The following is a 56,938-nucleotide window of genomic DNA, read 5'->3' as shown; positions in this document are numbered from 1 at the left end:
GCGCCCATCTGGTTGAGCATGGTGCAGATGTCGACGATCTCCGGCTCGCGGGCCGCGTTGTCGATGACGCTGGCCCCGCGGGCCAGCACCGCCGCCATGACCAGGTTCTCCGTCGCCCCGACGCTGGGGAAGTCGAGCATGATCTCCGCGCCGTGCAACCCGTGTGGCGCCGAGGCGATCACGAAGCCGTGCTCGCCCGAGATCTCCGCGCCCATCCGGGTCAGCCCGGAGATGTGCATGTCCAGCCCCCGCGAGCCGATGGCGTCCCCGCCGGGGTGGGCCACCCGCACGTACCCGAGGCGGGCCAACAGCGGGCCGAGCACGCAGATGGAGGCGCGCAGCCGGCGGACGAGGTCGTAGTCGGCCTCGGTGCCGGGCTGTTCGGGCACGTCGATGACGACCGACCGGGACCGGGCCACCCCGCCGTGCGCGACCATCGGGTCGACCGGGTCGTCGGCGTCGAAGCGGATGCCGCAGCCGAGCCGGCGGAGCACCTCGCCCATGATCGCGATGTCGGTGATCCGCGGGACGTTGGTGATCACGCTGCGTCCCGGGGCGAGCAGCGCGGCGGCCATCAGCTTCAGCGCCGAGTTCTTCGCGCCGACGACGTGCACCGTGCCGGCCAGGCGGGCGTCGCCGCGCACCCGGATGACGTCGACGTCGTTGACCGCCGGGTCACCGGCGTCCCCGGGGCCCACCCCGCCCGGCCGGAGCGCGCCCGGGCGCACCGGGATCGGCAGGTCCGGTATCCGTAGGCTGTGCGTCATGGCCGTCCACCTCACGCGCATCTACACCAAGGCCGGCGACGCCGGCATGACCAGGCTGAGCAACAACGAACAAGTGCCGAAGACCGATCCGCGCATCGCCGCGTACGCGGACGTCGACGAGTGCAACGCCGCGATCGGCGTGGCGCTCGCGCTGGGGCAGCTCGACGACGAGCTGCAAAGCGTCCTGGCGTCGATCCAGAACGACATGTTCGACGTGGGCGCCGACCTGGCCACCCCGGTGGAACCGGATCCGAAGTACCCGCCGCTGCGGGTCACCGAGGAGTACGTCGAGCGCATCGAGGGTTGGTGCGACGAGTACAACGCACGCCTGAGCAAGCTCGACTCCTTCATCCTCCCCGGCGGCACCGCGGGCGCGGCGCTGCTGCACGTGGCGCGGACGGTCGCCCGACGCGCCGAGCGGGCGGCGTGGGCCCTGGTCGCGCACGACCCTGAGCGGACCAGCTCGCTCCCGGCAAAGTATCTCAACCGGCTCTCTGACCTGCTGTTCATCCTGGCAAGAACGGCCAATCCGGGCGGAGATGTGCTATGGGTGCCGGGCGGTAGGCGCTGACCGCGCAGCATCCCCTCCCGCCGGACGCCCCGGTGGGCGCGCTACACCACGTCGAGGTCTGGGTGCCCGACCTGGCCGCCGCCGTCCGCGGCTGGGGTTGGCTGCTCGGCGAGCTGGGCTGGACGCCGTTCCAGGAGTGGCCGGCCGGCCGCTCCTGGCGGCTCGGCCCGACGTACCTGGTCCTGGAGCGGTCACCGGCGTTGCGCGGGGCCCGCCACGACCGGCTCGCTCCCGGCCTGAACCACCTGGCCTTCCACGCCGGCCCGCCCGCCGCCGTGGACCATCTGGTCGAGGCCGCGCCGGCGCACGGCTGGACGCTGCTCTTCGCGGACCGCCACCCGCACGCCGGCGGCCCGCAGACCTACGCCGCCTACCTCACCGACAACCAGGGGTACGAGGTCGAACTCGTCGCCTCCCCACCCGGGTAGTCCAGCGGGTCACCTGACGGGACCGGTGACGGTGCAGGTGGTGTAGGAGTGCGCCGGACCGCGGACAGTGCGGCGGCAGGGGTTTCCGGGGAGCCCGCCCGCGGAGGGATCAAGCCTGACCGCCCGGAGCGGGTGGGCTCCCCGGAAACCCCGAGGACGAGGGGACGTCAGGCGGCGGGCCAGTCCTGGGAGGCCAGACGCGGCGAGACCGCCCCCGGAGGGGCGGCCTCGAGCCAGGAGAGGAACCCGGTGACGGTGGATCGCGCCATGGCGATCTCGACCGGAGCGTGGTTGCTGGTACAGCGGAGGATGACCCAGTCGGCGGGCATGGAGAGGCGTTCCTGCCCCTCCGGCAGCCGCCGGCGCTCCACGGCCAGCCCCTTGCGGGAGAGCACCCGCGTGGGACGGATGGCGAAGCTGAAGACCCGGTACCAGCGGAGTTCGTCGCCGACGAACCGGCCGAAGCCGGGGGACCAGCCGCGGCCGTCGAGCATCGTGGAGGTCCGGACGCCGAGCCGGATGATGCCTCCGCTACGCGTGACGACGGCCCGCCGGGCGAAGAGGATCAGGAGCGCGCCGAGGATGACGGCTACGCCGATTCCGATCCCTTCGACGATCCCCATCGGCGGTGCGGCTCAGCGGCTCTGTGCGGCGGAAACCGGGGTGGCGCTCTCGGCCAGGACGGTGACGCCGTCGGCGGTCACCGAGAGGAAGCCACCGGCGACCTCGTAGGAGACCTGCTCGCCACCGGCGAGCTTGATGCGTACCTGGCCGGGCTCGGCGAGCTGGCCGAGCAGGGGCGCGTGCCCCGGCAGCACACCCAGCTCACCCTCGGTCGTCCGGGCGACGACCATCTCGGCGTCACCGGACCAGACCTTCTCCTCGACGGCTACGAGCTCGACGTGAAGCTGCTGTGCCACGCTGTCTCCTTGCTGCGGCGGCGGATTGTCGAAAGTCTAGTCTTGCCGCGGACGCGCCCCCAACGCGGGTGGCGAGACCTGCGCCACGGCTATTTGGCCTTGTTCTGGAAGTCGGGGTGCTCCAACAGGAACGCGTCCAGCTGCTCGTTCTGGAGGGCGGTGAAGAAGTCCTCGACCTCCGGCTCGAAGCGCTCGCCCCGGTACTTCCCGTTCTCGGTGACCCCGCCACCGGGCAGCTTGACCATCTGGATCGTCTCCGGGCGGATGTTCTTCAGGGCGATGCCGAAGTCGATCACGCTGTTGCCGCGGCCGCTGAAGATCAGTGACTGCCCGGCCGCCCGCAGCACCCGGTCCAGCTTGATCGGGTTCGTCACCACGTCGGCGCTCAGCGCCTGGCCGGCCATTGCCTTGACGAACTGCTGCTGGTGGCGCTGCCGGCCGTAGTCGCCGTCCGGGACGCCGTTCTTCGGGTAGCGCTGCCGGACGTAGTCGAGCGCCTGCCAGCCGCTGAGGTGCTGGTTGCCCTTCTTGTAGACCGCCTGCGGGCCGACGTAGCCCTCGCCGTACGGGTTGCCCTTGCGGTGCTTGCCGCTCGGCTCGCGGTGCTCGGAGCGCACGTCGCGCTCGATGTACATGTCGACGCCGCCCATCGCGTCGACGATCTTCTGGAAGCCGTTGAAGTTGATGATCGCGCCGGCGTCGAAGCGCTTGATGCCGGTGACCTTCTGCACCGTCGTCGCCAGCAGTTCGAAGCCCCGGGCGGCGTCCGGGTTCCCGCCCGGCACCCGGCTGCCGTACGACATCGCCGCGTTGAGCTTGTCGGTGCCGCCGTTGAACTCCGCCCGGCTGAACTTGGGGATCTCCACCAGGAGGTCGCGCGGCATCGAGAAGAGGTAGGCACGGTCCATCTCGGCGGGCACGTGCAGCACCATGATCGAGTCGGCCAGCGGCGGCGTCTCCGGGTTGCGCGGGTCGATGCCGACCAGCAGGATGTTGAGCGGGCCCTTGATGTCGCTCTTGCGCTCCTTCGCCCCGGCCGCCTGGTCGCCGAAGAGGTCGGCCTTGCCCACCGCGCCCTCGTAGCGGGCCATCAGCGCCTCGGCGCCGACCAGAACCACGCCGCTGAGCAGCATGAGGACGGCACCGAACACGGTGCAGGCCCGGGCCCACCGCGGCACCCCCGACCACACGGACGACTTGCCGCCGCCCTTGCCGGCCTTACCCACGATCATCTCCGTTCGTCACGCCCACGATCAGGAGACGGGCGCACGCAGCCGATTCGTTGCACAGATCGACGCTCGCTCCGGCGAGCGCGCGGATCGACGGTACCTCGCGTTCGGCTTGATCGCCGACCGCGCGGAACCGGGCAGCGGCGATCATAAGGCCCGAAGATGAACGAAAGGCCGCCCCGGCATTGCCGGGGCGGCCTTTCTCAGGACCGACAGGTCAGCCCTTCATCAGCTCCGCAGCCTTGCGCTCCAGGTCCTCCAGACCGCCGCACATGAAGAAGGCCTGCTCGGGGAAGTGGTCGTACTCGCCCTCGCTGATCTTCTTGAACGCCTCGATGGTCTCCTTGATCGGGACCGTCGAGCCCGGCACGCCGGTGAACTGCTCGGCGGCGTAGGTGTTCTGCGACAGGAAGCGCTCGATCCGCCGCGCGCGCTGCACGGTGATCTTGTCTTCCTCGGAGAGCTCCTCGATACCGAGGATGGCGATGATGTCCTGCAGGTCCTTGTACTTCTGCAGGATCCGCTTCACCTCGGTCGCCACCGCGAAGTGCTCGGCGCCGACGAACTCCGGGGCGAGGATCCGGGACGAGGACGCCAGCGGGTCCACGGCCGGGTAGATGCCCTTGTCGGAGATCGACCGCTCCAGGTTGGTGGTCGCGTCGAGGTGGGCGAACGTGGTGGCCGGGGCGGGGTCGGTGTAGTCGTCCGCCGGCACGTAGATCGCCTGCATCGAGGTGATGGCCTGGCCCCGGACGGAGGTGATCCGCTCCTGGAGCTCGCCCATCTCGTCGGCCAGGGTCGGCTGGTAACCCACGGCGCTCGGCATACGGCCGAGCAGGGTGGAGACCTCCGAACCCGCCTGGGTGAAGCGGAAGATGTTGTCGATGAAGAGCAGCACCTCCTGCTTCTGCACGTCGCGGAAGTACTCCGCCATGGTGAGCGCGGAGAGCGCCACCCGCAGCCGGGTGCCCGGCGGCTCGTCCATCTGGCCGTAGACCAGCGCGGTCTTGTCGATGACGCCGGACTCGGTCATCTCGGCGATGAGGTCGTTGCCCTCACGGGTGCGCTCACCCACACCGGCGAAGACCGAGGTACCACCGAAGTTCCGGGCGACACGGGTGATCATCTCCTGGATGAGCACCGTCTTGCCCACGCCGGCGCCGCCGAACAGGCCGATCTTGCCGCCCTTCACGTACGGGGCGAGCAGGTCGATGACCTTGATGCCGGTCTCCAGCATCTCGGTCTTCGGCTCCAGGTCCGCGAAGGCCGGGGCCTTGCGGTGGATCTGCCAGTGGTCGTCCGGGTTGAGCGTCTCGCCCTCGGTGAGGTTGAGGCACTCGCCGATCGCGTTGAACACGTGGCCCTTGACCGCGTCGCCCACCGGAACGGTGATCGGCGAACCGGTGTCCCGCACCTCGGCGCCGCGGACCAGGCCGTCGGTCGGCTGCATCGAGATGGCGCGGACCATGTTGTCACCCAGGTGCTGGGCGACCTCCAGGGTCAGCGTCTTCTCGCCGCCGGAGAGGGTCACGTCCACGTGCAGGGCGTTGAACAGGGCCGGCATGGCGTCGCGCGGGAACTCGGCGTCGACGACCGGGCCGATGACCCGGACCACGCGACCCGTGGCCGTCTTGGTCTCTACTGGGGCAGTCATCACACTTCACTTCCCGACGCGGCCAGCGCGTTCGCGCCGCCGACGATCTCGCTGATCTCCTGGGTGATCCCGGCCTGGCGGGCCGAGTTCATCTCACGCGTGTACTTCTCGATCATCTCTTCGGCGTTGTCGGTGGCGCTCTTCATCGCCCGCCGCCGGGCCGCCGACTCGCTGGCCGCCGACTCCAGCAACGCCGCGTAGATCCGCGTGTTGATGTACTTCGGCAACAGCGCGTCGAGCAGCGCCTCCGCCTCCGGCTCGAACTCGTACGCCGGCAGCAGGCCCTCGGACCGGGGACGGTCCTCCACCTGCATCGGCCCGATGATCTTCGCGACCGGGGTCTGGGTCATCAGGGAGTGGAACTCGGTGTAGACGATGTGCAACTCGTCGATCCCGAGCACCCCGTCCGGCCCGGCGCCGCCGTCGACGTCGTCCGCGCCGGCCGTGAACGCCTTGATCAGCGTCTCGCCCACGGCGCGGGCGTCGGCGAACGTCGGCTGCTCCGAGAAGCCGGTCCAGTTCTCCTCGATCGGCCGGTCACGGAACCGGAAGAAGCCGACGCCCTTGCGCCCGATGACGTAGAGCACCGGCTCCTTGCCGTCGGCGCGGAGCCGGGCGATCAGCGACTCCGCCGTCTTGATCGCGTTGGAGCTGTAACCGCCGGCCAGGCCACGGTCGGAGGTGACCAGCAGGACACCCGCCCGCCGCACCCGCGGACGCGGGGTGAGCAGCGGGTGGTCGATCCGCGCGTTGGACGCCAGCGCCGTGAGCACACCGGTGATGGCCTGGGCGTACGGCAGGGACGCCTCCACCCGGGCCTGGGCCTTGGCGATCCGGCTCGTCGCCACGAGCTCCATCGCCTTGGTGATCTTCTTCATCCCCTTCGCCGAGCGGATCCGTTGACGAAGAACGCGTACCTGGGCCGCCATGAATCAGCCCTTACTGGTTCTCGACCGGGCGGTCGGTCGTGCCGTCGCGGAAGCGGGTCACCGTCTCGCGGTTCTCCTCGCCCTCGAGCGGCGTGGCCGGGGCCTCGTTGATCCGACGCTCGTCGGCCTTGCCGAGGAAGAGCTGCTTGAACTCGGTGATGGCGCGGTCGAGCGAGCCGACGATCTCGTCGTCCCACTTGTTGTCGGCGATCCCGGCCAGCACACCCTCGTGCTTGTGGCGCAGGTACTGGAGGAACTCCGACTCGAAGCGGCGGACCTCACCCACGGGGATGTCGTCCAGCTTGCCCTCGGTGCCGGCCCAGACCGAGACGACCTGCTCCTGCACCGGGAACGGCGAGTAGTTCGACTGCTTCAGCAGCTCGACCAGGCGGGAACCGCGCTCCAGCTGGGCGCGGGAGGCCTTGTCCAGGTCGGAGGCGAAGGCGGCGAACGCCTCCAGCTCGCGGAACTGGGCCAGGTTCAGCCGCAGCGAACCGGCGACCTTCTTCATCGGCTTCACCTGCGCGGCGCCACCGACCCGGGAGACCGAGGTGCCGACGTTGATGGCCGGCCGGACGCCCTGGTTGAACAGGTCGGTCTCCAGGAAGATCTGGCCGTCGGTGATGGAGATGACGTTGGTCGGGATGAAGGCCGAGATGTCGTTGGCCTTCGTCTCGATGATCGGCAGGCCGGTCATCGAGCCCCCGCCCAGCTCGTCGGAGAGCTTCGCGCAGCGCTCCAGCAGCCGGGAGTGCAGGTAGAAGACGTCACCCGGGTACGCCTCGCGGCCCGGCGGGCGGCGCAGCAGCAGCGACACGGCGCGGTACGCCTCGGCCTGCTTGCTCAGGTCGTCGAAGACGATCAGGACGTGCTTGCCGCCGTACATCCAGTGCTGCCCGATGGAGGAGCCGGTGTAGGGGGCGAGGTACTTGAAGCCGGCCGGGTCGGAGGCCGGGGAGGCGACGATGGTGGTGTACTCCATCGCACCCGCCTCCTCCAGGATGCCCTTGATCGAGGCGATCGTGGAGGCCTTCTGGCCGATGGCGACGTAGATGCAGCGGACCTGCTTCTTCGGGTCGCCGGAGCGCCAGTTCTCCCGCTGGTTGAGGATGGTGTCCAGCGCGACCGTGGTCTTGCCGGTCTTCCGGTCGCCGATGATCAGCTGACGCTGGCCCCGGCCGATCGGGGTCATGGCGTCGACCGCCTTGAGACCGGTCTGCAGCGGCTCGTCGACCGACTGCCGGGCCATCACGTTCGGGGCCTGGAGCTCCAGCTCGCGGAAGCCCTCGTTGGCGATGTCGCCGAGCCCGTCGATCGGCTGGCCGAGCGCGTTGACCACGCGGCCGAGGAAGGCGTCGCCGACCGGCACGGAGAGCACCCGGCCGGTGCGCTTGACGCGCTGGCCCTCTTCGAGCTTGGCGGAGTCACCGAGAACGACGACACCGATCTCCCGGACGTCGAGGTTCAGCGCCACACCCAGGGTGCCGTCCTCGAACTCCAGGAGCTCGTTGGTCATGGTCGAGGGGAGGCCCTCGACGTGGGCGATGCCGTCGCCGGTGTCGGCGACGGTGCCGACCTCCTCGCGGGAGACGTCGGACGTGTAGGAGGAGACGTAGCGCTCCAGGGCGCCGCGAATCTCCTCCGTCGAGATGGTCAGCTCGGCCATCCTCTGCTTCCTTAAGTATCAGGGGCCCGGGATACCTAGTACCGACCGGTCCGAATGGCGTCTATTCTCAGGCGCTGGACGGCAGGGCCGTCTCAGCGCTTCGCGAGCGCGTTGCGGGTCTCGTTGAGGCGGCGCAGGACGGTGCCGTCGTACAGGTCGGAGCCGACCCGAACACTCACGCCACCGAGCACTCCCGGGTCCACCGTCTGCTTGACGGAAACCTCTCGACCGTATATCGCGGAGAGGCTCGCGCCCAGCCGGCGCTCGTCCTCGTCACTCAACGGGGCCGCGACGGTCACGTACGCCACCTGCCGGTCCCGCCGGTCGGCGGCGAGCTCGACCAGCCGGGTGAGCGCCCCGGTGAAGGAGCGTCCCCCGAACCCGCCCAGCGCCGCCTCGACGAGGCGGAGGGTGGCCGGGCGGGCCTTGCCGGCGAGCAGCTCGCGGGCCAGGGCGGCCCGCTGCCCGACCGGGGCGATCGGGTCCGACAGCGCGTTGGAGAGCGCCGACTGACCGGAGACCACCTGACCGAAGCGGAACAGCTCGTCCTCGACCTCGCCGAGGTCGCCGGCCGAGTCGGCGCTGGCCAGCAGCGCCTCCACGCCGAGCCGCTCGGCACCGTCGAGCAGCTCCGACGGCGCCGACCAGCGGCCGGAGACCAGCGAGGCGACCAGGTCGAGCGCCTCGGCGCCGATCTTGCCGCGCAGCAGCTCGCCGAGCAGGGCGGTGCGGTCCGCACCCGAGCGGGCCGGGTCGGAGAGCGCCCGGCGCAGCCGCGGCTCGCGCCGCAGCAGGTCGGCGACGGAGAGGATGTCGTCGGCGGTGGTGGCCACCGCCGACGGCTCCGCGCCGCGGACGTACGCGTCGAGGCGCTCGGCCGCGACCTTGTACGACTCCCGGCTGGCGGCCTGCATCAGCGGGCCCCCGCGCTCTCGAGACCGCTCAGGAACCGGTCGACGGTGCCCTTGCGACGCGCCTCGTCGGCGAGCGACTCACCGACGATCTTGCTGGCCAGGTCCACCGCGATCGTGCCGACCTCGGTGCGCAGCTCGCGCACGATGGTGGCCCGCTCGGCGGCGAGCTGCTCCTTGCCGGCCGCGATGATCCGGTCGGACTCCTCCCGCGCCTTGGCGAGGATGTCCTGCCGGATGCCCTCGGCGTCGGCCCGGGCGTCGTCCCGGATCTTCGCGGCGTCGGTGCGCGCCTCGGCGAGCTGCGCGCGGTACTGCTCGAGGAGCTGGTTGGCCTCGGCCTGGGCGGCCTCGGCGCGCTTGATGCCGCCCTCGATCGCGTCCACCCGAGCCTGGAACGTCTGCTCCATGCGGGGGAAGACGAACTTCATCAGCACGACGCAGAGCAGGGCGAAGGCGATGCCGCCCACCACGATCTCCTGCCAGATCGGCACGATCGGGTTGTGGGTCGACTCACCACCCTCAGCGGCGAGCAGGAACATGGAAGACCTCCCGGTCGAGGGGCGGGATTAGAGGTTGCCCTGCCAGATGAAGCCGAAGGCGATGCCCAGCAGCGCGAGCGCCTCGATGACGGCGAAGCCGATCCAGACGTACGGCAGGGTCATCCGGGACGACTCCGGCTGGCGGGCGGTCGACTGGATGTAGGCGGCGAAGACCAGGCCGACACCGATGCCCGGGCCGATGGCCGCGAGACCGTAGCCGATGGCGGCGGTGCTGCCCTCTACCGCGGCGTAGATGTCCATTAGTGGGTTCCTCCTGGTTATCACGCGTGACGGTCACGCGGGACGACAACTGTTGGTGCGAGGTGGATCAGTGCTCGTCGGCGAGCGCGCCCTGCACGTAGCTGGCGGTCAGCACGGTGAAGACGTAGGCCTGCAGGACGATCACCAGGAACTCGAGGAAGGTGAGCGCGACGGTCATCGCCCAGGACAGCACCGAGACCGGTGCGAGCCAGGCGTTGGCGTTGAGCATCGCGAAGCCGCCGAGCGTGAAGACCAGCAGGAGCATGTGGCCGGCGAACATGTTCGCGAAGAGACGCACGGCCAGCGAGAACGGCCGGACGAGGAAGGTCGAGAAGAACTCGATCGGGATCAGCAGCGGCAGGATGTACCAGGGCGCCGGCGGGATGAGCGAGTTCTTGATGAACTTCCCGGCGCCGTGGTGCTTGATGCCCGCGTAGATGAAGAGCACGTAGCTGATCACGGCGAGGAAGGCCGGGAAGGCGATGTGCGAGTTCGGCGAGATCTGGAACAGCGGCACGATCGCGAAGAGGTTGGTCAGCAGGATGAAGCAGAACAGCGTGGTGAAGTACGGCGCGAACCGCACACCCGCGTGCCCGATCATGTCGACCGCGATGTTGTTGCGCACGAAGCCGTAGATCGACTCGGCGATCCACTGCTTCTTGGTCGGCACCAGCTGCGGCTTACGGTAGCTGGCCAGGAAGAAGATGATCAGGACGCCGACGGCGATCCAGACCATGGCCGTGATCTTGGTGAACCAGTAGGAGTCGTGCGCACCCCAGGGCAGGATGCTGGGCAGGTAGAAGTCCTCCACGCTGGGTGGGAATGCCGCCTGGCCCGCTGCCAGGACGTTCGCCTGTCCGAACACCGCGTCCCTTCCTAAGTAGGCGTGCCGAGTCGACGGACGACCAGGATGATCCCCCCGGCCATGCCGAGCACGACGCCGATCCCGGTGGCGATGCCGCCGGTGTCTAGCCACTGGTCGACCAGCCAGCCGATGAAGCCCCACACGAGCATGCCCGCGATCAGGTATGTGAGCGCGGTCCAACCCTGGCCGGCTCCGGTCGGAACGTCGTCCGGGCCGCCGCTGGGTCGGGGGGGTTGGTCACCAGCCATGACGGGGCGAACGATATCAGCCGGGAATACGAGGCTGTGCCTCGCCCCCCGCACAACCGTCGTTGTGTGGGCCGGTGGCGGGCAGCGTCGTCTGTGGGCACGCTACTCCCCTTCCGCCAGCGTGGAAATGACCGGTGCCCGACACATTTCCGCGCCGCCCGAGCCGTGGGACACCCACCGCCTCCGCCACCACGGCGGGCTCAGCGGGAACGGCGGGCGTGCACGGTGGTGAGCCACCAGATGTGCACGCCGGTCCAGACCACCACCCCGGCGGCGATGCCCAGGCAGAGCGGGATCAGCCCGGGCCAACCGGTCGACGCCACGGCCACCATCACGACGCCCAGCAGGGTCATCTTGGCCGCGTACAGGCCGAGGCCGAACGGGAGCACGAGCTGCGGATTCACCGAGTCGGCCCAGGCCAGCACCACCGTGCTCAGGGTGTAGCTGAGCGCCGTGACGCCCACCCCGGCCGCCGCGCCCAGCGCCGCGTCCACGCCGCCGGCCAGCGCCCCCACCAGCGCGGCCACCGCGATCAGCAGGCCGCTGGCGGCCAGCAGGACCGGCAGGTGCCGCAGCCGCCAGCGCCGGTCGGCCGCCGCGGTCGCCGCCGGCTCGCGCACCCCGGGCTCAGCCACGGGGGTACGCCGGGAAGTCGGCGACCAGCGCGGTCACCTCGGACGCGATCCGGGTCAGTTCGTCGGCGCCCCCCGGGGCGGCGGGATCGGTGCGCACCGCGCGGGCGATCAGCCCGGCGATCCGGCGCATCTCCCCCTCCCGCATCCCCTGGGTGGTCACGCTCGGGGTGCCGACGCGGATACCCGACGCCACCATCGGCTTCTGCGGGTCGTACGGGACGGCGTTCTTGTTCAGCGTGATGCCGGCCGCGTCGCAGCGGGCCTCGGCGTCCGCGCCGGTCACCCCGGCCTCGCGCAGGTCGATCAGGGCGAGGTGGGTGTCGGTGCCCCCGGAGACCGGGCGCATGCCCTCGGCGGCCAGCCCGGCGGCGAGCGCCTGCGCGTTGCTCACCACCTGCGCCGCGTACGCCTGGAACTCGGGCTGGGCGGCCTCGCGCAGCGCGACGGCCTTGGCGGCGACGGCGTGCATCAGCGGCCCGCCCTGGGTGAACGGGAAGACCGCCTTGTCGATCCGCTGGGCCAGCGGCTCCCGGCAGAGGATCATGCCGCCGCGCGGCCCGCGCAGCACCTTGTGCGTGGTGAAGCAGACGACGTCGGCGTGCGGCACCGGCGACGGTACGGCCTTCCCCGCGACCAGCCCGACGAAGTGCGCCGCGTCCACCATCAGGTACGCCCCGACCTCGTCGGCGATCTCGCGGAACCGCGCGAAGTCGATCAGCCGGGGATAGGCGGTCGCGCCGCAGATGATCATCTTGGGGCGATGCGCGAGGGCCAGGTCGCGCACCTCGTCGTAGTCGATCAGCTCGGTGTCCCGGCGGACGGTGTAGCCGACGGTGTGGAACCACTTGCCGGAGAAGTTCACCCGGCTGCCGTGGGTGAGGTGGCCGCCGTGCGGCAGGTCCATCGCGAGCACCGTGTCGCCCGGCTGCACCAGCGCGGCGTACGCGGCCAGATTGGCGCTCGCCCCGGAGTGCGGCTGAAGGTTGGCGTGCTCGGCGCCGAACAGCTCCTTCGCCCGGGCGATGCCGATCTCCTCGGCCCGGTCTACCTCGGCGCAGCCGCCGTAGTAGCGCCGGCCCGGGTAGCCCTCGGCGTACTTGTTGGTCAGCGTCGAGCCGAGCGCCGCCAGCACCGCCGGCGAGGTGAGGTTCTCGCTGGCGATCAACTGGAGGCCGCCCCGGATCCGGTCCAGCTCGCCCAGCACCACCTCGGCGATCTCCGGGTCCGTCGCGCGGAGCTGGTCGAAGTCCGGCCCCCAGAAGGTGCCCGTCTCAGTAGCCACAGCGCCAGAGTCTATTGGGCCGCACACTGGAAGCCGTGAGATGCCTGGTCACCGGAGCCACGGGTTACATCGGCGGGCGGCTCGCGCCCCGGCTGCTGGCCGAGGGGCACGTGGTGCGCTGCCTCGCCCGCAAGGCCGGCCGGCTGCGGGACGTGCCGTGGGCGGCGCGCGCCGAGATCGCCGAGGGCGACCTGCGCAGGCCGGAGACCCTGGCGGCCGCGTTCGAGGGCGTGGACGTCGCGTACTACCTGGTGCACTCGCTCGGGCAGGCCGGCTTCGAGGCCGCCGACCGGGAGGCGGCGGCCAACTTCGCCGCCGCGGCCCGCGCCGCCGGCGTACGCCGGATCGTCTACCTCGGCGGGCCGGAGCCGGCGGCGGGCCGTCAGGTCCCGTCGGCGCACCTGCGCTCCCGGGCCGAGGTGGGACGCATCCTGCTCGACAGCGGGGTACCGACGGCGGTGCTGCGGGCGGCGGTGATCATCGGGTCCGGCTCGGCCTCGTTCGAGATGCTGCGCCATCTCACCGAGCGGCTGCCGGGCATGGTCACCCCACGCTGGGTCCGCAACCGGATCCAGCCGATCGCCGTCCGGGACGTGCTGCGCTACCTGGTCGGCTGCGCGAGCCTGCCGCCGGAGGTCAACCGCGCCTTCGACGTCGCCGGGCCGGACGTCCTCACCTTCCAGGACATGATGCAGCGCTACGCGCGGGTGGCCGGGCTGCGCCGCCGGATCATCGTGCCGGTGCGGCCGCTGACCCCGGCGCTCTCCTCGTACTGGGTCGGGCTGGTCACCCCGGTGCCGAACGCGATCGCCCGGCCGCTGGTGGAGAGCCTGGTCCACGAGGCCGTCGCCCGCGAGCACGACATCGCCGCCCACGTTCCGGACCCGCCCGAGGGGCTGACCGGCTTCGACCAGGCGGTCGCGCTGGCGCTGGCCAAGGTGCGCGACGGCGAGGTGGAGACCCGCTGGTCGACGGCGAGCGTCCCGGACGCGCCCGCCGAGCCGCTGCCCAGCGACCCGGAGTGGTCCGGCGGCACCGCCTACACCGACGTACGGGAGCGGGCCGTCCACGCGCCGCCGGAGGCGCTGTGGCGGGTCGTCGAGGGCGTCGGCGGGGAGCACGGTTGGTACTCGTTCCCGCTGGCCTGGTCCGCCCGGGGCTGGCTGGACCGGCTGATCGGCGGCGTGGGGCTGCGCCGGGGCCGGCGTGACCCGCACCGCCTGCGGGTCGGCGAGGCGCTGGACTTCTGGCGGGTGGAGGAGATCGTCCCGGGCGAGCTGCTGCGGCTGCGCGCCGAGATGCGGCTGCCCGGCCGGGCCTGGCTGGAGATGCGGGTGATCCCGCTGGACGGCGGCCGCAGCCGCTACCACCAGCGGGCGGTGTTCCTGCCCCGCGGCCTGGCCGGGCACGCGTACTGGGGGGCGGTGGCGCCCTTCCACGCGGTGGTCTTCGGCGGGATGGCCCGCAACATCGCCCGGGGCGCCGAGCAGACCCGCTGACCCCTGGCCCTGCCCCCCTCCCGTGGGTCAGTTGCCCGTGCGGGCGCCGGTGACCCGGAAGGCGGTCGCCTCGCTGGGCGGCACGAAGTCCCGGACCGGCTCGTCGCGCAGGGCGAAGGAGAGCGTCTCGCCCACCGCCTCGACCAGTTGCGCCTGCACCCGCTGGCCGACCGCGTCGCGCGGGTCGTCGGGGTTGGTGGCGATCGAGGCGACCACCAGTTGCGGGGTGAAGGCGACCACGGTCTCGGTCGCGTACCCGTCCGAGCTGCCGGTCTTGCCGGCCACCGGCCGGCCGAGTTGCCGGCGCAGCCCCTCGGCGGTGCCGCGGTCGCACTCCCGGTACATCGACTGGTCGCCGACCGGGCAGCGGGCGGCGTCGGCCGCCGCCCGGGCCACGTCCGTGTCGACCACCTGCCGGCAGTCCGGCCGCGCGGCGGCCACCGGCCGGCCCGCCGCGTCGGTCACCGAGACGACGGGCAGCGGCGCGCACCACGTCCCCTCGGCCGCCACCGCCGCGTACGCGCCGGCGAGGTCGAGCGGGGTGGTGGCGGAGACGCCGAGGGTGAACGGCCCCCACTCGCGCGCCCCGTGGCGGGCCAGCCGCGCGTCGTCCCCGGCCCGGAACACGATCCCGAGCCGCTCGGCCATCTCCACCACGCGGTCCGCGCCGACCCGCTCGGCCAGCCAGGCGAAGTAGGTGTTGACCGAGCTGCCGAACGCCGTCCACATGGTGTGTTCGCCGTCCATGTCGCTGTTGGCGTTCTGGGGGCACCAGTACCCGTCGCAGCTCGCCGCCCCGGTCGACGGGAAGTCGGTCACGATCCGCTCCGGCGCGTCGAACTCCGTGTCCAGCGGCAGCCCGGACTCCAGCGCGGCCAGCATGGTGAACATCTTGAACGTCGAGCCGGCCTGGTAGCCGTCGATCGCCCCGCCCCCGGCGACCAACTGGTTGACCGTGTTCGGGTGGTTCTTCTGCCCGGCCGGGTTGTCGGCCACGCTGTAGTTCCGGTTCACCGCCATGGCGAGCACCCGACCCGTGCCGGGCTGGACCACCGCCGTCGGCGCCGCCCGGCGGTCGTCCAGGGAGTAGATCCGGCGGACCTGCTCGGTGGCGGCGCGCTGCACGGCCGGGTCGAGCGAGGAGACGATGGTGAAGCCGCCCCGGCGCAGCGTGAGCTGCCGCTCGTCGACCGTCGCGCCGAACGCCGGCTGGGCGTTCCACCAGCGGGTGAACCAGTCGCAGAAGAAGCCCCAGTCGGCGTGCTCCTCCGGCACCGCCGTGCAGTCGTTCGGGGTCTGGCTGGGGCGCAGGTGCAGCTGCTCGGCCCGGGCCTGGTCCGCCGCCGCGGCCGGGACCTGCCCCGACTCGACCAGCCGGTCCAGCACGTGCGCCCGGCGGGCGAGCGCCGCGTCCGCGTCGCCGTTGATCGGGTCGTCGGTGTGCGGGGAGCGGACCAGCCCGGCCAGCAGCGCGGCCTCGGCCAGGGTGAGATCCGCCGGCGCCTTGGAGAAGTAGCGCTTGCTCGCGGCGGCCACCCCGTACGCCCCGGCCCCGAAGTAGGCGATGTTGAGGTAGCGGGCGAGGATCTCGTCCTTGGTCAGCTCCCGCTCCAGGGCCAGCGCGTACCGCATCTCCTGGATCTTGCGGGCGGTGCTGAGTTCGGTGGCGGCGGCGCGCTGCCGCTCGCTGAGCCGGGGGTCGTTGCTGAGCACGTTGCGGACGTACTGCATCGTCAGCGTGGACGCGCCCTGCCGGGTCTCCCCGCTGCCCTGGTTGACCGTGAAGGCCCGCACGACGCCGCGCAGGTCGACCCCGCTGTGCTCGTGGAACCGGACGTCCTCGGCGGCGACGATCGCCTGCCGCATCACCGGCGCGACCTCAGCCAGCGGCACGTCCACCCGGTCCTCCTGGTAGAAGGAGGTGATCAGGGTGGTGCCGTCGTCGGCGTAGAGGTTGGAGCGCTGGGCCGTCGGCGGCGTGCGCAGCGTGTTGGGCAACTCCGAGTACGGCGCGGCGAGCGCCGAGAACCCGATGCCGAACACCAGCGCGGTCGGCAGGGCCGCCGCCGCGAGCGCCAGGCCGGCGAGCACGCCGGCGAGCAGCACGGTGAACAGTCTTTCGAGGTGTGCCCGGGTCATCAGCTCTCCCCGCAGGAGCCGGTCAGGACCCACCCAGAATGACCTGAAAGCCCCTCTCCACCGCCCCTTTCCCCCAAACCCGCAGGAAACTCACGCGCGAGGGTAACTCCGGCGGATTACGGCACAAGCCCGGCGGCGCGGGTGGGCGGCCACGGCGGGCGGCTGCCCGGGGCGAGGCGGGGCGGTTACGGCAGGAGCGCGGTGGCGAGGGGGTGGACGGTCTCCTCGATCTCGTCGGCCACCCGGCTGAAGCACTGGTCGCCGCGCCCCCACGGGTCGTCGAGATCGTCGGTGGGCAGGGCGGTGGTGCCCTCCCGGGCGGCGTGGGCGGCCGCCACCAGCGCCACGCCGCGCGCGTACACCCCCTCCGGGGTGGCCTCGGCCGGGGGCAGCCCGGCCGCGTCCACCGCGGCGAGCAGCCGGCCGAACTCGCCCAGCACGAAGGTGCGCGCCGCGGCGTCGGGGCGCAGCGCCACCACGTACTCCTGCTGGTCCGCGGTGGCGGTGAGCACGAGGTCGGCGGCGTCGATGTGGTCCGAGCGGAGCTTGCGGGCGGCGAAGCCGTCGGTGCTGCCGCCCCGGGTGGTGACCTGGCGGGCGGCCGGCGGGTTCATCTCCTCACCGGCGTGCCAGCCGCCGGTGCCCGCGCTGTGGCTGTGCACCAGCTCGTCGGCGCGGCCCGGGTCGGCCTCCCGCCGGGCCAGCCGCTCCCGGACGGCGAGGGCCAGCAGCCGCTCGGCCATCGGGGACCGGCAGATGTTGCCCATGCAGACGTGCAACACGGTGAACGGCGGCACTCAGACCCCCTGGCCGACGAGGATGTCCGGCACCACGTCGCGCAGCTTCTCCAGCGGGACGGCGCCCTGGCGGAGGACCTGCGGCACCTCGCCGGTGAGGTCGACGATGGTGCTCGGCACCGGGTCCGGGCAGGGCCCGGCCTCCAGGTACGCCCGCACCGAGTAGGCGAGCTGGTCGCGGGCCTGTTCGGCGGTGAGCGCGGCCGGCTGGCCGGTCTTGTTGGCCGAGGCGACCGCCATCGGGCCGGTCTCGCGCAGCACCTCCAGCGCCACCGGGTGCAGCGGCATCCGCACCGCCACCGTCCCGGACGTGTCGCCGAGGTCCCAGCGCAGGCTCGGCGAGTGCTCGACGACGATGGTCAGCGCGCCGGGCCAGAACGCCTCCACCAGGTCCCGCGCGGCCTGGGGCAGCGAGTAGACCAGGCCGTCGAGGGTGTGCCGGGAGCCGATCAGCACCGGCGGCGGCACGTGCCGGCCGCCCTTGGCGTCCAGCAGGGCCTTGACCGCGTACGGGGTGAACGCGTCCGCGCCGATCCCGTAGACCGTGTCCGTCGGCAGGACGACGAGTTCGCCGTTCTTGACCGCCTCGATGGCCGCAGCGATGCCGCGGTCCCGGTCGGCGGGCGACCGGCAGTCGTAGAGCATCACGAGGAGTCAGTCTGCCACGCCTCGTGGGCGGCGGCGTGCGGGCCGTCCGCCCGGCGGGAGGCGGTGGCGAAGCGGGGCCGCCCGGCCAGGTCCGGGTGGTCGGCCACCGCCTCGAACCGGCCGTCCGCCGCCAGCAGGTCGGGCACCGCCGTGCCGTGCGTGTCGTCGTGCTCGACGCCGAGCGCCCCGCCGGGGCGCAGCAGGGCCGCCGCCCGGGCGACCACCGGGCGGATCACCGCCAGGCCGTCCGCCCCGCCGAAGACCGCGCTGGCCGGATCGTGCCGGCCCACCTCCGGCGGCACCGGCACGTCGGAGGGCACGTACGGCGGGTTGCAGAGCAGCACGTCGACCCGGCCGACGAGGTCGGCCAGCAGGTCCGGGGCGGTGACGTCCGCCGCCACCACCTCGATCGGCCGGTCCCCCGCCGCCGCCCGGGTCGCCGCGTTCCGCCGCAGCCAGGGCAGCGCGTCGGCCGAACGTTCCACCGCCACCACCCGGGCGGTCGGCAGTTCCTGGGCGACCGACAGGGCGATCGCGCCGGAGCCGCTGCACAGGTCCACCACCACCGGGGCGGCCAGGCGCCCGGCCCGCGCGATCCCCCAGCCGGCGAGCAGCTCGGTCTCGGGCCGGGGCACGAAGACACCCGGCCCGACGGCCAGCTCCAGGTGCCGGAAGCCGGCGACGCCGGTGAGGTGCTGCAACGGCTCCCGGTCGGCCCGCCGGGCGACCAGCCCGTCGAACCGGTCGAGCTGGTCGGCGGTGAGGTCGTCGGCCAGCGCGAGCCGCCCCCGGGGCACCCCCAGCACGTACGCGGCCAACTGCTCCGCCTCGGCGCGGGCCGCCTCGACGCCGGCCTCGGCCAGCGCGCGGGCCGCCCGGGACACCGCCACGGAAGGGCGTTGTCGTCTCGTCCCTTCGGACGGCTGTTGCGGCGCGGTCGTCACGAGATAATCATGAGGCGTCGCCCCGGACATCACGAGCGGATGCGTCCGGACGCACACCGACAGGAGGTCGCGGGTGGGTTGGCTCGACCGGGTCACCGACCAGGTTGACGCCCTCACGCGGTCGCGGGCGTTGCAGGAGTCCAGCCGTTCCGCCGAGGCGTACGCGATCCTCGACCGCGTCATCGGCACCACCACCGACCCGTACGCGCGGGCCGACGCCCTGGTGCAGCGCCTCTCGGCGGTGATCAACCTGGGCCGGACGGCCGAGTACACACGGGCGGTCGAGGAGGCCTCCAGCGCGGTCCGCGACCTCGCCGAGCCCTACCTGCACGGGCACCTCAACGCGCTCGCCGCGCTCGCCGCGCACCACCAGGGCGCGCTGGACCGCTGCGTCACGCACCTGGTGAAGGCCGCCCGGGCGCTGGGCGCGGTGCCGGATCCCGACCGGGACACCGCGTGGGGCTGGCACGACCTCGCCATGGCCTACTCCTACCTCAGCTTCCACGGCTACGCCCTAGGCGCCATCGAGCGGGCCCGGCAACTCGGGACGGCCGCCGGGATCCCGGAGGAGACGTTCGCCGCCCCCGGCATCCGGCTGCGCAACGCGGTGGCGCTGGACCACAACGGCGACAGCGACGGCTGCCTGCGGGTGCTGCGGGACGTCGCCGCCGACCTGGACCGGTTCCTGCGCAGCGGCCGGGCCGGGAGGCTGCGCCCGAGCAGCCTGGCCGCGTACGGCTACGCCGCCGCCCGGCGGGGGGCCCTGGGCGACCGGCTGGAGGTCGGCACGGACGCCGCCCCGGCGCGCCTGCTCGGCCACGGCGGGGACAGCGCCCGGGCCCGGGACATGCGCCAGCTCGGTCAGGTCTGCCTCGCCGTCGCCGAGGGCCGGCCGATCGAGGCGGTCACCCGGCTGGACACCGTCCAGGTCTCCAGCGAGACGCTGGGCGCGGCCGAGCCGGCGCGGCTGCGCAGCATCGCCCTGGCCCGCTCCGGCGACCACGCGGCGGCCCACCGGGCCGACCGGCTGGCGTTCCGGCTGGCCGCGCAGCGCAACGACCGGCTCCGGGACGTCTACATCGACGGCATCGCCGCCCGCATCGACCACGAGGAGATGCGCCGCGAGGCGGCCCGCTTCGAGGGCGAGGCGCTGACCGACCCGCTGACCGGGCTGCCCAACCGGCGCCGGCTGGAGCGCTACATCGCCACGGTGGTCGCCGGCGGCGACCGGGTGGTGATCGGCGTCTGCGACCTGGACGGCTTCAAGGCGGTCAACACCCGGCACGGGCACCACTCCGGCGACCTGGTGCTCCAGCGCGTCGCCGGGGTGATCAACCGGGTGATGCGCCGGGGCGACTTCGTCGCCCGCTACGGGGGCGACGAGTTCGTGGTGGTGCTCCCCCACGCCGGGATGGCCGAGGCGGCCGAGGTGGGCCGCCGGATCGACGCCGCGGTGCGGGCGGAGGACTGGGAGTCGCTGGTGCCCGGCACGCCGGTCGGGGTCAGCGTCGGCTTCGCGGAGGTGGGCGCCACCGGCCCCGGCCTGCGCGACGCCCTCAGCGCCGCCTTCGAGGCGGCCGACCGCGAGATGCTCCGCGCGAAGACCCGCCCCCGCGCCTCCTGACCCCGCCGTCTCCTCGGCCCGGCGGGTCAGCGGCGGGTCAGCTCTGTGTCGCCGGCCAGGCGGGCGGCGCGGTCGGCCTCCGCCAGGGCGTCGAGGACGCCGTCCAGGTCCCCGGCGAGGGACAGGTCCAGGTTGTACGCGGTGTAGCCGATCCGGTGGTCGGTGATCCGGTTCTGCGGGAAGTTGTAGGTGCGGATCCGCTCCGAGCGGTCCACGGTGCGCACCTGCGCCTTGCGGGCGTCCGAGGCGGCCGCGTCGGCCTGCTCCTGGGCCGCCGCCAGCAGCCGGGCGCGCAGGATCCGCATCGCCTGCTCCCGGTTCTGCAACTGGGACTTCTCGTTCTGGCAGGAGACCACGATGCCGGTCGGGACGTGGGTGATCCGCACCGCCGAGTCGGTGGTGTTCACCGACTGGCCGCCCGGACCCGACGAGCGGAACACGTCGATCCGCAGGTCGTTCGGGTCGATGGTGACGTCGACGTCCTCGGCCTCGGGCAGCACCAGCACGCCGGCGGCGCTGGTGTGGATCCGGCCCTGCGACTCGGTGACCGGGACGCGCTGCACCCGGTGCACGCCGCCCTCCCACTTGAGCCGGGACCAGACGCCGTTGCCGCCCTCGGGCACGCCCTTGGTCTTGATCGCCAGCGAGACGTCCTTCACCCCGCCGAGGTCCGAGTCCTGGGCGTCGATCACCTCGGTGAGCCAGCCGCGCCGCTCGGCGTACCGGGTGTACATCCGCAGCAGGTCGCCGGCGAAGAGCGCGGACTCCTCGCCGCCCTCGCCGGCCTTGATCTCGACGATCACGTCCTTGGCGTCGTGCGGGTCGCGCGGGATCAGCAGCTCGGCCAGCCGCTCCTCGAGCGCCGGCAGGCTCGCCGCGATCGACTCCGCCTCGGCGGCGAAGGACGGGTCCTCGGCGGCCAGTTCCCGGGCGGCGGCGAGGTCGGCGCGGGCCTGCTCCAACTCCCCGGCCGCCTTGTGCAGCGGGACCAGCTCGGCGTACCGACGGCCGACCCGGCGGGCGGTGCCCTGGTCGGCGTGGATGGCCGGGTCCGCCAGCCGCTTCTCCAGCTCGGCGTACTCGTCGAGGAGGGCGGCCAGGCGCTCACTGCTCATGCGGGGGAAGCTCCTTCGACGACGGCGGGACGGGAGGCGGAACCGGGGCGGATACGGACGACGCCCGCGACCGGCACGAAACCGGGCGCGGGCGCCGAACGAGGAGTTACTTGGCCTTCTTGGCCTGAACCTTGGCGTACTTCTGCTGGAACTTCGCGACCCGCCCGGCGGTGTCCAGGACGCGCTGCTTGCCCGTGTAGAACGGGTGGCAGGCGCTGCAGGTCTCGACGTGGATCGAGCCGCCCTTGGCGGTGCTGCGGGTGCTGAAGGTGTTGCCGCAGGAGCAGGTGACCTCGGTGGTCACGTACTCCGGGTGGATGTTGGGCTTCATGTCGCCTCGGTCCTTTCGTGGATGGTCGCCGGGTCGCCGTCGGTGTCCGTCGCCTCGTGCGCGACGGGCTCGGGCGTGAACCGGAACCGGTGGCCGATTGACCAGTGTGCCATGGGCCGGCGCCGGCCCGGCAATCGGGCCGCACGGCTGCTCCGGCATCGACAACGCGCGCCTCCTCTCCCGCATTCCCGCCGCCTGGCCGGGCATTCACCCCGGCACGGCCGCCCGCCGGTCGTGCCCCGCCCGGGGCACGGCGGCGACGCGCCGCCGGCCACCGAGACGTACGACACGGAGGAGCCATGGCCCGCCTGATCGCCACCCGGGGACTCCCCGCCTCCGGCAAGACCACGTTCGCCCGGACGCTGCAACCGTCCGTGGTCCGGGTCAACCGGGACGACCTGCGCCGGATGCTGCACGGCGAGCGGCTGTTCACCCAGTGGGCGGAGTGGCAGGTGACCGTCGTGCAGCGGGCGCAGGTCGAGGCGCTGCTGCGGGCCCGGGCGGACGTCTGCGTCGACGACACCAACCTGCGGTCGCGGACCCTGCGGGACTGGGCCGACCTGGCCGCCCGGCACGGTGCCGAGTTCGAGGTGCACGACTTCACCGACGTGCCGCTGGCGGAGTGCCTGCGCCGCGACGCCGCCCGCCCGGAGGCCGACCGGGTCGGCGAGGCGTGGATCCGCCGGCTGCACGAGCGCTACCTGGAGGGGCGCGCGTTGCCGCTGCCGGTGCCGCAGGCCCGGACGGGGCGGCCGGCCACGGTGCACGCCCCGTCGACCGATCCGCCGGAGATCGTGCTGGTCGACATCGACGGGACGGTCGCGCTGAACGTCTCGCGCAGCCCGTACGACATGACCCGGGTCGACGAGGACGAGCCGAACCCGGCGGTGATCGCGGCGGTCCGGGCGATGCACGCGGCCGGGTACGGGGTGGTCTTCTGCTCGGGCCGCGACGCCACCGCCCGGCCCGCCACGGAGGCGTGGCTGGCCCGGCACGTCCGGGTGCCCTACCTCGACCTGCACCTGCGCGCCGTCGGCGACAACCGCAAGGACTCGGTGGTCAAGCAGGAGATCTACGAGCACGAGGTCAGGGACCGCTACCGGGTGGTCGGCGTCTTCGACGACCGCCAGCAGGTCGTACGGATGTGGCGCGCCCTCGGCCTCACCGTCTTCCAGGTCGCCGAGGGCGACTTCTGAGATCGGGGAGCCCTGTCGACACCCGAGGCCCGCACCGGGATCGGTGCGGGCCTCGGGCGGTGCCAGCAGGGGGCCTTCCTGTGCGCGGGGCGTCAGGAAGGCGCCCTCCTCACCCTCAGGCGGCGGGGGCCTGGGCGGCGGCGGTCAGGGCGACGGTCGCCTCGGCCCGGACGCCGTTGACCTCCACCGCCAGCGTGACCTGCGCGCTGGGGCGCAGGGCGGTGAGCGTGCCGGTGGCCGGGTCGAAGCGGGCCACGTGCCAGGGCTTCAGCCCGGCGGCCGAGCCGACGTGCAGGTTCGGCGAGGCGGACCAGTCCGCGCTCACCGGCGCCGCCACCGGCACCGTACGCCCGCCCGGCTGGGTCACCGTGGCGGTGACCGTCGCCGGGGCGTCGACGGCGACGCTGGCCGGGGCGGCCAACGCGAGCCCGTCGACGTGCGCGTGGAACTCGGCGGCGACCCAGCGCGGGCCCTCCACGAGCGGGTTCCGCCGGGCCCGGTCGGCCTCGGCGGGGCTCACCGGGTCCACCCCGAACTCGGTCCACCCGGTGAATCCGCCCTGGTCGGCCGGGGTGGACGGGTTCTTGCCCGAGTTGCCGTTGATCAGGTACGGCACCCCGTCGACCCGGTCGGCGTGGAACGTGCCGACGTGCCCGCCGACGAAGACCGCCCCCTTGCCGGTGCGGTGCTGGAAGTCGGCCAGCCACTGCTCCAGCAGCGCGGCCTCCTTCCGATCGCCGAGCTGGCTGGCCTTGGCCGGGCTCGGGTCGCGCGGCGGGTGGTGGTGCAGCACCGCCACCGAGCCGACGGCGGGGTCGCCGGCCGCCGAGTCGAGCGCCTCGCGCAGCATCCGCACCTGGTCGAAGCCGCCGCCGCGCAGCGAGCCGGTCGACGAGTTCAGCGTGACGAACCGGGTGCCCTTGTGGTCGAAGACCCGCTCGGTGTCACCGAACGCGGCCCGGAAGTTGGCGATCGGGGCGCCCATGATCTCGTGGTTGCCGGGCACGTAGTAGTACGGCAGTTCCCCGCCGAGCTCCTCGTCCAGCACCCGCTTCGCCAGCGCGAAGTCGGCCGGGTACGCGGTGTCCACGAAGTCGCCGTTGATCACGAGGAAGTCCGGCTTCGCGGCCTTGACCTCGCGGAGCGTACGGCGGGCCTGGGCGACCAGGTCGCTGTCCGGGTCCGCCGCGACGAACTGCGCGTCGGACATGACCGCGAAGCGCCAGGGCGCGCCGTCGACCGTGCCGTCGCGGAGCACCACCCGGTCGGTGCGCGGCGCCTCGGCCGGGGCGTCGACCGTCGGCGGCACCTTCGCCACCAGGTCGTCGATGACCACCTCGCTGCGGTACTGGGCGGCGGCGTTGGTCTCGGCCACGTAGAACCGGCGGATCCGCACCGGGTACTCCACGCCGGCGGGCACGGCGAACTCGACGTACTTCCAGCCCTTCCAGGTGATCAGTGGCCCGCGCAGGACGTGCTGGGTGTTCTGCGCGTCGTGCAGGTGCAGGCTGGGCCACTCCCCGGTGCCGTTGCCGTGGATCCACATGCCGAACGCCTGCGGCTGGCCGGCCACGTCGATCCAGGCCGGCGGGTCGGCGTACGCGGCCCGGGTGCCGGTGGACTGGCTGAAGTCGTACGTCATCTTCAGGCCGGTGCCGGTGCGCCCCGGCGCCGGGGCGACGGCCCCGCTGGCCCGGGCCTGGCTGAACTTCCAGGCCGCCGCGTCGTCGAACGTGGCCACCGGGACGTCGGTGAGCCCGACGGTGACGGGCAGCACGGTGCTGCTGCCGCCCACGCGCACGGTGACCAGCGCCGAGCCGGTGTCCCGCAGCGCGGTGACGGCGAGGTTGCCGTCGGCGGTCGGGGTGATCTTGAGAAGGTCCCGGTCGTAGTCGAGCTTCAGGTCGGCGGGCTCGATCGGGGCGGTGTTGCCCTCGGCGTCGTAGCCGACCACGCCGAACAGCGCGCTGCCCTGCGCCCCGTCCAGGCCGACCCGGTCCACGGTGGAGTCGATCCGGGCCAGCGGGCCGAGGACGGTGAGGTCGAGGGTGCCGCGGGCCTCGTCCCGCCAGGCGGTGACGGTGGTACGGCCGGGCCGGCCGGCCCGGAAGGTGCCCTCGCGGTCGACGGTGCCCTGCGCCGCCGGGTTGGCCCGCCACTTCGGCGCGCCGGCCGCCGGGCCGTACGTCTCGTCGTGGCCGGCGGCGGTGAGCCGGCGGGTGAGGCCGGGGAAGACCCGGTCGGGGCGGCCGCCGCGCACCGGCGCGACGCCGGGTGCGCTGGTCGGGTCGCTGGCGGTCTCCAGCCAGTACCCGGTGAGCCGGCCGCTGCCCTGGGGCGCGTAGAGGGCCAGGCCGTTGGGCACCGCGCGCTCCGTGCCGTCGGAGGGGCTGTTCTCCACCTGCACGGCCGCCGCGCCCGGCTCCCGGGCGAGCAGCGTGGACGAGCCGCCGCCGTCGAGGTTGAGCGCGTGGTGGGCGCCGAGCTCGGCCATCATCCGGCCCATCTCGGTCTGGGTGACGCCGCGGCTGTCGACCTGGCGGCCGTCCACGGTCAGCAGGATCATGCGCCGGCCGTCGGCGGAGAAGCCGACCGACGTGCGCGGGGCCAGCGACGCGTCGGCGATGTTCTGCACCACGCCGTCCCGGACCAGCACGTTGCCGCCGCCGACCGCCGCGTGCAGGGTGCTGCCGTCGGCGGGCTTGGGCTGCCAGGCGACCGTCACCGGGTCGCCGGGGCGCAGCCCGGCGAGGGCGTCCGCGCCGGAGTCGCGCCCGAGCAGCACGGTGGTGCCGGCCGGGATCGGCCCGCTGCCGGCCGTCGTGCCGACGGTGGCGACGCGGCCGTCGACCACCGTGACCTCCGTGACGCGGGCGGCGCCGGCGACCGCGCGTTCCCGGGTGTACGACCCCCAGAGCGCGGTGAACACGCCGATCCCGTTCGCCTGGATCATGTTGTTGAACTGGGTCAGCTTCACCGGGCCGGTGGGCAGCGTCGCGGTGCCGTCGAAGTTGACCTCGATGACCCGGCCGAGCCCCTCGGTGGTGATCGCGACGGCGTTGCGGTGCCCGCTGACCGCGGACTGGACCAGTTCGCCGTCGCGGATGCCGACGCCTTGGGCGGCACCCGAGTTGTTGATGTCGAAGAAGTCGCCGTTGACCGCCGCGACCGCGCGGGAGGCGTCCACGGCGCGGCGCAGGGGCTCGGCCCGGCTGACCGCGCCGGAGTTCACGTAGTCGACGGTGACGCCGCCGGTGAGGTCGGCCGTGAGCGCGTCGGCGCGGAGCCAGCCGTCGGCGTCGTACCGGTCGAAGGAGGTGAGTTGGAGGCCCGGGGCGACCGGGCGGGTGGTCTTGGCGGTCTCCAGGCCGCCGGCCGGCTCGATGCCGCCGGAGAGCGTGACGGAGTCGGCGGGGTACGAGGAGGCGCGGGGCGCGTCCTCGGCCGCGGTGGCGGAGGGGTCGGTGGCCGGATCCGGCGCACCGGCGGTCGCCGGCACGGTGCCGGCCATGGTGAGCAGCGGCGTCAACAGCAGGACGCCGGCAAGACGGGCTGATCGTCTGCGGGTACGCATGGGCCACAGTCAACCGGACTGTGAATAGAAGTTTCAATACCTGTCAACCAAACCGAAGGAAAACTCCACCCCTCGGTACCCGGTCCGAAGCAACAACGCGGCCGGCGTTGAAGCGCGCGACGGGCGTGGTGACCGCATGCGACTGTCGTGGGCGGACGGACGGCGGGCGGGCGCACGGCACGGGGCGCCCGGGAACGCGAGAAGGGCACGGCCGCGGTGGCCGTGCCCTTCTCGTCGGTCTCACCCGGGGAGCGTCACTCCCCCGGCGTCGACTTGGCGATCTGCATCAGGAACTCGATGTTGGTGCGGGTCTGCTTGAGCTTGTCGAGCAGCAGGTCCAGCGCCGCCTGCGAGTCCAGCGAGTGCAGCACCTTGCGGAGCTTGTGGATGATGGCCAGCTCCTCCGGCGCGAGCAGGATCTCCTCCTTGCGGGTGCCGGACGGGTGGATGTCGATGGCCGGGAAGGTGCGCTTGTCGGCGATCTTCCGGTCCAGCTTCAGCTCCGCGTTGCCGGTGCCCTTGAACTCCTCGAAGATGACCGTGTCCGCCATGGACCCGGTCTCCACCAGCGCGGTGGCGAGGATGGTCAGCGAGCCACCGTTCTCGATGTTGCGGGCCGCACCCAGGAAGCGCTTCGGCGGGTAGAGCGCGGTGGAGTCGATACCACCCGACATGATCCGGCCGCTGGCCGGCGCCGCCAGGTTGTACGACCGACCGAGCCGGGTCACCGAGTCGAGCAGCACGACCACGTCGTGGCCCAGCTCGACCAGGCGCTTCGCCCGCTCGATCGCCAGCTCCGCCACCGTGGTGTGGTCCTGCGGCGGACGGTCGAACGTCGCCGCGATGACCTCACCCTTCACCGACCGCTGCATGTCGGTGACCTCTTCGGGGCGCTCGTCCACCAGCACCACCATCAGGTGGCACTCCGGGTTGTTGTGCGTGATCGCGTTCGCGATGGCCTGCAGCACCATCGTCTTGCCCGCCTTCGGCGGCGACACGATCAGCGCGCGCTGGCCCTTGCCGAGCGGCATGACCAGGTCGATCACCCGGGTGGTGAGGATGTGCGGCTCGGTCTCCAGCCGCAGCCGCTCCTGCGGGTAGAGCGGGGTGAGCTTGTAGAACTCCGGCCGGCGCTTCGCCTCGTCCGGCTCCATCCCGTTGATGGTGTCCAGCCGCACCAGCGGGTTGTACTTGTCCCGCCGCTGCTCGCCGTCGCGCGAGGCGCGCACCGCACCGGTGATGGCGTCACCGCGCCGCAGACCGTACTTCTTGATCTGGGACATCGAGACGTAGACGTCGTTCGGGCCGGCCAGGTAGCCGGTGGTCCGCACGAAGGCGTAGTTGTCGAGCACGTCGATGATGCCGGCCACCGGGACGAGCACGTCGTCCTCGCCGACCTGCGGCTCGCGCCCGCCCTCGCCGCCGCCCTCGGCCCGCTCGCCACGGCCGCGGCGACGGTCCCGGAACCGGCTGCGCCGGCCGCGCCGGCCGCCGCCCTCGCCGTCGTCGTCACCGTCGGCGTCGCGCTCGGCGCGCTGGCCCCGGTCGCCCCGCTCGTTGCGGTCGCCCCGCTCGGCCCGCTCGTTGCGGTCGCCCCGCTCGGCACGCTCGGCCCGCTCGTTGCGGTCGCCCCGCTCGGCACGCTCGGCACGCTCGGCACGCTCGCCGCGCTCCGCACGCTCGCCACGCTCAACGCGCTCGGCACGCTCAACGCGCTCCGCACGCTCGCCACGCTCAACGCGCTCGCGGCCACGGCCCTCGCCCCGGTCGGCACGCTCGCCGGCCTCGGCCTCCTCCGTGCGAGTCTCCGCGGGACGGGCCTCGGCAGCCCGCGCCTCGGCGGCGGCGGCCCGGCTGCGCCGGGTCCGGGGACGAGCCTCGGTCTCGACGGGCGCCGGCTCCGCCGGGGCCTGCTCCGCGGCTCGCCGCTCGGCCTCGGGCCGCTCGGTGGTCTCGCGGACCTCTTCCCGGGCGGGAGCGGCGGCGGCCGCGACCTCGGCCCGCGGTCGAGGGGTCCCGGCGGTGGCGCCGCCCTGCCGCTCGGAGATCGCGCTGATCAGCTCGCCCTTGCGCATCCGAGCCGTGCCCGAGATGCCGAGCGACGCAGCCAGGCTCTGCAGCTCCGGCAGCAGCATCGCCGACAGGCCGGTGCCGCTGCGCCGACGACGGGCGGGGGCGGCGGCGGTGGTGGCATCGCCAGCGACGTTGGAAACATCCGACGTCACGTCGGTGGTGTCGCTCAATGGATTCCTTCCCTCGATAGGCCGGGACTGCCCGGGGTCGAAACAAGGTGGCCGGGCGGCCTCGGTGCACCCGCCTCGCATGGACGCGTCGCGGGAGTCTGTGACACAGCAGCCGGTCGGTTTCCCGACTCACCGACGTCGGTGAGCAGGTCTCGCCGTCTGCGGCGACCTGTGAAGACTGCGGTGCGGCGTGGGCCTAAGCAGGGGTGACGGGCTGACCGCCGAAAGCTTCGGGGGTGCGCCGACCCGCAGGAAGATCGCATGCTTCGCGGCTGTGCTAAGTCTAGAGCGTAATCAACTCTTCCGACCTGCGGCAACAGGGTCCCGCTCCGCGTGTCCGAGTCTACCCCGGGCAACCCGTGCTCCGTGCCCGTCCGGGTCCAACCGCCAGACCTGCCAGTCTGTTCCCGGATCATAGCCTTCCGGCAGCCCGTCCAGGGCCAGGACGGTCGGTCCGGCCCCACTGATCACAGCCGCCACACCGACCTCACGCAACGCCCCGACCAGGGCGGCGCTGCCCGGCATCCCCTCCGCGCGGTAGTCCTGGTGCAGCCGGTCGACGGTGGCCGGCAGCAGCAGCGCCGGCTCGGCGGTCATCGCGTGCACCAGCAGCGCGGCGCGTCCGGCGTTCAGCGCCGCGTCTCCGTGCGGCACGGTGGCCGGCAGCGCGGCCCGTGCCGCCGCCGTCAGGCCGCGCTCCTGAGGCACGAAGACCGTCGGTCGTACGCCGGCGGCGACCGGCAGCGACACCGCCCGGGCCCCGGACGGCTCCGTCCAGGCCAGCGTGAAGCCACCGAGCAGGCAGGGCGCCACATTGTCCGGATGGCCCTCGATCCCGGCGGCGAGCCGCAGCGCGGCGGCGTCGTCCAGCCGGGCCTCCCCGTCGGTCACCAGCGCCCGGGCGAGCAGCACGCCGGCGACGATCGCGGCCGACGAGGAGCCCAGCCCCCGGGCCTGCGGGATGCGGTTGACACACTCCACCGCCAGGCCCGCCGGCTGGCCGCCCAGCGCCTCGAAGGTCGCCCGCATGGCGCGCACCACGAGGTGCCGGTCGTCGGTCGGCAGCTCCCCGGCGCCCTGCCCCGTCACGACCACCGTGACGCCCCCCGCCGTGACCTCGGCGGCCACGTCGTCGTAGAGGGCCAGGGCGAGCCCCAGGGCGTCGAAGCCCGGCCCCAGGTTGGCGCTGGTGGCGGGAACCCGGACCCGGACCGGACCGGAGGCGAATGTCGTCGGCACCGGCTCATGCTAGGGCTCCGCACCGACGTCGCGGCCGTCCGCCCGCCCGGTGGGACGGGGCCGCCGCTGGCACCGCGTGGGTGATCCGGCCCGGCGCTGTTCCGCTAGCCTGACCCGACCGACGACGACGGGAGGCAGAGTGCTCGGACACCTGGCGACGACGCTGGCCACGCAGGCGCCCACGATGCTGGTGTTGCTGGTCGGCCTCGTGCTGACCGTGGCGGCGGGGCGGCGGCTGCCCCGACGGCCCCGGCTGCTGGCCCTGTTCGGCCTCGGCGTGCTGCTCGTCAGCTCGGTGCTCACCCTCGCCTGGATCCTGCTGGCTCCCGGCCTGATCGACGGCAGCTTCGGATCTTCCAACGGCGCCGACTTCGGGTGGCGCGAGTTCCAGCTGGTGAACACGGCGTACAGCGTGGTGATGGCCGTGGCGTACCCCCTCGGGCTGGGCCTGGTGATCGCGGCGGTGCTCGCCGGGCGGCGGGCGACCGGCACGGCGGCCGCCCCCTCGGGCGGCTGGCCGCCCGCCGGGCCCGCACCGACCCCCGGGCCCGCGCCGACCGCAGCCGGGCAGCCCGCGCCGGGGTGGCCCACGGCGGTCCCCGGCCACGCGCCGACGCAGTGGGACGGCCTGACCCGGCCGGACGCGCCCACGGGCGGGACGGGACAGCGCTGACCGACGGGCGGGTCAGCGGGCCGGGGTCGGGTCCGGCTCCGCGACCGGGTCGGTGAGGGAGAGCCGGCGGGTGGCGATCCGCCAGCCGACCGCGTAGACCAGCGTGACCAGGCCGCAGCCGGCCAGCACCACCCGCTCGTCCACCGTGTCCACCACGGCCGCCACCACGAGCTGGCTGACCGAGATGGCCAGGGTCGCCAGCATCATGTCGGTGGCGAAGACCCGGCCCCGCAACCGGTCGGGCACCTCGCCCTGAAGGGCGAAGTTCGACATCACCCAGTTGCTGCCGCCGGCGAAGTGGGCGACGAAGACCAGGGCCAGCACCAGCGGGAACCAGTCGACGACCGAGATGCCGAGGTAGGCCAGGCCGTAGAGGGACATGGACAGCGCCAGCCCGGACAGCAGCCAGGCCCGGTTGTTCAGCACCCGACGCATCAGGATCGGCCCGACCAGCGCACCCGCCCCGCGGACCGCGAAGAGCAGCCCGGTCCCGACCGGCCCCACGCCGTACACCGCGGCGAGCAGCGGGAAGACCGTCAGCACGCCGTTGCCCAGGCCGACCGCGCTCTTCACGGTGACCAGCCCCAACACCCTCGGCCGGTGCCCGATGTAGCCCAGCGCCTCGCGGATCGCCGCCCAGGTCTGCTGCGCCGGTCGTCCGGCGTCGCGCGGGGCCTGCAACGGCCGGCGAATCAGCGTGGCCAGGCCCGCCGCGGCCGCCAGGCCGACCACCCCCACCCAGAAGCAGGCGTACGGGCCGACGGCGGCGCTGAGCACGCCACCGAGCGAGGCGCCGACGATGGTCATCGTGCCCCAGGCCGACCCGGCGACGGCGTTGCCCGCGGCCAGCTCGTCGGGGTCGAGGACGTTGGGCAGGGCGGCCTGGGCCGCCGGGGAGTAGAACGCCTTGGCCACCGCCACCACGCCGATCCCGACCATCGCCAGCCAGGCCGTGCCGGCGCTGCGCACCCCGAGCAGCAGGAGCACGCCGAACAGGGCCGCGACGTTGGCCGCGATCATGATCTTGCGCCGGTCGAACCGGTCGGCGACCGTGCCCGTGTAGGGCAGCAGCAACGCCACGATGCCGGTGTCCACGGCGAGCACCAGCGCCCCCCACACGCCGCTGCCGGTCAGGTCCGGCAGGAGCACCAGCAGCGGCACCATGACGAACCAGTCGGCGCCGAAGACCACCAGCTCGGCCAGGACGAGGTTGCGGAAGTTCCGGTTGCGGGCGAGGACCGAGAAGGTGGACGGCACGTCCGGACCCTACCGGGCGGTGGCCGGCGCGCCACGGCGTCCGGCGGGTACCTGACCGAACGCGGACGCCCCCGGCGGGCGGGACCGGCCGGGGGCGTCCACGGACGTACGGGTGCTACTCGGCCGGTGGCAGCGGCGACCTGCGGCTCTTCGGCAGCCGCAGCACCTCGAACTGGTCCGTGCCGTCCACCAGCGCGGCCGACGGCGCCGGCCGGGCGGCCCCCTCCGCGCCGGCCGACGGCGCCGCGGGCACCGGGACCGGCTCGCCGGACCGCTCCGTCCCGGCGTCCCGGACGGCGGCGGGGGCCGCCGGGGTCTCGCCGCCGGACCGGCTCGCCCGCCAGGAGCGGATGCTCTCCTTGGCGTGCTCCACCATCGTGTAGAGCGTCGGCACCAGGATCAGGGTCAGCAGCGTCGAGCTGAGCAGACCGCCGATCACCACGATCGCCAGCGGCTTGGAGATGAAGCCGCCCTCCCCGGTGAGGCCGAACGCCATCGGCAGCAGCGCGAAGATGGTGGCGACCGCGGTCATCAGGATCGGTCGCAGCCGGCGCCGGCCGCCCTCGACCACCGCCTCCCGGACCCCCATGCCCTGCGCCCGGTACTGGTTGATCAGGTCGAGCAGCACGATCGCGTTGGTCACCACGATGCCGACCAGCATGAGCACGCCGATCAGCGCCGGCACGCCCAGCGGGGTGCCGGTGGCCAGCAGCAGGCCGATCGCGCCGGTCGCCGCGAACGGGATGGAGATCAGCAGGATCAGCGCCTGGGTCAGGCTGCGGAACGTCGCCACCATGATCAGGAAGACGATCGCGATGGCCGCGAGCACGGCCAGGCCCAGGTCGGCGAACGCCTCCTCCTGGTCGGCGCTGACGCCGCCGATGGCGAAGGTCGCCCCCGGAACGTCGATGGCGTCCAGCTTCTTCTGCAGCTCCTGGGTGGTGGCGCCGAGGTTGGAGGCGGTGGCCGTACCGGTCACCGAGACGCTGCGCTCACCCTCGATCCGGGTCACCTGCTGCGGCCCCTCGGCCACGGTGACGTCGGCGATGTCGTCCAGCTTCACCGGCCCCACCGGCAGCGCGCGCAGCTCCTCGACGGAGACCGGCACCTTGCCCGCGAACCGCAGCACCACGTCCCGCTGCCCGCCGTCCAGGGTCACCTGGCCCAGCGGCGCACCCCGGAACGCCTGCGCCACCAACTGGCCGACGGCGGCCTCGGTGAGCCCGGCCCGGCCGGCGGCGACCCGGTCGACGGTGACGTCGACGCGCGGCACCCGGGTGGCGAGGCTGGTGGAGACGTCCGCCACGCCCGCCACCCCGGCCATCGCCGCCCGGACCTCCTCGGCTGCCCGGCTCAGCGCCTCCGGGTCGGTGGCCTGGACGACCACCTCCAACTGGTTGGCGGCGGCCCCGCCCTGTCCGGCCCCGAAGCTGACCTCGCCGACGGCCGCGCCGAGCGCCTCGATCTCCCGGCGCAGGACCTCCCGCATCTCCTTGGCGTCGGTCTCGCCGCCGAGGGCCAGCGACCAGGTGGCGACGTTGTTGCCGCCGCCCGCGAACGGGTTGTCCCCGCCGCCCGCCGTCACCTGGTACGTCTCGATGCCGTCGGTCCGCTCCAGCACCGCCTCGATCTGGCGGGCCGCCGCGTCGGTGCCGGCCAGCCCGGTGCCCGCCGGCAGTTCCTGCGTCATGCTCAGCGTGTCCTGGCCGGAGTCGTCGATGAAGTTGGTCTCCAGCTGCCGGGACAGGCCGAACGTGCCGAACAGCACGAGCACGCCGAGCCCCAGGGTGATCCAGCGGGTGGCCCGCTTGCGGGTGGCGAATCCGATCACCGGCAGGTACGCCCGCTGCAACGGGCTGCGCAGCTCCTTCTCCTCCGCCGCCCGGCGCACCGCGGCGTCGTCCACGGTGCCGCCGGAGGGCTTGAGGAACCAGTACGCGAGCACCGGAATGACGGTCAGCGAGACCAGCAGCGAGGCGAGCAGGGCCACGGTGACGGTGATCGCGAACGGCGCGAACAGCTGCCCGACGAAGCCGCCCACCAGCGCGATCGGCGCGAAGACGGCCACCGTGGTGAGGGTGGACGCGGTCACCGCGCCGGCCACCTCGCGGACGGCGGCGAGGATCGCCTCGCGCTTCGGCTCGCCGTACTCCAGGTGCCGCTTGATGTTCTCCAGCACGACGATCGAGTCGTCGACCACCCGGCCGACCGCGATGGTGAGCGCGCCGAGGGTGAGCAGGTTCAGCGAGTAGTCGCCGATCCAGAGCGCGATCAGGGCGACCACCACCGAGAGCGGGATGGAGACCGCGGTGACCACGGTGGAGCGGATCGACAGCAGGAAGACCAGGATGACGATGACGGCCATGACCAGGCCCAGCAGGCCCTCGGTGGTCAGGCTCTCGATGGACTTCTCGACGAACGGCGCCTGGTCGAAGACCACGGTCAGCTCGGCGCCGGAGGCCTCCCGCAGCTCGGCCAGCCGGTCCCGGATCTCGTGGGAGATCTCCACCGCGTTGCCGTCGGGGGCCGCGGTGACGGCGATGCCGAGGCTGTCCCTGCCGTTGGTCCGGGTGAGCGCGGTGGCCGGGGCGAGCTGCTGTTCGACGGTGGCCACGTCGCCGAGGCGGACCGGGGCGGCCTTCCCCGCCGCCGGCGCGACGACGATGCCGCGCAGGTCGTCCAGCGTGGCGAGCGGGGTGCCCACCTGCACCGGCAGCGCCCGGGTGCCGTCGGCCACCGCGCCGGCCGGCACCGTCACGCCGTTGGTCTTCAGCGCGGCGCCGATCGCGGCCGGCTGGAGCTTCGTCGCGGCCAGCTTCGCCGGATTCGGGGTGACGACCACGACGTCGTCCCGGGCGCCGGTCACGTCGACCGACCGGACCCCCTCGATCGCCTCCAGCTCCGGCACGACCGCGCCACGCAGCTTCTCGGCGAGGGCGCGCTGGTCGGCGCCGCCGGACGCGGCGAGCACCACGGCGGGCAGGTCGTCCGTGCTGCCGGCGATGACCTGCGGGTCGACCCCCTCCGGCAGCTGCGTGTCGATCCGGTTGAGCGCGGTCTCCATCTTGTTGACCACGTCGTCCAGGTCGGTGCCGAACTCGTACTGCACCTGGACGGTCGTCGAGCCCTCACGCGAGGTCGAGGTGACCCGGTCCAGGCCGGGGATGCCCTGGAGGCTGTTCTCGATCGGCTCGGTGACCTGCGACTCGACGACCTCCGGGCCGGCGCCCGGGTACGCCGCCACGATGAACGCGGCTGGGAACTCCAGCGACGGCAGGAGTTGCTGCTTCAGCGACGGCACGGCGAACGCTCCGAACGCCGTGGTCACCACCGCGATGAGGGCGATCAGCCCTCGATTGGCGAGGCTGAATCTGGCGAGCACCGACATCGGCGTGGCTCACTCCTGGAGAGAGGACGGTTGCGGGGCGGAAGAAGTCTCCCGCACCCGCTGCGGCGCACACCGGCCGCCCCCGCTCCCGGTCCCGCCCACAGGACGGGCGGGTCCAGGCGTGGTTCAGGCCAGGTCGAGCGAGCGGGCGGCGGCCAGCGGATCGTTGGCGATGGTGATCGGAGCGGGAGCGGTGGAGATGGCCCACTCCGGGTCCTTCAGGCCGTGCCCGGTGACCGTGCAGACGACCGTCGAGCCGGCCGGGATCCTGCCGGCGGCGGCCTGCTGGAGCAGGCCGGCCACGCTGGCCGCGCTGCCCAGCTCGACGAAGACCCCGACCTCGCGGGCCAGCAGCCGGTACGCGGCCAGGATCTCCCGGTCGGTGACGGCGGCGATCAGGCCGCCGGAGGAATCCCGGGCGTCCAGCGCCCTGGTCCAGCTCGCCGGGTTGCCGATCCGGATCGCGGTGGCGATCGTGGACGGCTCGCGGACCACCTGGCCGGTGACGATCGGCGCCGCGCCGGCCGCCTGGAAGCCGTACATCTTCGGGGCCCGGGTGGCGTTGCCGTCCCGCAGTTCCTCCGAGTAGCCCATCCAGTAGGCGGAGACGTTGCCGGCGTTGCCGACCGGCAGGCAGTGGATGTCGGGCGCGTCGCCGAGCGCCTCGACGATCTCGAACGCGGCCGTCTTCTGGCCGTGCAGCCGGTCGATGTTGACCGAGTTGACCAGGGCGACCGGGTAGTCCTGGGCGAGCTTCGCCGCCAGCGACAGGCAGTCGTCGAAGTTGCCCTGCACCTGGAGCAGCTTCGCGCCGTGCACCAGCGCCTGGGCCAGCTTGCCCAGCGCGATCTTGCCCTGCGGCACGAGCACGGCGCAGGTCAGGCCGGCGCGGGCCGCGTACGCCGCCGCGGACGCGCTGGTGTTACCGGTGGAGGCGCAGATGATCGCCTTGTTGCCGGCCTCGACCGCCTTGGAGACCGCGAGCGTCATGCCCCGGTCCTTGAACGAGCCGGTGGGGTTGGCCCCTTCCACCTTCAGGTGGACGTCGCAGCCGAGCCGGGCGGAGAGCACCGGCGCGGGCAGCAGCGGGGTGTTCCCCTCGTGCAGGGTCACGACGGGCGTGACGTCGGTGACCGGCAGCCGGTCCCGGTACGCGTCGATCAGACCCCGCCACATGTCGCTCTCCTCGCTCTATCGCCCCGCTGGGCCGGGGGCACCGTCAGCGTGGACCAGCCTGCCCGGCCCGCCCGCGGCGCACCCGTCGTTAACCACCTGGCGAGACGCGACCGCTGTCACGCCCCGCCCTCGACCCGCAGCACGCTCGCCACCGACCGGACGATCTCCAGCCCGCGCAGCTCGCCGACGGTGGCGGCGAGCGCCGCGTCCGGGGCCACGTGGGTGACGATGACCAGGTCAGCGTCCTCGCCCCGGCCGGCCGCGTCGCCACCCGCCGGCCCCTGCCGCACGGTGGCGATCGAGACGTCGTGCCGGGCGAAGACGCCGGCCACCGCCTCCAGCACGCCCGGCCGGTCCGCCACGTCCAGGCTGATGTGGTAGCGGGTGAGCGCCTCCCCCATCGGCCGCACCGGCAGGTCGGCGTACGCGGACTCGCTGGCCGAGCGCACCCCGGCGAGCCGGTTGCGGGAGACCGCCACCACGTCGCCGAGGACCGCGCTGGCGGTCGGCGCGCCGCCGGCGCCCCGCCCGTAGAACATCAGCTGCCCGGCCGCCTCGGCCTCGACGAAGACCGCGTTGAACGCGTCGCCGACGCTGGCCAGCGGGTGGGTCAGCGGGATCATCGCCGGGTGCACCCGCACGCTGACCGTCTCCCGGCCGGCGGCGTCGGCGCCCCGGGCGGCGATGCAGAGCAGCTTGATGGTGCAGCCCATCGCCTTGGCGCTGGCCACGTCGGCGGCGGTGACCTCGGTGATGCCCTCCCGGTGCACGTCGGCCGCGCCGACCCGGGTGTGGAACGCCAGCGAGGCGAGGATGGCCGCCTTGGCCGCCGCGTCGAAGCCCTCCACGTCGGCTGTCGGGTCGGCCTCGGCGTACCCCAGCTCGGTGGCCTCCTCCAGCGCCTCCGCGAAGCCGGCGCCGGTGGCGTCCATGGCGGAGAGGATGAAGTTGGTGGTGCCGTTGACGATGCCGGTGACGCGGTTGATCCGGTCCCCGTGCAGCGACTCCCGCAGCGGGCGCAGCAGCGGGATCGCCCCGGCGACGGACGCCTCGTAGTAGAGGTCGCCGCCGCCCTCGGCCGCCGCGTCGTGCAGGGCCGCGCCGTCCTCCGCGAGCAGCGCCTTGTTGGCGGTGACCACGCTCTTGCCGGCCCGCAGCGCCTCGACGAGCCAGCTCCGCGCCGGCTCGATGCCGCCGACCACCTCGACCACCACGTCGACGTCGTCGCGTTTGATCAGCCCGAGCGGGTCGGTGGTGAACAGCGCGGGGTCGACCGGGAGGTCGCCCCGGTCGCGGCCGAGACGGCGTACGGCGATGCCGGCGATCTCCAGTGGGGCGCCGATCCGGGCGGCGAGGTCGGCCGACTGCTCGTGCAGCAGCCGGACCACCTCGCTACCGACCGTGCCGCAGCCGAGCAGCGCCAGGCGCACAGGTGACGTCATCCCACATCCAATGCGAGCAGGTCCTCTTCGGTTTCCCGCCGGACGATCAGACGTGCCTGACCGGCCCGCACCGCGACCACGGGGGGCCGGGGCACGTGGTTGTAGTTGCTGGCCATGCTCCGGCAGTAGGCGCCGGTGCCGGGCACCGCGACAAGATCTCCGGGCTGCACGTCGGCGGGCAGGAATTCATCCTTCACCACGACGTCCCCGGACTCACAATGCTTTCCCACCACGCGGGCGAGCATCGGCTCGGCGGCCGACGCCCGGGAGGCCAGCGTCGCGGAGTAGGACGCGTCGTAGAGCGCGGTGCGGATGTTGTCGCTCATCCCCCCGTCCACGCTCACGTACGTCCGGATCCCGTCCACGTCCTTGACCGTGCCGACCTCGTAGAGGGTGAACACGGCCGGCCCGACGATCGCCCGGCCCGGCTCGATCGACAGGTGCGGCACCGCCAGCCGCTCGGCGGCGCACTCGGACTCGACGATCCGGCGCATCCGCTTCGCCAGGTCCTGCGGCGCGGCCGGGTCGTCCTGGGTCGTGTACGCGATGCCGAAGCCGCCGCCGAGGTCCAGCTCGGGCAGCTCCACCCCGCGCGCGTCGCGGATCTGCGCCTGGAGGCCGAGCACCCGGCGGGCGGAGACCTCGAAGCCGCTGGCGTCGAAGATCTGCGAGCCGATGTGCGAGTGCAGTCCACGCAGCTCCAGCACGCCCTCGTCGAGCACGCGGAAGGCCGCCTCGGCCGCCGCCCCGCCCGCGAGGGAGAAGCCGAACTTCTGGTCCTCGTGGGCGGTGGCGATGAACTCGTGGGTGTGCGCCTCGACGCCGACGGTGACGCGGATCATCACCTTCGGCCGGACGCCCCGCTCCCGGGCCAGCGCGGTGAGCCGGTCGATCTCGTGGAACGAGTCGAGGATGATCCGCCCGACCCCGGCGTCCAGCGCCCGGGCCAGCTCGCCGACCGACTTGTTGTTGCCGTGGAAGCCGATCCGCTCGGGCGGCATCCCGGCCGACAGCGCGGTGGCCAGCTCGCCACCGGTGCACACGTCGAGGTGCAGGCCCTCCTCGGCGATCATCCGGACCACGGCACGGCAGAGGAACGCCTTGCCCGCGTAGTAGACGTCGACGCCGTCGAAGGCGGTGCGGAAGTCGCGGCAGCGCGAGCGCAGGTCGTCCTCGTCGAGCACGTACACCGCCGTGCCGAACTCGGCCGCGAGGTCGCCGACGCCGAGCCCGGCCACGGTGAGCACCCCGTCGCCGCCGCGCGTCACGTTGCGCGGCCAGAGCTGTGGCACCAGCGCGTTGACGTCGACCGGCGTACGCAGCCACGCCGGTCCCCGGCTGCCGATGTCCCCGTGCAGGGCGCCGGCCTCGTGTGCGCGCATGTCACATCCTCTCGGGGGCGGAGACGCCCAGCAGGCGCAGCCCGTTGGCGATCACGGTGCGGGTGGCGTCGTTCAGCCAGAGCCGGGCGCGGTGCAGGTCGGTGGCCTCCTCGTCGCCGCGCGGCAGGATCCGGCACTCGTCGTAGAACCGGTGGTAGGCCCCGGCCAGCTCCTCCAGGTAGCGCGCCACCCGGTGCGGCCCCCGCAGCTCGGCCGCCGTGGCGACCACGGCGGGGAACTCGGCGAGCGCCTTGAGCAGCTCGTTCTCCTTCTCGTGCCCGAGCAGCTCGGGACGGAAGGCCTCGGCGTCGCCCCGGGTCAGCCCCACCTCGGCGGCGTTGCGGCCCACGCTGGCCGTCCGGGCCGCCACGTACTGGACGTAGTAGACCGGGTTGTCGCGGGTGGCCCGGGTCCACAGCTCGACGTCGATGTCGATCGGGGAGTCGCTGGAGTAGCGGGCCAGCGCGTAGCGGGCAGCGTCGACGCCGATCGCGTCGACCAGGTCCTCCAGGGTCACCACGGTGCCGGCCCGCTTGCTCATCCGGACCGGGGCGCCGTCGCGGACCAGGTTGACCATCTGGCCGATCAGGATCTCCAGGTTGCGCTCCGGGTCGTCGCCGAAGCACGCGGCCATCGCCTTCATCCGGCCGATGTAGCCGTGGTGGTCGGCACCCAGCATGATCACGACCCGCTCGAAGCCGCGCTCGCGCTTGTCGAGGTAGTAGGCGCAGTCGGCGGCGAAGTACGTCCACTCGCCGTTGGACTTGCGCAGCACCCGGTCCTTGTCGTCGCCGAAGTCGGTGGTGCGCAGCCAGGTCGCGCCGTCGCTCTCGAACACCCGGCCCTGCGCGCGCAGCCGCTCGAGGGCGAGGTCCAGCTCGCCCCGGTCGTGCAGGTCCTTCTCGTTGAAGTAGGTGTCGAACTCCACCCCGAAGCCGCGCAGCGAGGTCTTGATCTCCTCGAACATCAGCGCGACGCCCTCGACCCGGAAGACCTCCTGGGCGGCGGCGTCGTCCAGCTCCAGCACGTCCGGACGGATGCCCCGGACCGCGTCGGCGATCTCGGTGATGTACGCCCCGGCGTAGCCGTCCTCGGGGGCCGGCTCGCCCATCGCGGCGGCGAGCAGGGAACGGGCGAACCGGTCGATCTGGGAGCCGGCGTCGTTGAAATAGTATTCCGTGCCGACGTCGGCGCCGGTGGCGCGCAGCAGCCGGCTGAGCGCGTCGCCGACGGCCGCCCAGCGGACGCCGCCGATGTGCACCGGGCCGGTCGGGTTCGCCGAGACGAACTCCAGGTTGATCCGCTGGCCGGCGAGCCGCTCGCTGCGGCCGTACTCCTCGCCGGCCTCGACGATCGTCCGGGCGAGCTGGCCGGCGGCGGCCGCGTCGAGCCGGATGTTGAGGAAGCCCGGGCCGGCGATCTCCACCGACTTGACCCCCGGGGCCCGCCCGAGCTGCTCGGCGAGGGCGGTGGCCAGCTCGCGCGGCGGGACGCCCACCTTCTTGCTGAGCTGGAGCGCCAGCGTCGAGGCGTAGTCGCCGTGCTCGGGGTTGCGAGGTCGCTCCACCGCCGTGGAGTCCGGCAGGGCGGAGCGGTCCAGGCCCCGCTCGGTGAAGACGGCGTGGGCTGCGGAGAGGACGACCTCGGCGAGTTCTGCGGGAGTCACCGATCCATGTTATCGGGGGTAGACTCGGCACCCGCGGCGGCGACCCAGAGTGTGAAACCGGCCCGCCGGATCCCCTGACCGACCGACCTGACGAGGCACGATGAGCATCAGCACACCGGGTGGCGGCCCCGAGCGCCGTCCGACCACCGTCAGCACCGGCAAGAAGCCGGCGGCGGGCCGGCCGGCCGCGGGCGCCGGCAAGGCCGGGTCCGGCAGCGCCAAGGCCGACTCCGGCAACAAGGCCGGGTCCGGCAAGCCGACGGGTCCCCGTCCGGGCGCCGGGGGCAAGGGCCGCAAGCCGATCGCCCCGGTGAAGGTGAGCCAGGGCCGCTCCTGGGGCCCGATCGCGCTCTTCGTCGCCGTGGGCGTGCTCGCCGTGTCGATCATCGGCTACGGCGCCTGGGCGTCGTTCCAGGGCGCCAAGCCCTGGGAGGACCGGGCGGCCGACATCCAGGGCATCGTCAACTTCCGCGAGAAGGACAAGGACCTCGTCACGGGCGGCAACCACCAGACCGGCCCGATCACCTACTCGATCCTGCCGCCGGTGGCCGGCCCGCACAACGCGGCCTGGCAGAACTGCATGGGTGACGTCTACGACGCCCCGATCGCCAACGAGCACGCGGTGCACAGCCTGGAGCACGGCACGGTGTGGATCACCTATCGCCCCGACCTGCCCGCCGACCAGGTGGCGAAGCTGACCGAGAAGGTGCAGGGCAAGGAGAAGATGATGCTCAGCCCGTTCGAGGGGCTGGACAAGCCGATCTCCCTGCAGGCCTGGGGCTACCAGCTCAAGGTCGACAACGCCGACGACAGCCGGATCGACGACTTCATCAAGGCGCTGAAGGTCAATGCCTCGGTCGAGGGCCCGACCGCGCTGTGCAGCCAGGGCATCACCGCCACCGGCACGGCACCGCGTGACGGCAACCAGATGGGCTGAGGAGAACGATGAGCACCCCGACCATGATCGATACCGCCGAGCCGGCCGTTCCGGAGGAGCGGCGGCCGTCGGCGCGCCGCTGGGGCACCGCCGCGCTGGCTCTCGCCGTCGTGGTCGGGCTGCTCCTCGGGTACGCCGGCGGCCTGCTGACGCCCGGTCTCACCCGGCCGGGCGAGACCTCGGCGGAGGCGGGCTTCGCCCGGGACATGACGACCCACCACGCGCAGGCGGTGGAGATGGGCCTGATCGCCTTCGACAGGGGCACGGACCCGGAGGTCCGCAGCATCGGCGGCGACATCGCCACCGCCCAGCAGGGCGAGCTCGGCATCATGCAGGCGTGGCTGCGCTCGTGGGGGCTCGACCCGGCGGGCAGCGAGCCGCCGATGTCCTGGATGTCCGACGGCGCCGGCCTGGTCAAGAACGGGCTGATGCCGGGTATGGCCACCCCCGAGGAGATGGCGAAGCTGCGCGCGGCCGACGGCCGGGAACTGGACGTCCTGTTCCTGCAGATGATGATCAAGCACCACCTGGGCGGCATCCACATGATCGACGGCGTGCTCGACGCCAGTGACGAGCCCGACGTCGTCCGGACGGCCCAGACCATGAAGAACACCCAGCGCAAGGACCTGACCAACCTGCAGAACGCGCTGAAGCGCCTGGGCGGCTGACCGCCCCCGCCGCACCGCTCATCCGTCGAGAGGTCCGCGTCGCGCCGGTTCACCCGGCCGACCCGGACCTCTCGCCGTTCCCGCAGAGCCAGCGCCCGGTTTGGCAGTATACGTGAACTAGCGACCAGTCTGACCGATTACCTCACTAAGGGAGTTTTCTCCACACATATCGTGACCAGTTGCGATTCGGGCTCGTTGCGCAGGACGTGGGGGTTGCACTGAGAGACGCACGGCGTTCGGTCACCAGTTGGTGCCGACGCCACACCATCGGCGGTGACGGGGCGGTGGCAGCCGTCCGTCGCGGACAGCGGCAGGGCGAGCCGGGAACGCTCAGCCGCGAACAGGAACTCGAACTGATCGACGCCCTGCGGGGCGTCTACCCCGACCAGCTGGGCCTGGACGAGGAACTGTGGACGCGGCAGAGCCTGCACACGCTCATCCAGCGCCGCTTCGAGCTGCCGATGGACGCCGGGGCGGTCGGGGCGTACCTGCGGGCCTGGGGGTTGGGCCCGCGGGAGCCCCGGGAGCGGGCCTGCGGGCTCTGCGTGGGCGCGGTGGAGCGCTGGGTACGCAGCGAGTACCCGGCCATCACCCGGGCCGCGCAGGAGCACCTCGCCGAGGTCTACTGGATCGGCCGGGTACGCCTGCGCGGCACCATGCCGGCGGCGGACGTCATCTCCGCCGTCTCGTCCCGCGGCCGGGTGCGCTTCATGATCACCACGCCGTCGGTCGACCCGCCGCTCCCCCGCGACTTCGTGCTGCGACTCAGCGGCGAGGAGCAGCGGACGGTGCACCTGATCGTCGACGGCTCCTGGCCCCGCAACGAGTGGCCCCGCCGGCTGCCCCGCCGCATCGTGCTGCACCCGCTGCCCAGCTGCGGCCGCGCCGTCGCCGCCTGAGCGGGCGCGCCAGCGAGACCGTGCCGACCAGCCTGACCGGGCCGGTCAGCCCGACCGGAGCCGCCGGCCCGACCGGAGCCGCCGGCCCGACCGGAGCCGCCGGCCCGACCGGAGCCGCCGGCCCGACCGGAGTCGGCCGGCCCGACCGGGCCGCCCGGGCCGACCAGCCTGAGCGGGCCGACCAGGCGTTCCGGGCCCGGCCGCAGCCCGGCCCGGCGACACGGACTCGATCATCCGATACCGATTCGGCGTTCCGGGGAGGCGTTTGCTAGTCTTCTCAAGTCGCTGAGCCCCCGTAGCTCAGGGGATAGAGCACCGCCCTCCGGAGGCGGGGGCGCAGGTTCGAATCCTGCCGGGGGCACCATCGATGAGCACCACGAAAAGGCCGTTGACCAGGGCAACCCGGTCAGCGGCCTTAGTAGTGTGTCCGGCCGTCGGCGACCGGCGGCGGCCCTGAGCCGAACTGGTGCCGAGGTCGTGCTGACCCTGGCCTCGCACGGACGCTCGTGCCTGCAAGCGCGGACGACCTCGTCATGGTGCTGGATGCCGACGACCGGTTGACAGAGGGCGGAGCCACACAAGGCTTTCCGGGAGACCCGCCGGCCGGCCCGCTCCGGACCGGCCGCACCGCTGCCTCAGATTCCCGCATCATTCGACAAGCTGATCCTCGATGAAACGCATCCGCTTCACGATCTTGCCTTCTTTGCTCTTGTCATAGACGTCGTAGTTCTTTTTCGGGTCGGTATCCGACCAGGAGACAGATGCAACCAGATCGTTCTTGTGATGTTCCAGCCGATCTGTGTTCAGGTAGCCCTCATCAGGCTGCCAGCCCCTCGGCAGATCCTCGCTCTCCCTGTAGAAGGACACGTCGAACACCCTGTTCCGACCTTCTGTCGCCTCGACCTCTCCTTCGATCGGGTGGTCCTTGCTGTAGCCCTCGACCAGTTCCTTCAGCTCCATGAGATCTTCCGGTGGGTTCAGGATCATGTAGTGCCTCTTGACGGTCACCTCCTCGCCCTGCCTGCCGAAGACCTGCGCGGTGTTCTCGATTTCGACAATCTCCGTCCGCCCGCCGGATCCGTCGCTCTTCGTGCATCCGATCAGGCTCAACGGAATGACGAGCGCACCGACGATCAGAGCCAGGACCTTCGAACCAGCCTTAATCACTAAACCCTCTCAAGTTGCATCCGTTCCCGTTGCACCGATGGGCCGCAGCACGGCTGGCGAGGTCAACGGGGTCCACAGAGCGCCGGGCGTCTACGCGGCAAACGCCTCGGGCCGCCTCGATCGTCCGCACGGCGGCTCATCGGAAGGCGACCGCGAGCATGACGCGACGGCGGAGGCGGCTGCGGCGCGGGGTCGCCGCGAACGCGAGGCGCGGGGCAGCGCGACCATGAGCGAGAGACTACCTATCGGATCATCGTCGCCATAGGGCAGCGCGCCCGCCGTGTGGGAAGCCCCTGTGCCGAGCATGTGCCGGCGTCGACCGTCATCGCCCGCCTCGGCTCGCGGAGCCGGTCGTCGAAGGTGCCGATCCCGGTGCCGGCCACGTTGGCCTTGGCGGTCGCTCTGCTGAACGGCGGGATGCGCCCGGATGGGCACGTCCCTCCCGAGGCGGGGGCACAGGTTCGAATCCTGCCCGAACACGCACGGGGCGGACGCGGACGCGTCCGCCCCGTTGTCCGCCTCCGTCAGGTCCGTGGCGCGGTGGACCGGGCCCAGCGCAGCAGCGCGGTGAACGCCAGCACGGCGGTCACCGCACCGCCCAACAGGCGCACCCGGTGCCCGGCGACGAACTCCGCGGCGACCTGGCGCAGGTACTCCGGGGAGTGCGTGCCGACCGGGTCGACGAACATGATCTCGTTGCGCGGCCAGAAGAAGAACACGGAGAACAGGAACTCGCAGGCGACGAACACCGCTGCCGCGCCGACGATCCACCAGCGCAGCCGGCGGTCACGCCAGGTGAGCACCGTCGCGGCGAGGGACGCGAGGACGACGGTGGCGCCGAGCGGCGGGAAGTAGTCACTCGGGCCGCCCGCCACCAGGAACTCGCGCGCCCGGTCCAGCGACGCCGGCGGGTCGCCGAAGATGTTCGGGTAGAGCATCACGGTCTCGGCGGCGACGCCGCCGAACGACATCATCGCCGTCCACACGAGAGCGACGAGCACCGCCCAGGTCAGCCTGTTGCGGGTCATGAGTCCTCCTGCCGATCCGTCGCGCCGTTCCGACGCCGTACGCCTGGTCGTCGTCGACGCTAGGCCGGCCGCCGTCGCCGGTCTGCCGTCCAGGAGCGCGAACCCGGGTCGCTTCCGGGCGTGCGCCGACGCCGCCCGGTCGCCCACCCGCGCGGTCGAGGTCGCTTCCCGACGTAGCCGACAGCCGCCGACGGACGCGCCTGGGCGACAGCGCCGGCGCCCTGTCTGGTCCTACGCTCGTGGCGTGCCGGTATCCCGCCCCACCCGCACCGACGCCCTGCTCGGCCTGGCCACCTTCTGCCTGGTCGCGGCGGCCGTGGCGGCCGGCGACACCCCGAGTGCCCCGGCGGCGTACGGATTCGCGGTCGGCTTCGGGGCCCTGCTGCTGGTCGCCCGGGCCTGGCCCGTGCCGGCGCTGCTGGCGACCGCGCTCGGCATCACGGCGTACTACACGCTGGACCTGCCGCCGATCGGCCTGGCCGCGCCGGCCGCCGCCGTCCTGTACGCGGCGGCGGAGCGGGGCCGCGCGCTGTGGGCGGCGGTGGTCGGCGGGGCGCTGCTGGCGGCGTCGGTGGCGTCGCGGCTCGCCGAGGGCGACGACGCCGGCATCGTCCTGGGCTTCGGCCTCGGGTCCGAGGCGGCGCTGATGCTGGCCGTCGTCGCGCTGGGCGACGCCGTCCGTCACCGGCGCTCGCTGCGGGCCGAGCTGGCCCGGCAGGTGGTCGTGGCCGCCGAGGAGCGGCGGCGGGAGGCCGCCCGGCAGGTCGAGGCCGAGCGGCTGCGCATCGCCAGGGAGGTGCACGACACCCTCGGGCACACGATGTCCGTGGTCACACTCCAGTCCGCGGTGGCGCAGGAGGCGCTCGCCGACCGGGCACCGGAGCGGGTGGACGTGGCGCTGGCGGCGATCCGGTCGGCGGGCGGCAGCGCGATGGCCGAGCTGCGCGCGACGCTGGGCACCCTGCGCGGCGACGCCGGCGTCCGCCAACCACCGCCGGGGGTCGACCAGCTCGTCGCCCTGGCGGAGGGCGTCCGCCGCAGCGGGCTCGCCGTCGAGCTGCGCGTCGACGGCGACGTCGGCGCGCTGCCGGCGGTCGTGGGCACCACCGCCTACCGGGTCGTGCAGGAGGCGTTGACCAACGCGCTGCGGCACGCGCGGGCCACGAGGGTCGACGTCACCGTCCGGGCGACCGGCTCCCACCTGACGCTGGAGGTCGTCGACGACGGCCGGGGCGCCGCCGCACCACCCGGGGACGGCGGCGGGAGCCAGGCACCGGGCGGCGGGAGCCCGGTGCGGAGCGGCGGCAGCCAAGGGCTGTGCGACGGGGGCCAGGCACCGGGCGGCTTGAGCCAGCAGGGCGGCGGGAGCCAGGGGCTGCGCGGGATGTCCGAGCGGGTCGCCCTGCTCGGCGGGACCGTCCACACCGGCACCGCCGGGACGGGCGGCTTCCGGGTGTCCGTCCGACTGCCGCTGTCCGGGCCCCGGCCGTGACGGCCCTGCGCGTCGTCCTCGTCGACGACCAGCACCTCATCCGTGCCGGGCTCCGCGCGCTGCTCGAACGCGACCCGGGCATCGCCGTCGTCGCCGAGGCCGCCGACGGCGCCGCCGGCCTGGCCGCCGTCCGGGCCCACCGGCCGGACGTCGTCCTCATGGACGTCCGCATGCCGGGCACCGACGGCATCGAGGCCACCCGGCGCATCCTGACCGACCCCGGCCTCGCCGACGTACAGGTGGTCATGCTGACCACCTTCGACGACGACGAGTACCTCTTCGACGCCATCCGCGCCGGGGCGGCCGGGTTCCTGCTCAAGGACACCGCGCCCGACGCCCTGCGCGCCGCCGTACGCACCGTGGCCGGCGGGGACGCGCTGCTGTCGCCCGCCGTCACCCGCCGGGTGCTCGCCGCCGCCGCCCGCTCGCCCGTGCCCGACGGCACCCGGCTCGCCGGGCTCACCGAGCGGGAACGCGACGTCCTCGCCCAGGTCGGCGCCGGACGGTCCAACGCGGAGATCGGCGGCGCCCTGCACCTCAGCCCGGACACCGCCCGCACCTACGTCAGTCGCCTGCTCGCCAAGCTGCACGCCCGCGACCGGTCCCAGCTCGTCGTGATCGCCTACGAGAGCGGGCTCGTCCGACCCGGCGAGCGGTAGCGCCACGCCGACGACACCTCCGGCCGGCCGCCGGGCTCCGGCCGACGACGAACCTCCAGCCGGCCGCCGGACTCCAGTCGGCCGTCGGTCGCCGGCCGACGACGGACCTTCGGCCGGCCGCCGGTCAGCGGCGGTGCCGCGCGTACGTCAGCCGGCGGCGCGGCGGGCGCGGGCCCGGCGCTTGCCCTCGTGCATGGCCTGCACCCGCGCGATCGGGATGGTGTGCCCCTCCGCGACCAGGTCCGCCGGGAGCTGCTGCGGCGCGGGCATCCGCTCGGCCCACGGGTCGCGGTCGGCGACCAGCTCCGGGACGGTGCGGATCGTGAAGTCCGCCGGGGCGACGTCGCCCAGGTCGGCCCAGTCCACCGGGAAGGACACCGGCACCCCCGGCCGCAACCGTGGGCTGTAGGCGGCCACCACGGTCGCCCCGCCGGCCCGCGTCGAGTCCACGAAGACCTTGCCGCCCCGGTCCTCCCGGATGAAGGCGGTGGTGGCCAGCGCCGGGTCCAGCCGTTCGGCGCGGGCGGCGACGGCCCGGGTGGCGGCGGCCATGTCCTCCACGGCGGCGCCCGCCGCGACCGGCACGAAGACGTGCACGCCCTTGGCACCGCTGGTCTTGACCGCGCCGGTGAGCCCGGCGTCGGCGAGCGCCTGCCGGACCAGCAGGGCGGCGGCCACCGCCAGCCCGAACGAGTCCCCCTCGGGCGGGTCGAGGTCGAGCACCAGATGGGTGGGGCGGTGCAGGTCGTCCACCGTGGCCAGGGTGGGGTGGTACTCCACGGCGCGCTGGTTGGCGAACCAGAGCAGGGTGCGCCGGTCGTCGCAGAGCGCGTACGAGACCTCGCGGTGGGACGCCTCGGCCCAGACGGAGGTGCGGCGCACCCAGTCCGGGGTGTACTTCGGCAGGTTCTTCTGCATGAACGCCGGCTGTCCGGGCCGGACCCGGATCACCGACAGCGGCCGGCCGCGCAGCGGCGGCAGGATCCGCTCGTGGACGGCGTCGAGGTAGTCGACCAGGTCCCGCTTGGTCGCGTCGTCGCCGTCGGACAGCGGTTGGTCGAGGTTGGTCAGCGACACGCCGTCCCGGGTCTCGTCAGCGCGACTCATCCGACCACCTTCCCGGCCCGACGGCCGGCGGTCAACCGGACGCGGCGGTGTGCTCCCCGACGAACGGGTCGCCGCCGCTCCCGTGGTGCGCGGTCTTGCACTTCCTGCCCCCACAGAAGGGGACAGGTCACGCATCCCACGGGCCGCAGGTGCGCGGTCGTCGACGCGAGGAAGAGGCCGCGGTCTGGCTCCTTCGGCGCGTCTGGCTCCTTCGGCGCGGGCTGGCGCTTCCGCCCCGGTCCGGCCGGCTTCTCGTCGCGCACGCCGTAGCCGGTCACGCGGCCGACCGGCGGGCCGGGGCCGGCTCGGCGGCCGGGCGGCTGGCCGGAGCGGGCCTGCGGCGGAGGGCGACCACGGCGACCAGGAGCGCGACCGCGACGAGGGCGGCGGCCACGGTGAACGCGGTCCGGTAGCCGGCGGCGAGCGCGTCGGCCCCGGACCAGCCGACGTCCCGCAGGCCGTCCGCGCGGCTGGCGGCCAGCGTGGCGAGCACGGCCAGCCCGAGCGCGCCGCCGACCTGCTGGGTGGTGTTCACCAACCCGGAGGCCAGCCCGGCGTCGGCCGGGTCGGCGCCGGCCATCGCCAGGGTGGTGACCGCCGGCAGGGTGAGCCCACCGGCGACGCCGAAGAGGAGCATCGACGGGAGCACGTCGGGCAGGTAGCCGCCGTCGACCGGGAGCCGGGCCAGCAGCAGGAACGCGGCCACCGCCAGCGCGAGCCCGGTGACCAGCAGCGCCCGCGCGCCGTACCGGGCGATCAGCCGGCCCGCGAGGCCGAGCGAGACCACCGCGATCGTCACCGGCGTGGGCAGGAAGGCCAGCCCGGTGGCCGTCGGGTCGAGATCCAGGACGAGCTGGAGTTCCAGCGCGAGCAGGAACTGGAAGCCGAAGAACGCGGCGACCATGAGGAACTGCACGACGTTGGCGGCGACCATGTCGGGGGTGCGCAGCACCCGCGGTGGCAGCAGCGGGGTCGCGGTCGACCGCTGCCGCAGCGCGAACGCCGCGAGCAGGGCCACCGCGAGCGCGGCGGCGCCGAGCGTCCGGGCCGAGGCCCAGCCGTGCTCGCCGGTGCCGACGATCGCCAGCACGGCGAGCATCAGGCCGCCAGTGACCAGCGCCGCGCCGAGCAGGTCCAGGCCGGCACGCAGGCCCACGCCGGGGTCGGCGTCGAGCAGGCGTACGGCGGCCAGCAGGATCAGCAGCCCGATCGGCAGGTTGACCGCGAAGATGGCGGGCCAGCCGGCCAGGTCGGTGAGCACATCTTCTGTGACCATGAGGCGGAGCGTAAGGAGGCACTTTCATGTCCCAGGGGAACACCGATGTGCCCGTGGACGGGGTCCAGGCGTGCGCGGCCGGCGACGCGCCGTTCACCCCCGGCCAGGCCAGGGCGTGCACCGTCCGCGAGGTGCTCGACCGGGTGGGTGGCAAGTGGAGCATCGGCATCCTGGTCGCCGCCTCCCAGGGGCCGGTGCGCTTCACCGAGCTGGAGCGCACGGTGGAGGGGATCAGCCGCCGGATGCTCACCCTGACCCTGCGCAACCTGGAACGCGACGGCCTGCTGCGCCGGACGGTCTATCCGACCGTGCCGCCGAAGGTGGAGTACACCGCCACCCCCATCGCGCTGGAGCTCTACGACTCGCTGGTCGCCCTGACCAGCTGGGCCGAACGGCACCGCACCGCGATCGCCGACGCGCGCGACGCGTACGACCGGGCGCACGGCGAGGCGGGCTAGGCGACGACCCTGGCCCGGGTCCGGCGCCCGCTGAACCTCGGCCGGACCGGCGCCGGAGGGCGTCGGCCCGCGGCACACCCCGACGGCCTGTGGGGAACGCCACGCCTTGGATCTGACCGATCGGTCAGCCTCTGACCGATCGGTCAGGCATGCTGGTTCGGGGAGGTGGACCGGCATGGCACGGGCAGTACCGGAGACACACGACGACATCCTGGCGGCGGCGGCGCGACGCTTCGCGGTGACCGGCTACCGGGGCACCTCGTTGCAGGACATCGCCCGGGAGGTGGGCTGCTCCAAGGCGGCGGTGCTCTACCACTTCGCCAACAAGGAGGCCATCCTCACCGAGCTGATGGCCCGGCCCATGAAGGTCCTCCAGGCGCTCGGCGAGCGGATTGCCGCGCACCGGGGGGCGGACGCCCAGCGGGTCGCCGCCGAGGGCTTCGTCGACCTCGCGGTCCGGTTCCGGCGCGAGATCGCCCTGATCCGGGGCGAGTTCCCGGAGCTGCTCCAGCAGCCCGCCTTCGCGCACGTCCAGCGGATCTCCGAGCAGCTGATCGACGCGTTCGCCGGGCACCCGGAGCGCCCCTCCGCCCGGATCACCGCGCTGGTGTTGCTCGCCGGCATCGCGGAGACGTGCGGCGAGTTCGTCGACGTACCCGACGAGGAGCTGCGCGCCGCCCTGCTGGCACTCGTACGACGGGCGCTGGAGCCCGTCGACTGACTCGTTCCCAACCACCACGACCGAGGACAAGGAACTCATGGCGACCCTGCTCTACCGGCTCGGCCGGGGCTCGATGCGCCGGCGGCGACTCGTCGCGGCGATCTGGCTCGTCGTACTCGTCGGACTCGGCCTCGCCGCCGCGACCCTGCGCGGCCCGATGGCGGACAACTTCACCATGCCCGGCACGGAGTCACAGCGCGCCCTGGACCTGCTCGCCGAGCAGTTCCCGGCGGCCAGCGGCGCGACCGGCACCATCGCGGTCAAGGCACCGGCCGACGGCGCGCTCGGTAGCCCGCAGGGGCAGGCCGTGGTGAAGGAACTCGCCCAGGAGGCCGCGACGCTGCCCGGGGTGGTCGGCGCCGTCGACCCGTTCCAGGTGGGGGCGGTCTCCCCCGACGGTCGGTACGCGCTGGTACAGGTCCAGTTCGCCACCGGAGCCGACGAGGTGACCGACGCCCAGCGCGACGCGTACGAGCAGGTCGGCGCGCGGGCCGAGGCCCAGGGCTGGGAGGTCGCGCCCGGCGGCGAGGTGCTCAGCGCCGTGCCGGAGGTCGGCTCGACCGAGGCGATCGGTGTCGCGATCGCCGCGATCGTCCTGGTGGTCACGTTCGGGTCGCTGGTGGCGGCCGGGATGACCATGCTGAACGCCCTGATCGGCGTGGGCGTCGGCATGGCCGGCCTCTTCACGCTGAGCAGCGTGGTCGACCTGACCAGCACCGCGCCGATCCTCGCCCTGATGCTCGGCCTCGCGGTCGGCATCGACTACTCGCTGTTCATCACCTCCCGCTACCGGCAGAACCTGATCGAGGGTCTGCCGCCGGACGAGGCGGTGGGCCGTGCGGTGGGCACCGCCGGCTCGGCCGTGCTCTTCGCCGGGGCCACCGTGGTCATCGCGCTGGCCGGCCTGGCCGTGGTCAACATCCCGTTCCTGACCGTGATGGGTCTGGCCGCCGCCGCCACGGTCACCGTCGCGGTGCTGGTCGCGATCACGCTCCAGCCCGCCCTGCTCGGCTTCGCCGGCCGCCGGGTGCTCCCCCGCAGGCTGCGCTCGTCCGTGCCGGCCGGGGACGGGGCGGTCGACGGCGCCGCGCCGCCGGCGGCTGAGGACCGGTCCGGGCTCGGGTTCCGCTGGGCGCGCGCCGTCACCCGGTTCCGGATCCCCGTCATCCTGGTCGGGCTGCTCGGGCTGGGCCTGCTCGCGCTGCCCACGCCGGACATGCGGCTGGCGCTGCCCGACGCGGGCACCGCGCCGGTCGGCTCGCCCGCCCGGGCGTCCAACGACCTGATCACCGAGGGCTTCGGGCCGGGCTTCACCGGCCGCCTCGCGGTGGTGGTCGCCGGGGACACCCCGCAGGCCACCTCGGCCGCGGTCCCGCAGGTCACCGCGCTGATCCAGCGCACCGAGAACGTCCTCGCGGTAGCCCCGCCGCAGCTCAGCCCGGACGGCCGCACCGCGCTGCTCGGCGTGGTGCCGAAGACGGGGCCGACCGACGAGGCCACGGAGACCCTGGTCAACGACGTCCGGGCCGCGGTCGGCGAGTTCCGCGACGTGGACGTGCTGCTGACCGGCGCGACCGCCATCGGCATCGACGTCTCCGAGAAGCTCTCCGACGCCCTGCCGGTCTACCTGCTGCTGGTGGTCGGGCTCTCGGTGCTGCTGCTGATGCTGGTCTTCCGCTCGCTGCTGGTGCCGGTCAAGGCCGCGCTGGGCTTTCTGCTCACCGTCGCCGCGACGTTCGGCATCACCGTGGCGGTGTTCCAGCAGGGCCACCTCGCCGACCTGGTCGGCCTGGACACGCCCGGCCCGCTGGTCAGCTTCCTGCCGATCCTGCTGATCGGCATCCTGTTCGGGCTGGCGATGGACTACGAGGTCTTCCTGGTCTCCCGGATGCGGGAGGACTTCGTGCACGGTGACACCGCGCAGCAGGCGACCATCAACGGGATGGGGCACGGGGCCCGGGTGGTCACCGCCGCCGCCCTGATCATGATCTCGGTGTTCGGCGGCTTCGTGTTCCTCGACGACCCGGTGATCAAGTCGATGGGCTTCGCGCTCGCGATCGGCGTCGCCATCGACGCGTTCGTGGTGCGGATGACGATCGTCCCGGCGGTGATGTCGCTGCTCGGCCGGGCAGCCTGGTGGCTGCCGCGCTGGCTGGACAGGGCCCTGCCGAACGTCGACATCGAGGGCGAGGGCCTGCGCGCCCACCTCGACGAGAAGACCCCGGTGACCCCCCGCGCCTGACCCGCCCGACGCCTACCCGGCCGGTCAGACGCCGGCCGGGTAGGTCTCCATCTCGCCAGGCGTGGTCAGGGCGGGCAGCGGGTGCAGGGCGGTGGTCTCGTCGCACCAGACGAAGGCGTCGTACCGCTCCCCCAGCCGGGTCGGCACGTAGTTGCCCCAGGACTCGAACGACGGGTCGTAGACCACCCCGATCGCCCGGTGGTCGGCGGTGTCGGTGACCCAGCCCGGCTGGTCGGCGCCGCCGAATACGAGCACCGCCCGTTCCGGCATCAGCTCGTGCAGCCGGCCCTCGACCGAGCCCGGGCGGGCCGGCGGCACCACCATCGCCTCGGCCGGCGAGCCCCAGCGCGGCGCGGCGATCACCGTGCCCTGGTAGCCGCCGAAGCCGACCAGGACCACGTCGTCGGCCCCGTGCCGCTCACGGGCCAACTGACCGATGTTGATCAACCCGTCGGCGGCCATGTCGGTGGCCCGGGCGTCCCCGATGTGTGTGTTGTGCGCCCAGACGATCCCCCGCGAGCCCGGGCCGTAGCGGTTCAGCAGCCGGTCCAGCGTGTCCGCCATGTGGGTGTCCCGGATGTTCCACGACTCCGGGCCGCCCCGGACCATGGCCCGGTAGTAGCGCTCCGCGCCGGCCACCACCTCCGCGTTCTGCCAGGCCGAGAAGCTGTCCGGGCCGTCCGCGGCGGCCTGTTCGCGGGTACGCGCCAGCAGCCGGACGACCTCCTCCTCGCAGCGCGCCGAGACGAATCGGCTGGCCGCGCCGTACTCCTCGACCCGCTTGCCGTACGGCTCGAAGCAGCGGTACGCGTCCTGCGCCGCCTCCAGCGACGCCGGGTCCTCCTCGCCGAGGTAGTCGAAGATCGCCTGCATCGACTCCCACAGGCTGTAGACGTCCAGGCCGTGGAAGCCGGCCCGGGCGTCCTCGGGCCGCTCGACGTTCCACGCCCGCAGCCAACTGCAGAACCGGGAGACCTCGGCGTTCGCCCACATCCAGGTCGGCCACCGCTCGAAGCGTTCCAGCGCCATGCGCGGCTCGGTGGCCCCGCCCGGGGCGCCCGTCACGGATCGGTGCACCCGGTCGCAGTCGGGCCAGTCCCCCTCCACGGCGACGAAGGAGAAGCCGCACTCGGCGATCAGCCGGCGGGTGAGCTGTTCGCGCAGCCGGTAGTAGTCGTAGCTGCCGTGCGTCGCCTCCCCGATCATCACGATCCGGGCGTCCCGGACGCGCTCCAGCAACGGGTCGAAGTCGCTCGGCGCGCCGAGCCGCTGAACCAGCATGGCGGGCGGCTACCCGGCGTGTCGCCGGGCAAACCGCCGGCCGTCGCGCGGGACGGCCACCCCGCCGGGGTCCCGCGCGGCGTGGGCCGCGCGGGACCGGACCGACCGGGCACGGAGCGGGACCCCGGGGCGCGAGGGCCGGACCCGAGCGGGGCGTGGGGGCCGGGACCCGCGAGGCACGGGCGGTGTGCCGGCGGGCTGAGCGGGTAGCCCGTCGGCATGACCGTCACCGGCGTGCAGTTGCAGGAGTACCTGGCCGGACTCGACTACCCGGTCTCCCGGGAGGACCTGGTCCGCTGGGGCCAGGAAAACGGGGTCAGCACGGAGACGCTCCAGATGCTCCGGTCCCTGCCGAGGGAGGAGTTCGACTCCCCCGCCGAGCTGAGCGAGGCCCTGAACACGCTGGCCTGACCGCGGCACGACCTGCACGCCACACTCCAGCGGCTGGCCGGCTCACCTGGCGTGCAGCAGCCGGAACAGCACCAGCCACTGCTCCGGCCAGACGTGCCCGACCGGGGTGGCCGGGTCGAGCCGCGTCGCCCGCAGCGCCGCCGACAGCCGCGTGCGCGGGTGGTGCCGGCCCAGCGAGGCCGCGAGCGAGCCGCCGACCCCGTCGAAGCCGATCTCCACCATCCGCCGGTACGCGGGCAGCGCCGCCGCGGCCAGCAGCGGCTCCGGCCGCCGCTCGACGCGCAGGATGCCGGCGTCCACCCCGGGCACCGGGCGGAACGCGGTGCGGGGCACCCGCCCGGCGAGCCGCCAGCCGAACTCCGGCCAGGTCAGGACGGTGAGCCGGGTCCACCGGCCGTAGTCGCCGCTGCGCCGTCGGGCGTACTCGAGCTGGGTGAGCAGGGTCGCCGCGCGCAGCCCGGGCGCGGCCAGGCACCACCGCACCACGGCCGAGGTGAGTGACCAGGGAATGTTGCCGACCACGTCGAACTCCTCCCGCGGGGGCGTCGCGGTCAGGAAGTCGGCCTGGCGGTGGGTGACGTTCGGCAGGCCGGCGCAGATCCTGGCCAGCTCGGCGCCGGCGGCGGGGTCCACCTCGTACGCCATCAGGTGCCGGCAGCGGGCGGCGAGCGGCCGGGTGAGCTGGCCCCGGCCGGCGCCCACCTCCAGCAGGAGCCGGTCGGGCCGGGGTCGGGCGGCGTTCACCAGCCGGGCGATCGCGGCCGGGTCGACGAGGAAGTTCTGGGAGAGTACGCGCCGGGAGCGGTCGCGTTCGGTTGCTCGGGTACGGCGGGGCGCCACGGGTCGTCGTCCTGTCTGTCGCCGTGCGGCGACGGAGCGGACAGGCAGCCTGAAGAGGGGCCTGTCCGAGGGAAGAGTGGACTCGGACGGCCCTGGGCGTGGCGCGGGGACTGCGGGTCGGCGGCGCACGGCGGCACCCACCGCTCGGCCGGAGACGGGGTCGGCGCGGCACGGCACCGCCCGGCCGGAGACGGGGGTGGCGCGCGGCACGTCACCCGGGCGGGTGACCGGGGTGGCGCCGACGGCGGCACTCACCCCGGGGTGTCACCCGGGGCGGCGGTGGGACGGCGCCGACGGCCCGGCCAGGACCGGGCGGAGGGCGCCGTGCGTGCGGTGCGGGATCAGTCGCGGGTCGCGTCGGCCAGGGCCGGACGCCGGACTCGCAGGCGGGCCAGCAGTGGCCCGAAGGCGGCCGGCGTGCCGACCCCCTCGATCAGAGCGTGCGCGGACATGCCCGCGACCCTAACTCCGTCGCCGCCGCCCGGCGACCGCTTTTCCGCCTCAGCCGGCA

50 protein-coding genes and 1 tRNA gene (1 of these 51 cut by a window edge) are annotated in these 56,938 nt (G+C 73.4%); 16 read left to right on the top strand and 35 right to left on the bottom strand.

Annotated elements, in window-relative coordinates; all coding sequences use genetic code 11:
- Nucleotides 1-767: the 5' portion of a UDP-N-acetylglucosamine 1-carboxyvinyltransferase gene (murA, locus tag ABZ793_RS20700; protein ID WP_357459566.1), read on the bottom strand. 670 nt of this gene lie to the left of the window's left edge; 767 of the gene's 1,437 nt are visible here — the first part of the coding sequence; it begins with the start codon at nt 765-767; its stop codon lies beyond the left edge, outside the window.
- On the opposite strand from murA, the gene ABZ793_RS20695 reads away from it, so the two are divergent.
- Both ABZ793_RS20695 and ABZ793_RS20690 read left to right on the top strand, forming a co-directional pair.
- On the top strand, nt 766-1,338 hold the full coding sequence (locus ABZ793_RS20695; RefSeq protein ID WP_357459563.1) for a cob(I)yrinic acid a,c-diamide adenosyltransferase: 573 nt from the start codon (nt 766-768) through the stop codon (nt 1,336-1,338). The genes murA and ABZ793_RS20695 overlap by 2 nt on opposite strands.
- A 32-nt stretch (nt 1,339-1,370) precedes the next feature.
- Nucleotides 1,371-1,766, top strand: a complete 396-nt coding sequence (locus ABZ793_RS20690) for a VOC family protein (protein ID WP_357459560.1) — start codon at nt 1,371-1,373, stop codon at nt 1,764-1,766.
- Between the two features lie 167 nt (nt 1,767-1,933).
- Here the strand turns inward: ABZ793_RS20690 and ABZ793_RS20685 are convergent, their stop codons facing one another.
- From ABZ793_RS20685 to glyA, 13 genes are all read right to left on the bottom strand, one after another.
- Entirely contained in the window at nt 1,934-2,389 is a 456-nt protein-coding gene (locus tag ABZ793_RS20685; protein ID WP_357459558.1) for a DUF2550 domain-containing protein, read from the bottom strand.
- A gap of 12 nt (nt 2,390-2,401) precedes the next feature.
- Entirely contained in the window at nt 2,402-2,686 is a 285-nt protein-coding gene (locus ABZ793_RS20680) for a F0F1 ATP synthase subunit epsilon (RefSeq protein ID WP_350684044.1), read from the bottom strand.
- Between the two features lie 89 nt (nt 2,687-2,775).
- On the bottom strand, nt 2,776-3,918 hold the full coding sequence (locus tag ABZ793_RS20675) for an LCP family protein (RefSeq protein ID WP_357459555.1): 1,143 nt from the start codon (nt 3,916-3,918) through the stop codon (nt 2,776-2,778).
- Between the two features lie 214 nt (nt 3,919-4,132).
- Nucleotides 4,133-5,569 carry a F0F1 ATP synthase subunit beta gene (gene atpD / locus ABZ793_RS20670; protein WP_357459552.1) on the bottom strand — a complete coding sequence of 479 codons (1,437 nt, stop codon included), beginning with the start codon at nt 5,567-5,569 and terminating at the stop codon, nt 4,133-4,135.
- Nucleotides 5,569-6,498, bottom strand: a complete 930-nt coding sequence (locus ABZ793_RS20665) for a F0F1 ATP synthase subunit gamma (RefSeq protein WP_350703593.1) — start codon at nt 6,496-6,498, stop codon at nt 5,569-5,571. The genes atpD and ABZ793_RS20665 overlap by 1 nt, the downstream gene beginning before the upstream one ends.
- Nucleotides 6,499-6,508: 10 nt before the next feature.
- A complete protein-coding gene (atpA, locus tag ABZ793_RS20660) occupies nt 6,509-8,164 on the bottom strand; it encodes a F0F1 ATP synthase subunit alpha (RefSeq protein WP_357459548.1) in 1,656 nt (551 codons plus the stop codon).
- A gap of 92 nt (nt 8,165-8,256) precedes the next feature.
- Nucleotides 8,257-9,078: a F0F1 ATP synthase subunit delta gene (locus ABZ793_RS20655; protein ID WP_357459545.1), complete on the bottom strand. Its 822-nt coding sequence runs from the start codon at nt 9,076-9,078 to the stop codon at nt 8,257-8,259.
- A complete protein-coding gene (locus tag ABZ793_RS20650; protein ID WP_350684039.1) occupies nt 9,078-9,617 on the bottom strand; it encodes a F0F1 ATP synthase subunit B in 540 nt (179 codons plus the stop codon). The genes ABZ793_RS20655 and ABZ793_RS20650 overlap by 1 nt, the downstream gene beginning before the upstream one ends.
- A 27-nt stretch (nt 9,618-9,644) precedes the next feature.
- Complete coding sequence (locus ABZ793_RS20645; RefSeq protein ID WP_088975803.1) at nt 9,645-9,878, bottom strand: ATP synthase F0 subunit C; 234 nt, start codon at nt 9,876-9,878, stop codon at nt 9,645-9,647.
- A gap of 67 nt (nt 9,879-9,945) precedes the next feature.
- On the bottom strand, nt 9,946-10,743 hold the full coding sequence (gene atpB / locus ABZ793_RS20640; RefSeq protein WP_357459542.1) for a F0F1 ATP synthase subunit A: 798 nt from the start codon (nt 10,741-10,743) through the stop codon (nt 9,946-9,948).
- 11 nt (nt 10,744-10,754) lie between these two features.
- Nucleotides 10,755-10,991 (bottom strand): AtpZ/AtpI family protein, encoded by a 237-nt coding sequence (locus ABZ793_RS20635; protein ID WP_350703604.1) that lies wholly within the window; start codon nt 10,989-10,991, stop codon nt 10,755-10,757.
- A 200-nt stretch (nt 10,992-11,191) separates the two neighbouring features.
- Nucleotides 11,192-11,626 (bottom strand): hypothetical protein, encoded by a 435-nt coding sequence (locus ABZ793_RS20630; RefSeq protein WP_357459539.1) that lies wholly within the window; start codon nt 11,624-11,626, stop codon nt 11,192-11,194.
- Nucleotides 11,619-12,908 carry a serine hydroxymethyltransferase gene (gene glyA, locus ABZ793_RS20625; protein ID WP_357459536.1) on the bottom strand — a complete coding sequence of 430 codons (1,290 nt, stop codon included), beginning with the start codon at nt 12,906-12,908 and terminating at the stop codon, nt 11,619-11,621. Before glyA ends, ABZ793_RS20630 begins: the two co-directional genes overlap by 8 nt.
- Nucleotides 12,909-12,943: 35 nt before the next feature.
- On the opposite strand from glyA, the gene ABZ793_RS20620 reads away from it, so the two are divergent.
- Nucleotides 12,944-14,407 carry an SDR family oxidoreductase gene (locus ABZ793_RS20620; protein WP_357459533.1) on the top strand — a complete coding sequence of 488 codons (1,464 nt, stop codon included), beginning with the start codon at nt 12,944-12,946 and terminating at the stop codon, nt 14,405-14,407.
- A 27-nt stretch (nt 14,408-14,434) separates the two neighbouring features.
- Here the strand turns inward: ABZ793_RS20620 and ABZ793_RS20615 are convergent, their stop codons facing one another.
- From ABZ793_RS20615 to prmC, 4 genes are all read right to left on the bottom strand, one after another.
- Complete coding sequence (locus ABZ793_RS20615; protein WP_357459531.1) at nt 14,435-16,546, bottom strand: transglycosylase domain-containing protein; 2,112 nt, start codon at nt 16,544-16,546, stop codon at nt 14,435-14,437.
- A gap of 185 nt (nt 16,547-16,731) precedes the next feature.
- Entirely contained in the window at nt 16,732-17,343 is a 612-nt protein-coding gene (locus tag ABZ793_RS20610) for a phosphotyrosine protein phosphatase (protein WP_350703612.1), read from the bottom strand.
- Entirely contained in the window at nt 17,344-17,988 is a 645-nt protein-coding gene (locus ABZ793_RS20605; protein ID WP_350704136.1) for an L-threonylcarbamoyladenylate synthase, read from the bottom strand.
- On the bottom strand, nt 17,988-18,935 hold the full coding sequence (gene prmC / locus ABZ793_RS20600) for a peptide chain release factor N(5)-glutamine methyltransferase (protein ID WP_357459529.1): 948 nt from the start codon (nt 18,933-18,935) through the stop codon (nt 17,988-17,990). The genes ABZ793_RS20605 and prmC overlap by 1 nt, the downstream gene beginning before the upstream one ends.
- A 73-nt stretch (nt 18,936-19,008) precedes the next feature.
- Between prmC and ABZ793_RS20595 the strand changes: the two genes are divergently transcribed.
- Nucleotides 19,009-20,559: a GGDEF domain-containing protein gene (locus ABZ793_RS20595; protein ID WP_357459526.1), complete on the top strand. Its 1,551-nt coding sequence runs from the start codon at nt 19,009-19,011 to the stop codon at nt 20,557-20,559.
- A 26-nt stretch (nt 20,560-20,585) separates the two neighbouring features.
- Here the strand turns inward: ABZ793_RS20595 and prfA are convergent, their stop codons facing one another.
- Entirely contained in the window at nt 20,586-21,674 is a 1,089-nt protein-coding gene (prfA, locus tag ABZ793_RS20590) for a peptide chain release factor 1 (RefSeq protein WP_357459524.1), read from the bottom strand.
- A gap of 106 nt (nt 21,675-21,780) precedes the next feature.
- Complete coding sequence (gene rpmE / locus ABZ793_RS20585) at nt 21,781-22,005, bottom strand: 50S ribosomal protein L31 (RefSeq protein ID WP_350686436.1); 225 nt, start codon at nt 22,003-22,005, stop codon at nt 21,781-21,783.
- Nucleotides 22,006-22,304: 299 nt separating this feature from the next.
- On the opposite strand from rpmE, the gene ABZ793_RS20580 reads away from it, so the two are divergent.
- Nucleotides 22,305-23,201 (top strand): AAA family ATPase, encoded by an 897-nt coding sequence (locus ABZ793_RS20580; protein WP_357459520.1) that lies wholly within the window; start codon nt 22,305-22,307, stop codon nt 23,199-23,201.
- Nucleotides 23,202-23,316: 115 nt separating this feature from the next.
- Here ABZ793_RS20580 and ABZ793_RS20575 read toward each other — a convergent pair whose 3' ends face one another.
- The 3 genes from ABZ793_RS20575 to thrB form a co-directional block, all read right to left on the bottom strand.
- Nucleotides 23,317-26,775, bottom strand: a complete 3,459-nt coding sequence (locus tag ABZ793_RS20575) for a phosphodiester glycosidase family protein (RefSeq protein WP_357459518.1) — start codon at nt 26,773-26,775, stop codon at nt 23,317-23,319.
- Nucleotides 26,776-27,029: 254 nt separating this feature from the next.
- Nucleotides 27,030-29,018, bottom strand: a complete 1,989-nt coding sequence (rho, locus tag ABZ793_RS20570) for a transcription termination factor Rho (protein WP_357459516.1) — start codon at nt 29,016-29,018, stop codon at nt 27,030-27,032.
- A 294-nt stretch (nt 29,019-29,312) separates the two neighbouring features.
- Nucleotides 29,313-30,257, bottom strand: a complete 945-nt coding sequence (thrB, locus tag ABZ793_RS20565; RefSeq protein ID WP_357459514.1) for a homoserine kinase — start codon at nt 30,255-30,257, stop codon at nt 29,313-29,315.
- A gap of 139 nt (nt 30,258-30,396) precedes the next feature.
- Here thrB and ABZ793_RS20560 point away from each other — a divergent pair, with 139 nt between their 5' ends.
- A complete protein-coding gene (locus ABZ793_RS20560) occupies nt 30,397-30,930 on the top strand; it encodes a hypothetical protein (RefSeq protein WP_357459512.1) in 534 nt (177 codons plus the stop codon).
- 12 nt (nt 30,931-30,942) lie between these two features.
- Here the strand turns inward: ABZ793_RS20560 and ABZ793_RS20555 are convergent, their stop codons facing one another.
- The 6 genes from ABZ793_RS20555 to argS all read right to left on the bottom strand — a co-directional run bounded on the left by ABZ793_RS20555 (nt 30,943) and on the right by argS (nt 41,241).
- The gene (locus ABZ793_RS20555; RefSeq protein ID WP_350703628.1) at nt 30,943-32,187 is read right to left on the bottom strand and encodes an MFS transporter; all 1,245 of its coding nucleotides are present in this window, start codon (nt 32,185-32,187) and stop codon (nt 30,943-30,945) included.
- Nucleotides 32,188-32,302: 115 nt separating this feature from the next.
- Nucleotides 32,303-35,575, bottom strand: coding sequence for an efflux RND transporter permease subunit (locus ABZ793_RS20550; protein ID WP_357459508.1), 3,273 nt, complete (start codon nt 35,573-35,575; stop codon nt 32,303-32,305).
- 126 nt (nt 35,576-35,701) lie between these two features.
- Nucleotides 35,702-36,751, bottom strand: coding sequence for a threonine synthase (gene thrC / locus ABZ793_RS20545; RefSeq protein WP_350703632.1), 1,050 nt, complete (start codon nt 36,749-36,751; stop codon nt 35,702-35,704).
- A 116-nt stretch (nt 36,752-36,867) separates the two neighbouring features.
- Nucleotides 36,868-38,181 (bottom strand): homoserine dehydrogenase, encoded by a 1,314-nt coding sequence (locus ABZ793_RS20540; RefSeq protein ID WP_357459600.1) that lies wholly within the window; start codon nt 38,179-38,181, stop codon nt 36,868-36,870.
- An 8-nt stretch (nt 38,182-38,189) separates the two neighbouring features.
- On the bottom strand, nt 38,190-39,575 hold the full coding sequence (lysA, locus tag ABZ793_RS20535; RefSeq protein ID WP_357459505.1) for a diaminopimelate decarboxylase: 1,386 nt from the start codon (nt 39,573-39,575) through the stop codon (nt 38,190-38,192).
- 1 nt (nt 39,576) lies between these two features.
- Nucleotides 39,577-41,241, bottom strand: a complete 1,665-nt coding sequence (gene argS, locus ABZ793_RS20530) for an arginine--tRNA ligase (protein WP_357459503.1) — start codon at nt 41,239-41,241, stop codon at nt 39,577-39,579.
- Nucleotides 41,242-41,341: 100 nt separating this feature from the next.
- On the opposite strand from argS, the gene ABZ793_RS20525 reads away from it, so the two are divergent.
- From ABZ793_RS20525 to ABZ793_RS20510, 4 genes are all read left to right on the top strand, one after another.
- Entirely contained in the window at nt 41,342-42,178 is an 837-nt protein-coding gene (locus tag ABZ793_RS20525) for a DUF3105 domain-containing protein (RefSeq protein WP_357459500.1), read from the top strand.
- 8 nt (nt 42,179-42,186) lie between these two features.
- Nucleotides 42,187-42,846, top strand: a complete 660-nt coding sequence (locus ABZ793_RS20520; RefSeq protein ID WP_357459497.1) for a DUF305 domain-containing protein — start codon at nt 42,187-42,189, stop codon at nt 42,844-42,846.
- A 206-nt stretch (nt 42,847-43,052) separates the two neighbouring features.
- Nucleotides 43,053-43,745, top strand: coding sequence for a winged helix-turn-helix domain-containing protein (locus tag ABZ793_RS20515; RefSeq protein WP_357459598.1), 693 nt, complete (start codon nt 43,053-43,055; stop codon nt 43,743-43,745).
- 289 nt (nt 43,746-44,034) lie between these two features.
- A tRNA-Arg gene (locus tag ABZ793_RS20510) sits at nt 44,035-44,109 on the top strand.
- Between the two features lie 284 nt (nt 44,110-44,393).
- Here the strand turns inward: ABZ793_RS20510 and ABZ793_RS20505 are convergent.
- Nucleotides 44,394-44,912, bottom strand: coding sequence for a hypothetical protein (locus ABZ793_RS20505; protein WP_357459494.1), 519 nt, complete (start codon nt 44,910-44,912; stop codon nt 44,394-44,396).
- A 524-nt stretch (nt 44,913-45,436) separates the two neighbouring features.
- Complete coding sequence (locus tag ABZ793_RS20500; protein WP_350703642.1) at nt 45,437-45,940, bottom strand: DUF1772 domain-containing protein; 504 nt, start codon at nt 45,938-45,940, stop codon at nt 45,437-45,439.
- Nucleotides 45,941-46,184: 244 nt separating this feature from the next.
- Here ABZ793_RS20500 and ABZ793_RS20495 point away from each other — a divergent pair, with 244 nt between their 5' ends.
- A complete protein-coding gene (locus ABZ793_RS20495) occupies nt 46,185-47,432 on the top strand; it encodes a sensor histidine kinase (RefSeq protein ID WP_357459491.1) in 1,248 nt (415 codons plus the stop codon).
- Nucleotides 47,429-48,091, top strand: a complete 663-nt coding sequence (locus tag ABZ793_RS20490) for a response regulator transcription factor (RefSeq protein WP_357459488.1) — start codon at nt 47,429-47,431, stop codon at nt 48,089-48,091. The genes ABZ793_RS20495 and ABZ793_RS20490 overlap by 4 nt, the downstream gene beginning before the upstream one ends.
- Nucleotides 48,092-48,238: 147 nt before the next feature.
- Here ABZ793_RS20490 and ABZ793_RS20485 read toward each other — a convergent pair whose 3' ends face one another.
- Nucleotides 48,239-49,198, bottom strand: a complete 960-nt coding sequence (locus ABZ793_RS20485; RefSeq protein WP_357459486.1) for an ATP-dependent DNA ligase — start codon at nt 49,196-49,198, stop codon at nt 48,239-48,241.
- 274 nt (nt 49,199-49,472) lie between these two features.
- Nucleotides 49,473-50,474: an MFS transporter gene (locus tag ABZ793_RS20480; RefSeq protein WP_357459483.1), complete on the bottom strand. Its 1,002-nt coding sequence runs from the start codon at nt 50,472-50,474 to the stop codon at nt 49,473-49,475.
- Between the two features lie 26 nt (nt 50,475-50,500).
- Here ABZ793_RS20480 and ABZ793_RS20475 point away from each other — a divergent pair, with 26 nt between their 5' ends.
- The 3 genes from ABZ793_RS20475 to ABZ793_RS20465 all read left to right on the top strand — a co-directional run bounded on the left by ABZ793_RS20475 (nt 50,501) and on the right by ABZ793_RS20465 (nt 53,895).
- A complete protein-coding gene (locus ABZ793_RS20475) occupies nt 50,501-50,932 on the top strand; it encodes a helix-turn-helix domain-containing protein (protein ID WP_357459480.1) in 432 nt (143 codons plus the stop codon).
- A gap of 175 nt (nt 50,933-51,107) precedes the next feature.
- The gene (locus tag ABZ793_RS20470) at nt 51,108-51,653 is read left to right on the top strand and encodes a helix-turn-helix domain-containing protein (RefSeq protein ID WP_357459477.1); all 546 of its coding nucleotides are present in this window, start codon (nt 51,108-51,110) and stop codon (nt 51,651-51,653) included.
- 37 nt (nt 51,654-51,690) lie between these two features.
- Entirely contained in the window at nt 51,691-53,895 is a 2,205-nt protein-coding gene (locus tag ABZ793_RS20465) for an MMPL family transporter (protein ID WP_357459475.1), read from the top strand.
- A 24-nt stretch (nt 53,896-53,919) separates the two neighbouring features.
- Here the strand turns inward: ABZ793_RS20465 and ABZ793_RS20460 are convergent, their stop codons facing one another.
- Nucleotides 53,920-55,176, bottom strand: coding sequence for an erythromycin esterase family protein (locus ABZ793_RS20460; protein WP_357459473.1), 1,257 nt, complete (start codon nt 55,174-55,176; stop codon nt 53,920-53,922).
- A 219-nt stretch (nt 55,177-55,395) separates the two neighbouring features.
- Here ABZ793_RS20460 and ABZ793_RS20455 point away from each other — a divergent pair, with 219 nt between their 5' ends.
- Complete coding sequence (locus ABZ793_RS20455; protein WP_357459470.1) at nt 55,396-55,587, top strand: DUF2795 domain-containing protein; 192 nt, start codon at nt 55,396-55,398, stop codon at nt 55,585-55,587.
- A gap of 42 nt (nt 55,588-55,629) precedes the next feature.
- Here the strand turns inward: ABZ793_RS20455 and erm are convergent, their stop codons facing one another.
- The gene (gene erm, locus ABZ793_RS20450) at nt 55,630-56,427 is read right to left on the bottom strand and encodes an ErmE/ErmH/ErmO/ErmR family 23S rRNA (adenine(2058)-N(6))-methyltransferase (protein ID WP_357459467.1); all 798 of its coding nucleotides are present in this window, start codon (nt 56,425-56,427) and stop codon (nt 55,630-55,632) included.
- Between the last annotated feature and the right edge of the window lie 511 nt (nt 56,428-56,938).

This window comes from Micromonospora sp. NPDC047465 (assembly GCF_040643125.1).
Taxonomy (GTDB): Bacteria; Actinomycetota; Actinomycetes; order Mycobacteriales; family Micromonosporaceae; genus Micromonospora.
Note: the sequence above shows the minus strand (reverse complement) of the source record. Positions and strands in the feature narration are given on the sequence as shown.

Coding starts and splice junctions, on each gene's coding strand:
- ABZ793_RS20460 (WP_357459473.1), bottom strand. CDS start 55,176: ATGCTGGTTCAGCGGCTCGGCGCGCCGAGCGACTTCGACCCGTTGCTG.
- ABZ793_RS20465 (WP_357459475.1), top strand. CDS start 51,691: ATGGCGACCCTGCTCTACCGGCTCGGCCGGGGCTCGATGCGCCGGCGG.
- ABZ793_RS20475 (WP_357459480.1), top strand. CDS start 50,501: ATGTCCCAGGGGAACACCGATGTGCCCGTGGACGGGGTCCAGGCGTGC.
- ABZ793_RS20665 (WP_350703593.1), bottom strand. CDS start 6,498: ATGGCGGCCCAGGTACGCGTTCTTCGTCAACGGATCCGCTCGGCGAAG.
- ABZ793_RS20550 (WP_357459508.1), bottom strand. CDS start 35,575: ATGTCGGTGCTCGCCAGATTCAGCCTCGCCAATCGAGGGCTGATCGCC.
- lysA (WP_357459505.1), bottom strand. CDS start 39,575: ATGCGCGCACACGAGGCCGGCGCCCTGCACGGGGACATCGGCAGCCGG.
- ABZ793_RS20455 (WP_357459470.1), top strand. CDS start 55,396: ATGACCGTCACCGGCGTGCAGTTGCAGGAGTACCTGGCCGGACTCGAC.
- ABZ793_RS20580 (WP_357459520.1), top strand. CDS start 22,305: ATGGCCCGCCTGATCGCCACCCGGGGACTCCCCGCCTCCGGCAAGACC.
- rpmE (WP_350686436.1), bottom strand. CDS start 22,005: ATGAAGCCCAACATCCACCCGGAGTACGTGACCACCGAGGTCACCTGC.
- atpA (WP_357459548.1), bottom strand. CDS start 8,164: ATGGCCGAGCTGACCATCTCGACGGAGGAGATTCGCGGCGCCCTGGAG.
- ABZ793_RS20480 (WP_357459483.1), bottom strand. CDS start 50,474: ATGGTCACAGAAGATGTGCTCACCGACCTGGCCGGCTGGCCCGCCATC.
- ABZ793_RS20485 (WP_357459486.1), bottom strand. CDS start 49,198: ATGAGTCGCGCTGACGAGACCCGGGACGGCGTGTCGCTGACCAACCTC.
- ABZ793_RS20685 (WP_357459558.1), bottom strand. CDS start 2,389: ATGGGGATCGTCGAAGGGATCGGAATCGGCGTAGCCGTCATCCTCGGC.
- ABZ793_RS20650 (WP_350684039.1), bottom strand. CDS start 9,617: ATGTTCCTGCTCGCCGCTGAGGGTGGTGAGTCGACCCACAACCCGATC.
- prfA (WP_357459524.1), bottom strand. CDS start 21,674: ATGAGCAGTGAGCGCCTGGCCGCCCTCCTCGACGAGTACGCCGAGCTG.
- ABZ793_RS20615 (WP_357459531.1), bottom strand. CDS start 16,546: ATGACCCGGGCACACCTCGAAAGACTGTTCACCGTGCTGCTCGCCGGC.
- ABZ793_RS20520 (WP_357459497.1), top strand. CDS start 42,187: ATGAGCACCCCGACCATGATCGATACCGCCGAGCCGGCCGTTCCGGAG.
- ABZ793_RS20655 (WP_357459545.1), bottom strand. CDS start 9,078: ATGCAGGCCGCCAGCCGGGAGTCGTACAAGGTCGCGGCCGAGCGCCTC.
- ABZ793_RS20575 (WP_357459518.1), bottom strand. CDS start 26,775: ATGCGTACCCGCAGACGATCAGCCCGTCTTGCCGGCGTCCTGCTGTTG.
- ABZ793_RS20605 (WP_350704136.1), bottom strand. CDS start 17,988: ATGCTCTACGACTGCCGGTCGCCCGCCGACCGGGACCGCGGCATCGCT.
- thrC (WP_350703632.1), bottom strand. CDS start 36,751: ATGTGGCGGGGTCTGATCGACGCGTACCGGGACCGGCTGCCGGTCACC.
- ABZ793_RS20635 (WP_350703604.1), bottom strand. CDS start 10,991: ATGGCTGGTGACCAACCCCCCCGACCCAGCGGCGGCCCGGACGACGTT.
- ABZ793_RS20470 (WP_357459477.1), top strand. CDS start 51,108: ATGGCACGGGCAGTACCGGAGACACACGACGACATCCTGGCGGCGGCG.
- ABZ793_RS20695 (WP_357459563.1), top strand. CDS start 766: ATGGCCGTCCACCTCACGCGCATCTACACCAAGGCCGGCGACGCCGGC.
- ABZ793_RS20675 (WP_357459555.1), bottom strand. CDS start 3,918: ATGATCGTGGGTAAGGCCGGCAAGGGCGGCGGCAAGTCGTCCGTGTGG.
- atpD (WP_357459552.1), bottom strand. CDS start 5,569: ATGACTGCCCCAGTAGAGACCAAGACGGCCACGGGTCGCGTGGTCCGG.
- ABZ793_RS20525 (WP_357459500.1), top strand. CDS start 41,342: ATGAGCATCAGCACACCGGGTGGCGGCCCCGAGCGCCGTCCGACCACC.
- ABZ793_RS20500 (WP_350703642.1), bottom strand. CDS start 45,940: ATGACCCGCAACAGGCTGACCTGGGCGGTGCTCGTCGCTCTCGTGTGG.
- ABZ793_RS20645 (WP_088975803.1), bottom strand. CDS start 9,878: ATGGACATCTACGCCGCGGTAGAGGGCAGCACCGCCGCCATCGGCTAC.